Raw genomic sequence first — 47,460 nt, forward strand, 5'->3', positions numbered from 1 at the left:
CTGTCCGGGCTTGTATGATTACTCCGTCAGAAAGAACCGGCCAGTTCTCTCTGATGGCGGTCCGGATGCCGTGTCCGGGCTACCGATCCGCAGGCGGTTGTGAACCCGTAGCCCGGCTAAGCGCAGCGCAAGCCGGGGAGAAACCGCACCGAGGTTTCAGACACAGCACCTTCCCCGGAGGCGGCGCGTTGCGCCTGTCCGGGCTACCGATCCGCAGACGGTTGTGAACCCGTAGCCCGGTCAGCGCAGCGCCACCGGGGAACAGCCGCGCTATGAAGCCAGCGGTTTGCCATCCCCGCGGGCGAAGCGGTTTTCGACGACCGGCAGACCCAGCTTCTCGCGCAGCGTGCCGGTCGGATAGCGATCCCGCATCGCGCCGCTGCGCTGCAGAATCGGCACTACCTGCTCAACGAAGCGGTCGAAGTCCCCCGGCAGCAGCGGGAACATCAGGTTAAAACCATCGGCGGCGCCGGCGCGCCAGGTTTCCGTCAGCGCGCTGGCGATCTCCTCGGCGCTGCCGATGAGCAGCCAGCTATCGGAGCTTTGCAACAGCAGCTTGCCCAACGCCAGGATCGTCAACTGCGGATCGTAATCACGAATCAGCCTGAGGGCGGTGCGGATCCCATCAAAGGTCTCTTCCTCCGGCAGCGGCGGCAGCGGTTGGTCGACGGGATATGCGGATAAATCCATGCGCAGATAGGAAGAGAGCAGGTCGATGGCCATCTGGTCGCTCATTAGCTGCTCGTTAAGCCGCTGGCGCTCTTCCTTTTCCGCGTTTGAATTCACCACCACCGGTAAAACGCCGGCGATGATTTTGAAATGCGCCGGATCCCGGCCGTGGCTGCGCAAACGCTGGTTCATCTCTTCGCGGTAGGCCAGCCCCTCAGCGATAGATTTGATAAACACAAAATGCATATCTGACCAGGCGGCGGCGAGGTTTTTACCCGCCTCCGACGAGCCGGCCTGCACCAGGACCGGGTGCCCCTGCGGCGGGCGAGGGACGTTCAGCGGCCCGCGCACGCGGAAGAACTCGCCCGCGAAATCAAGATGATGCACCTTGCTGGAATCGGCAAACAGCCCGCTGGCTTTGTCATAGCGCACCGCGCCGTCTTCCCACGAGTCCCACAGCTGAGTGACCACATCAATAAACTCACCGGCGCGCTGGTAGCGGCTGCCGTGCTGCGGCAGGTGGTCAAGGCCGAAGTTGGCCGCCTCCTCCTCCAGCCATGAGGTGACGATATTCCAGCTGGCCCGCCCGTTGCTGAGAAAATCGAGGGAGGCAAAATAGCGGGCGAGATTATAGGGCTCGTTATAAGAGGTGGACGCCGTGCCCATCAGGCCGATATGTTCCGTCACCGCCGCCAGCGCCGAGAGGAGAGTGATGGGCTCCAGCCGGGCGTTAGCGTAGTGGGTTAAGCCGCTGGGCACCGTGTCCCAGATAGCGATATGGTCGGCGATAAAAATGGCGTCGAGCGTCGCGGCCTCCGCTTTACGGGCCAGATCGGCATAGTACTTGAGGCTGAAAATTTCCTTCTCCGGCGCCTGCGGGTGACGCCAGGAAAAGCGGTAGTCACCCTGGGGATTGAAGAAGAAAAGGTTCAGGATCATAGGATTATTTGGCATTTTCTCGGCTCAGTTGGAGGTGATGCCTTCCCTGGCATGGCGGCAATCAGTTGCCGTTGAGGTGCGTTTTGACCCACTGTTCGGCCACCGCCGCCGGATCTTTATGCTGCAGATCGACCTGCTGGTTAAGTTCGATCAGCGCGGCGTTGTTCAGCTTGCCGGAGACCTCATTGAGCACTTCGCTGATTTTCGGCGTCAGGCTGGCTTTGCGCACCAGCGGCACCACGTTCTGGCTCGGCTGCTCATGCTTATCATCCTCCAGGACCACCCAATCCTCTTTCGCGAGGTTGCCCTGAGTAGAGACGACCGTGGCGACGTCGATTTTGCCGGAGTTCAGCGCCAGACGGGTCAGCGGCCCGCCCATATCCAGAGATTTCACCGCCTTAAATTCAAGCCCGTAGACGCGCTTAAGGCCCGGCAGGCCCAGGGCGCGCACCGGGAATTCCGGCGGGCCGCCGATAGTCAGCTGATGTGCCACGGGCTGCAGGTCGGAAAGCTTGCTGAGGTGATATTTTTTTGCCGTTTCCGCGCGCACGGCCCAGGCGGTAATGGACGAGGCCGGGGAGGGGGTAAGCAGCGTAAAGTCCGCCGGCAGCGCTTTGGCTAACTCAGCGCTAACGTCGCTCTGGCTGGTAGCCAGCGTTTTGCCGTCATAATAGTTCAGCAGGGCACCGAGATATTCCGGAACAATATCAATTTCGCCGCTCTGCAGCGCCGGAATAATAATCTCGCGATTGCCGAGATTAAGACGGGTTTTCACCGCAATATCGTTTTTCTTTAGCGCGCTGGCGTAAATATTGGCAAGGATTGAACTTTCGGTGAAATTCGCTCCGCCAATGGTGACGTCCTGCGCCAGGGCGTTAAAACTTAAGCTTAATAATCCCGCGGTGAATACCGAAAGACGCAAGCGGCGACGATGCGCGGAAATGCTAAATAGCTGCTTCATAATACCTCTTTACCTGCAGGTGGTTTTTTGTTGTTGGGAAATTAATTTATTTGCGTGACCGGCGCCGGAACGATGCGCCGGGAGAGTAATGAAAAAAGCAGCTCGCAGCCGATGGCCAGCAGCGATACCACTAGCGAACCGGCAATGACCTGGGGAATATCGCGCTGGCCAAGTCCGTCGATCAGAAAGCGCCCGAGGCCGCCAAGGCCGGCGTAGGCGGCGACGACGGCGGTCGCGATCAGCTGTACCAGCGCGGTCCGCAGGCCGGCGAGTATCAGCGGCGCGGCGAGCGGTATCCGCAGCTGCCACAGGCTCTGGAGTGGCGTCATGCCCAGCGCTTTTGCCGCATCGCACAGCTGACGGTCGGCATGATAAATGCCAACCCAGGCGTTGGTGAGGATCGGCGGAATCGACATCGCCACCAGCGCGGTAAAGACCGGAATATCATTAAAGCCAAACACAATAATGCATAAAAGAATTAAACCTAAAGAGGGAATGGCGCGACCAATATTAAACAGATTAATAATCACAAACGCGCCCTTGCGCCAGTAGCCGAGAATAATCCCCAGCGGCAGCGCAATCGCCGAGGCAACGACGATGCTGATCAGCACATAATAAAGATGCTCGCGCAGGCGAAGTAATATTCCCGCATCGCCTGTCCAGTGCTGCGGTTGTAATAACCAGTGAAATGTTGCTTGCAGGATATCCATTAGCGGGCCCACGGCGTTAGCCAATAGCCGACGCGGGCAATCAGCGAATCCAACAGCAGAGATAGCGCAACGCTGAGCACCAGGCTGACCGCGATAGGCGTGACAAAGTTCTGGTTAAACCCGGCTAACAGAAGCTGCCCGAGACCGCCCTGGCCAATTAAGGCGGTGACCGTCACCAGCCCGACCAGCGTCACCGAAGCGATGCGTAACCCGGCGAACAGCGAGGGCAGCAGCAGATGCAGCTCTATATCGACAAAACGAAACCAGCGGGTATAGCCCAGCGCGCGCGCCGACTCCAGCACCGTCGCCGGGAGTTTCTCTATTCCGGCGATAACGTTGCGCAGCAGGATCAGCAGCGAGTAGAGCGTCAGGCCGATGATTGAGGTCATCAGCGACAGTCCGGTAAACGGCAGTAATAGAATAAACAGCGCCAGAGACGGGATGGTGAACAGTATCCCGCACAGGTAGATCAGCGGCTGGGCGGCCGCGGGCCAGCGCAGCGTCAGGCTAATCAATACGCCGGTGAAGAGGGTGCCGAAAAACAGCGAAACGATCACCAGCTGTATATGCTGCCAGAGCAGTTCACCGATCATGATTTTGTTGTCGAGGATCCACGGCCAGTCAATCATAGCGGCGAAGATCCACGCGGCCTTCCAGCACGTTCTGCAGCAGAGCGTGGGAGATACTGCCCTGATATTCACCGTCGGTATCGACATGAACCACTACGCCGCCGGGCGCATCCAGCAGTGCGCTGTAGGCAAAGCGCAGCGTGTTGATGGCCGCCAGCGGCGCGTCGACCGGCAGCGTGCGGCGCTTAACCGGATCGAACCAGTTCAGCGGACGCCGTTTTTTGTCCAGCACCAGGCGCAGCGGACTGGCGACCGGCGGATGCGGGCTGGCGATGGGGGAGAGGCTCTCATCAATAAGCGGCACGTCATGGCGCGGGAGCTGTCCGACCTGAATTCTCCCCAGCCGCTGCAGATTCGGTTCGGGGCCGATAAAACGGCGCACAAAGTCGCTGGCCGGATGCGACAAAATATGGTCAGGCGTGGCGAACTGCGCCAGCTCGCCGCCCTCCTGGAAGATAGCGATTCTATCGCCAAGGCGAATCGCTTCATTGATATCATGGGTCACCAGGACGATCGTTTTGCGCAGGCGCTGTTGCAGCAACAGCAGCTCGTCCTGCAGGCGCTCGCGAACCACCGGGTCGATGGCGGCGAAAGGTTCGTCCATCAGGAGAATAGGCGGATCGGCGGCCAGCGCTCTGGCGATCGCTACGCGCCCCTGCTGGCCGCCGGAAAGCTGGTGCGGATAGCGGGGCAGGACGTTGCGGTCGAGAGACATCAAATCCACTAATTCGTCGATGCGCGCCTGGATATGCTTTTTGCTCCAGCCGAGAAGGCGCGGAACCGTGGCTATATTTTGCGCGACCGTACGATGCGGAAAGAGGGCGGCGCTTTGCATGACAAAGCCAATTTGGCGGCGCACCTGAATAATATCGGCAGCGGCAAGCTTAACGCCCTGAACGTATACGTCACCGGCGTCAGGAATATCCAGCTGATTAATCATCCGCAGAATGGTTGTTTTTCCGCACCCGCTGGGGCCAACGAAAGTGCACAGTTCGCCGCTATTAATCACCAGGTTAAGGCCGCGAATAGCCGCATGCGCGCTGCCGGGGTAGGTCTTGCGAATATTATCGAGTTTAATCATAAAGCCGTTGCGCCCTGAATGTTCTTTCATGAAAAGCATGAATAGAGCACAAGCTACAGAGGCGGTGATTAACGAGCAAATATGATATTTGCATTTGCAATGCCGCGATTCGAATTAAAGCGGCGACGTCAATCAGCGTGCGGGAGAGATTCGGTAAAAGGGCTGGCGAGCGGGCGAGTTAAAACCCGCTGGGGCTTATCGCATCGATCCGCTCTCCGCTAACCGGATGCACGAAATGCAGTTCGCTGGCGTGCAGCATCAGACGCGGCGCCTGTTCTGTTCCCGGAAGCAACAGACCGCCGTACAGATCGCAGCCCAGAATAGGGTGGCCAAGCCACTGGCAGTGGATACGCAGCTGATGGGTGCGGCCGGTTTCCGGCGTCAGCTGGACCCGCGTCACCGGCACGCTACCTTGATAGCGCAGGCGCTCAACCACCCGATAGCCGGAGCGGGCAGGCTTGCCGCGGCGCGGGCAAATCGTCATCAGCGGAAACAGCGCCGGATCTTTGGCTATCGGAGCGTCAACGGTTCCTTCATCATCCGCCAGATGCCCGCACAGCAGCGCGCTGTAGACTTTGCTCACCGCACGCTGGCTGAACTGCTGGCAGAGCGCGGCGTTGATGGCCTTGTTGCGCGCAATCACCATCAGTCCGGAGGTGCCGAAATCAAGACGATGCGCCAGAGTGCAGCCGGGAAACCGCTGTACCAGCCGATAATGCACCGAGTCGAGATTACGCGGATTTTTCCCCGACAGACTCAGCAGGCCCGAGGGTTTATCGATCAGCAGCAGATGGTCATCCTCGTAGAGGATGTCGATTTCAGCGTGGCACGGCGGGGCGATAAAGGTATCGATAATCGTAGACATCAGGCTGCACGGAGAGGGAGTGGATGCGGATGATAGCGAATTTCCCGCCGCCATGCGAGTTATGCGGTCACGGTATTCATAGACTTAATATGCTGCCAGAAGCGCTCGGCTGACTGGTTGAGCCGCGCGCCGGAGCGGTAAATATAGGCGCCGATCGGCAGCGACAGGCTCTCATCCATAATCGTCAGGCGGCCCTCCTCAAGCTCGCGCTTGATAGAGTACTGCGGCAGCCAGCCCACGCCGTCGCCGTTGAGGATCATGCGTTTTAATAGCTCGCTCATCGAGGAGACAAAGGTCAGCGAGAAGGTGATCTCCGGCTTGCGGTCGATCACCTGATTCACCTGGCGCCCCATATAGCTGTCGTTGGCGTATTTCATCAGCGGCAGCACCCCGCGGTGTAAATGAAAAAGCGGCCTGCCGTGTTTATCGCAGGGAGAAACGAGGTGCAGCGCCGAGTCAAAAATTTTGTGATTGATAAACGGATAGTTCATCAGCTCTTCATTATAAAATGACAGGATAAAATCACTTTTGCCTTCTTTCAGGTTGAACACCGCATCGTTGACGTTAATCGATTCAACATGAAAAGTTTTATTCTTTCGGTCGGTATAACCGGCGATGATTTCCGGAAGTAATAAAACGGAAAGCGACGGCGCCGCGTCGATTCTTATTTTCTGGGTGGTGTTGTTCAGCCCTTTAATTCGGCTAATCTGGAAGTCCATGTCGTCGAGCATATTTCGCGCATAGCCGACAAAAATCTTCCCGCGGTTGGTCAGCTGCAGCGGGTTTGCCGAACGGTCGAAGATGCTGAAGCCCAGCGACGCCTCGAGCGCCTGGATGCGGCGGCTGAAGGAGGACTGGGAAATATTGCGGCTTTTTGCCGCCAGGGTAAAGCTTCTGGATTCCTCAAGGGCAATCACATCGTAAAGCCATTTTACTTCAAGATTCGCCAGCACCGATCCGTTCCTCTGCCCTGCAATAATAGCTATGCAATTTTAGCATGACGTATAGAAACTATGCAATTAACATAATTATCTACAGGTGTTAACATTTTTTGCAGAGTTAGCTTATGACTTATTCGTGCAAACGATATTTCTAAAGTTCAGGCGACACCCTACACGAGCACGATTTTACATCGCCGGCTCTGGTCTGTTCATCCTGTTTATTTAATTTCACGATGGTTTTTTTATTAAAATAAATCCATCCGCTTAGCTGACAGGTTGAAATACCCTAATAGCATCTTATCCAGCCAATAGTTTGTCAGGAGTGCCATGTCACGTATTGAATCAGTAAAAGACGCTCTTCTTTCGCTCGGTATTCAGGAGAGCAGCGAGCTGTTTTATAACCCCGATTACGACTTGCTGATTGCGCATGAAACCAGCCCGGAATTAACCGGCGCGGCGCGCGGCGTCATGACCGAGTCCGGGGCCGTTGCCGTGGATACCGGGATCTTTACCGGGCGCTCGCCGCGCGACAAATATATTGTCAGGGACGATCTGACGCGTGACACCGTCTGGTGGGCCGACTCCGGCCTTGGCCGCAACGACAATAAGCCGCTATCCACCGAGATATGGGCAGATCTGAAGGCGCTGGTCGCCGGACAGCTGAGCGGCAAGAAATTATATGTCGTTGATGCGTGGTGCGGCGCCAGCCCGGCAACGCGCCTGGGCGTCCGCTTCGTCACCGAAGTGGCCTGGCAGGCGCACTTTGTCAAAAACATGTTTATTGGGCCGAGCGCAGAGGAGCTGGCTGAATTTACGCCGGACTTCGTCGTCCTCAACGGTGCGGGCTGCACCAACGATAAATGGCAGGAGCAGGGGCTCAACTCCGAGAACTTTGTCGCGTTTAACCTGAGCGAAAAAATTCAGCTTATCGGCGGCACCTGGTACGGCGGCGAGATGAAAAAAGGCCTCTTCTCGGTGATGAACTATCTGCTCCCGCAGCAGGGCATCGCCTCGATGCACTGCTCGGCGAACCGCGGTGAAGCGGGGGACGTGGCCCTGTTCTTCGGTCTTTCCGGCACCGGTAAGACCACGCTTTCCACCGATCCGCTGCGTCAGCTGATCGGCGATGACGAGCACGGCTGGGATGATGACGGCGTGTTCAACTTCGAAGGCGGCTGCTATGCCAAGACGATTAATCTTGACCCGCAGGCCGAGCCGGAAATCTATCGCGCGATTCGTCGTAACGCGCTGCTGGAAAACGTGGTGGTCAGAGCCGATGGCAGCGTGGATTACGCCGATGGCAGCAAGACCGAAAATACCCGCGTCTCTTATCCGCTATCGCATATTGAAAACATCGTGAAACCGGTGTCGCGTGCGGGCCATCCGTCGAAGGTGATTTTCCTTGCCGCCGATGCCTTTGGCGTCCTGCCGCCGGTATCCCGTCTGACGACCGAGCAGATGCAGTATCACTTCCTGTCTGGCTTTACCTCGAAGCTGGCCGGTACCGAACGCGGCATTACTCAGCCCACGCCAACGTTCTCTGCCTGCTACGGCGCGGCGTTCCTGCTGCTGCACCCGACGCAGTACGCCAGCGTTCTGGCGGCCAAAATGGCGGAGGCCGGCGCCGAGGCCTGGCTGGTTAACACCGGCTGGAACGGCGAAGGCAAGCGCCTTTCGCTGCGCGACACGCGCAATATCATCAGCGCGATTTTAAACGGGACCACCGGCGAGCTTCGCGAAGAAACGGTACCGGTATTCGGTCTCGCTATCCCGCAAAGCGTGCCTGGCGTGGACAGCGCGCTGCTTGACCCGCGTAGCGGCTGGCCTTCTGCCGACAAATGGCAGGAGAAGGCCGAGAGTCTGGCGCAACTGTTTATGGATAACTTTAAGCAATATACCGATACCGATGCCGGCGCGCGGCTGGCGTTAGCCGGCCCAACGCTGACAAAATCAGCCGTCACCGCCTAAACTCTTTTTTCAGTGACCAACCCGGGCAGCCGCCCGGGTTTTTTACGTCAGCCCTCGCCGGGGGAGTGGCGCAGGAACTTGACTCTGCCTGGTTAGCGATTATAAATAAAGGGATGCAGGGCTAAGTATTGGGGCTAAATAATTTCATGACATCATTGTTATGAGAATTATCCTGGCAACCCTGCGGCGATGACTTCCCCGATACGCTGATATTAATAAATAAAGGAATGACTATGAAACTCTGGAGTAAAACGCTGATCGCTTCTGCCGTTTGCTTAATTCTCGCCGGCTGTGATGATTCATCAAAAGTTGATGCAAATCTGGATAAAGCAAAAGATAACGCGCAGCAAATTAAAGAGGCGGCGTCCGATAAAGCCGAAGCAATTAAGGATGAAGCGGATAAACACATTGATGCGATAAAAAAACAGGCGGCGGATGAGGCGAACAATCTCAGCAGCCAGGCCTCCAGCATCAAGGCGGAAGCGGATAAAAAAGCGGAAGCTATTGCTCAGCAAGCCCAGGCCCAGGCTGATGCCGTGAAGCAGGATGCCCGGCAGAAAAGCGACCAAATCGTGCAGGAAGCGGGAAAAATTAAAGACAGCGCGATTGTTGATGCCAATAACCTGGCCAACGATGCGGCGAATAAAACCAAAGAGATTAAAGAGAGTATCGCTCCCGCTAAAACCGCAGAAGAGGCGGCCGACTCCAGCCAGCCGTCATCGCACTAATTATTTATCCTCTTCCAGCCTTATCGCCACACTATCTTCAGCTCGTTGGTTCGCTGAAGATAGTGTGGATTCAGCCTGTTACCCGTGGTTCACCCAGACTAATTTTTCTACCGGGAAGCCGAGATCCCGCGCGATGCGCAGATACTCCTGCTTAATGGATTCCGGGATGGTCGGCGTGCGCGACAGGATCCACAGATAGCCGCGATCGGGACCGCTGACCAGCGCATACTGATACTGGCTATCCAGGGCGATCACGTTGTAGCCGCCGTAAAACGGGCCAAAGAAGGAGACTTTCAGCGCGGCGGTGGTTGGCGCTGCGGTAAAATACGCTTTACCTTCGCTCTCGCTCCATTTCTGTTTCCGCGGATCGTAACCGCGGTTAACCACGCTGATGCCGCCATCGCTGCGCTGACCATACGTTGCGGTAACCCGCTCAAGGCCGCGTTCAAAACGATTTTCGAGCCGGGCAACCTCATACCATTTCCCCAGATAACGGCTTGCGTCAAAGTTATTTATCGGCTGGACCCCCTTGGGCGGAGTGGGGGATTTACAGGCGACAAGCGTCAGGGCGATAGCCACACCCGTCAGAACTGGCCATATCTTCATGTGAATTCCTTTTGTGAACGCGGAGGAAAATAAGTATAGCGCAAGCGCGCGGGCCTTTATTCACGCCCCAGGGATGCACCTTATATTCAGATAATTCTATCACTTCGAATGGGCTGTTGCCCTGCTCGCTATTTTCCTCGTCCTGCTTCCGTTAAGGCGATTATCACAAAAAGTTGAATATATTTTAGCAGCCCGGGTGCTAACGTTTGAACGTTATTATTCACAACGGGAAAACATCGTGAAAAAATTATCCAGTCTGATTCTGTTATCTGCTATGTCCGTCGCTCCAGCCGCATTTAGCGCCCCCGTCGGGACGCTCAGCGTACATATTCTCAATCAGCAGACGGGTCTGCCTTCATCGGGCGTGACGGTTACTCTTGAAAAACAGCAGGCGAATAAATGGACAGCGCTGGCCACCGGCGTCACCGACAACGATGGTCGTATTAAATCGCTCTATCCAGCTGAAGGGGATATGCAGCCGGGGATTTATAAAGTGACCTTCAAAACCGGCGATGACTTCAGCAAACAGAAACTGGCCTCGTTTTTCCCGGAGATCCCGGTTCTCTTCACCGTCACGCGCACCAATGAAAAGCTGCATATTCCACTGCTGCTCAGCCAGTATGGTTACTCCACCTATAAAGGCAGCTAATCGCTACGTCCATTCTGAATAAGCAAAAAGCCTGCGCGCAAGCAGGCTTTTATCGGGCGACTATCGGGAGATAGCCGTGCTGAGTGATTCTGCTGGAGGATCCTTAAAAATCCTCTTCTCTGGATTATTATCTGGAAGCGTGCTATCAACCGCATCCCCTGTCGGGGATTATGGCGCAGAAGATCTTGCACATTAAAAACCAGAAACAGGTCTGGGCTCGTTGACCGGACCTGCTTGCGTGGCGGCTGGATATTAAAACTGCCAGGTCATGCCAACGCCAAAAGTGTCGTCGGTCGAAATACTGAAAGGCGTATTTTTATCCAGCTGATTTATTTTGTAATCGACATAGGTAAAGAAATTCTTGTTCAGGAACCAGGACAGGTTAATATCGAGATATTTCATTAAATAGATATCACCGCTATTCTCGATATCTTTTCCTCGCGACTGGAACCAACCAATGCCGGGAATAATGCCGTTATCAAAAACATAGCGGGTATAAACTTCGAAGTTTTCACTTTTATTCGCATAGCCATAATTTTTGATAGGTGTAATATTATATCCTTGAGAATATTTTACCGCCGCATAAAGACTGCCAGAATCGTATTTAAAACCGGTAGCCCACATTTCCGCGTGCTTACCACCACCGTAGGCCAAAGCCTCCTGTTCCGCCGTGCGTCGTGAGTTGCCGTAAGCGGCCAGCAGAGAGCCGCCCCAGTCGAAATCGTAGCTAACCGATGCGCCTGCGCCATCACCGTTAGAACCATAGACTGAACGGCTGCTATTGTTACTCCCGGATCCGTTCTTTCCCTGATATTGCAGAGCGAATTTAAGGTTATCGTTCAGGCCGAAGAAGTTGGTGTTACGCCAGGTTAACAGCCCGTTGGCTCTGCCCGTAAGAAAGCCATCGGTATAGCTATCGGTCATGATGTCAAAGATTGGCGCATAGTCGGTTATGCTGGCGACGTCATAGAGCACGCCGGAATTTCTTCCATAGTCGATGGAACCCAGGTCAGCGTATTTTAACCCGGCATAAGCATAGCGGGTTTTGGTACCGTCTGAACCGTCAGATTCCGCGCGATTTCCCTGAATATTATATTCCCATTGACCAAAGCCGGTGAGCTCGTCATTAATTTTAGTCATGCCCTTAATACCTAATCTGAAATAGGTATTATCGCCATCAATGGTTGTGTCATCGCTAAAATAGTGGCGAGCACGAATGCTACCATATAGATCTAATTTATTGCCATCCTTATTATATATTTCTGCCGCAGGGGCTGCTGCGGACGTAAGAATAACCACCGCAAGCAGTGTGTTTTTATACATTTTCATTTTTAGCGCCTCATCATTTTAGAATAAAGGCGGTATGGAACCGCCTTTGCATTAGTTATCTGTTTAGTGAGCGTGGCCTTGCGTCTTGAGGAATTAGCGAGCGGTACTCTTCGTGGTCTCTTTGCTCAAGGTGTTCTTCCTTCGCTTGTGAAATGATCGCTGGGGTGGTGAGAACGCGAATTGCCGAGGCGGCCATCACACGACCAGCCAGCAGCAGCCCCTTGTGGGCGTAGGAGGTTTTTCCCTGGGTAACCATCTGCCATGAGTGCGGTGGTGTGCCCCAGGCGCAGGTGGTGATATAGACCTGGCCGACAGGCAGCAGCCAGCTCACGTCACCAACGTCCGTTGAGCCATTGAGGAAATCAGGTTCCTGGCGAAACGGCGTGATGTCTTCGGATAGCGTGCGGCCCCTTTTGGCGACTTTGCGCTTTTCTTCCTCAGAAAAGGTCTCTTGTATCGCCTGGGCGAAGGCTTTTTCTTCAGGGCTAAAGGTGACCGGGCCAGTTTTGAGCAACTCTTCGTTCATTACGCTGGCGAGGGTGACGTTAGGGATAAGATCGGCCGAGGCCGCATCAAATTCAATGGTGACTTCCGTTCCGGTCATCAGCGCCGCGCCGCGAGCGACATCGTCAACGCGCTGAGTGATTTCTCGAACTTCCTGCATTTTGGGTGAGCGTACTTTGTACAGAACATGGGCCTCAGACTGCACCACGTTTGGCGCGTTGCCACCCGCGTTGGTGATGGCGTAGTGGAGCCGCGCTTCAGGAATAATATGTTCACGCAGGAAATTGGCCCCAACGTTCATCAGCTCAACGCCGTCAAGCGCGCTGCGCCCCATGTGCGGACTGAATGCTGCGTGGGTGCTTTTGCCTTTAAACAGATATTTCACCTGGTTAGTCGCAAGCATTCTGGCGTTGTAGGCCAGATTCTCGTCCCACGGGTGCCAGGTGAACGCGACGTCAACACCGTCAAACAGCCCGGCACGCGCCATATAGGCCTTGCCGCCGCCGCCTTCTTCAGCCGGGCAGCCAAAGTATTTCACCGTTCCCGCCAGGCCGAGTTCTTGCATACAGGCTTTGGTCGCTAGCGCAGCTGCCAGCGCACCTGCGCCAAGAAGGTTATGCCCGCAGCCGTGGCCGTTTCCCGCAGCGACGACGGGAGAAAAAATATCGCAATTGGCCTGCTGGCTTAATGAGGGCAGGGCGTCATATTCGCCGAGAAAAGCAATGACCGGTTCGCCGCTGCCGTAGGTGGCGACAAACGCCGTATCGATGCCACCAGCCTTTCGTGTGACCTGAAAGCCATTGTCTTCAAGCGCTTGCGCCATCAGTTCAGCAGACTGCGCTTCTTCATAGCGCACTTCGGCAAATTCCCAGATCTTGTCGCTAACGGCGGTAATACGTTCACGTTGTTGTTCAATCGTACGTTCAATAATCGATAAGTAGTTCATCGTTTCTCTCTTTTATTGGGATACATTAGATGTCGTTTCGGCCTGAGCCGCGCCAGTAGAATGAGTAATGGACAGTGCGATCAGGCAGGTGATGACCGCGCAGGCAATGATCGACAGGAAAGCGGTGGCGTAGTTTTGTTGGGTCAGCTTCAGTAAGTATCCGATCATAAGCGGCGATAAGAAGGAACCTATCTGCGCAATTGAGTTAATAAACCCCGTTGCGGTACCTACTGAGGCCTTTGGAAATTGTTTGATGATGGTAACGAACACGCTGATGCTGATGGCGTTAAGGAATATGTTAGATAGCGAAAGCCAGGCAAAGGCAATCGGCACGGAAGAGGCGTTAAACATCAGCCAGATGAACAGCGCTGAGACAGAAGAGCCAATCGCAATCAGGTATTTTTCGCGACCCTGAAAATACCTGTCGAGCAGCCACCCACAAAACAAAAATGAGGCAAAGCCCAGGGCCGGCGGCAGCATTGACCATGCGCCCATGGATACCATGCTCATCCCTTTGACTTTCACCCAATAGGATGGCAGCCAGGACTGCAAACCCCAGAATACAATATTGGTAAAGAAGTAGCAGGCGGCGATTTGCCATGTTAATGGGCGGCGAATAATATTCAACAAACGCTGCTTTTCGGGGATGCTACCGTGCGCTGCGGATGGCTGTGGCATCGTAACGCCAGCGGTGTCCGGGGCGCTGGAGCGCAGGACGCACCACAGGCAGAAAGCCAGAATCAGGCCAGCGATACCCAAAACAAAGAACATGATTCGCCAGTTGTACCAGGTAATCAGCGTAGATACGACCACCGAGCCAACGGCGAACCCGACCGATGCGCCAGATTGCAGAAATGATTTAGCGCGCGCCATTTTGCTTCTTTCAAACCTTTGGGCGATGACAACGGAGCTTCCTGCAGGGAAAACCGCTTCCCCCATTCCGACAAAAAAACGCGTAACTGCCAGCGTGAAAACGCTGCTTGCCATTCCGCCCATAGCGGTGGCAACGGACCACAGGGCAACCGCACCGGTTAAGATGGTTTTACTGCCCATCCGGTCAACAAGGTAGCCGCCAATAAGCTGGGTGAGCGAATAGGCAAGGAAAAAACCGCTGATGACCATACCGGTTTGTTCACTTCCCAGTCCAAAATCAGCAGAAATTGGAATGATCGCAATATTAATAGCGGCTTTATCGATAAACCCTACGACCCAACACAGAAACAATATCAGGATTATCAAATTGTTTTTATTCTTGAATGTAGCACTGAGCATAAAGTTCCCTCATAAGACATGAGATGATGTGATTTTGTCCTTGCTACCCTTACAGAAGTGATGATAAATATCTATGTGTAACTATACACTCAAGAGATGATTTTTATGTACAATCCTACATTTGATAATAATTCTGACTCATTGCGTAAATCCTTGAGTGTTGTGTCTGTACGGTATTTTCCACAGTCGAATGTGCATATTGAACATTCCGATTTACGTTACGACTCGCTAATGGCGGGAGACATGTCCGGTTTTGAAGATAAAAATGAATCGTACATATTAATTCGTGAAAGGGATGGTGATTGCATGGTGATTAATATTATTTGCCTGCATATTGAATCATTGCGTATTGCCATCCGGACGGAACGCGCGCTACTAAGTGAAGAAAATGTCAGAGTATTTCTCAGTGAAGTGAAAATACTACTTTTAACTGAAGTAATTAATTATCAAAATACGATGTTCACGAAGATTAGCGACAATACCTGGCATCTCGCCTCCGGGCTTTCGCATGAGGTTGTTACGCAGCATGTTATTGACGGCGCGCTGAAGACTATTGCATATAGCGATGCGGCAATCTTTCGTATTTATGATGATAAAAGCGACCGGCTGGTTCCGGTTGCAATGACAGGATTTAAAAATAATTATTATGATTATATTGTAGGTCTGCATGAATCAATATCCGGTAAAGTGTTTAAATCAATGCAGACGGCGGTCTTAAACTCACGGGAAGAAATTAACCACAGCTTTACGGCAAGCTCTTCCTTGCGTGATGAAATACTTAAAGATAACCCGCTGGCAACTTCGCTTATTTGCGTCCCGGTATACGATCAGTCGGCATGCTATGGCACATTGACTATGCTTTCATTTAGCCGACAGTTTGTATTTAACTCTTTAGCAAAATCGCTACTCGAAACCTATTCATCGCAGGTGGCGCTGGCCTGGCGCAATGCTCGTCTCTATGATGAACGCACGGAAAGTCTGCGGGTCGTTGAAGACCTACGCAATCAGCTGCAGGCGCAAAACACGTTGCTGAACGCGAGCGTAGATTTTTATAATTTGATGGTCTCATTGTCTATTAAATACAATAGACTAGGTGATTTTATCGCGGCGATCGCTTCACATCTCTCTTTGGATCTTAACTATCTGGATGTACTGGGAAACCAGAGTTTAAGTGAATCGCTTAGTGCATTGACGTGGAGTCACTTGCGCGCCTCTGCTGGCGAAAAAAATGTGTCGACAATCATTGTGGGCGGTAGAGACTATTGTCTGCTTCCTCTTGAAAATGAGGGGCGCTTGCTCGCCTTTTTTATCATGCGAAACCCGGACTTAAATGAACATGTATCATCGATTATCTCCAGACTAAAAGAGTTTGTGATAATGGAGATCGTCAAGCAGGCGGGTTCTGTTGCGCTGGAGAATAAAAAGAATCTGGATCTTATCGCTGAGATTATGGTGATTGGATTGACGGCAGAAAGTGAAATATCATTTGCCCGCAGGGGCATCGTTCTCCATAAATCAGTACTGTGCATTAAGCTAACAGCACCACAAGTGACCAGCGATGAAATACACTATTTGTCGACAATCAACGTTCTCACCAGAGACTTCGCATTGAAAAACGTTTTTCATTATTTTGACGCTGACGTGATAACGTTAATCATATTTGATATGAATGAGCAAAAGCTTTTCGCTCTTGAGGAAAAAGTAATCGCGCGCTATCAGCAGGACAAGCTTTATAAAGTGGGGGTGAGTTCAGTTCTGCGACGCCAGGAGGTTATCACCAGCATTAAACAAGCTAATACTGCGCTTGATGTTCTTAAAACCAGAAATAAAAGTGGCGTAATGAGTTTTCGTCATTCAGGTATTGATCGCTTGTTTATAAAACATACCCCTGAGGAACTAAAAGACTTTATCCTGGATCTGTTTTCACCTGTGCTGGAAGAGAATAACAAACCTGGTATATTGTTGGTGACGATTATCTGTTTTTTAAAAAACAGGCAGTCCGCAGTGAATACTGCAGAGGAGATGGGCATTCACGTCAATACGCTGTATCAACGGATTAAGAAGTTCGAAACGCTAACCGGTTTAAGCCTCAATAATGCAGACGAATTTATTATGATTGCCCTGACGTGCCATATGAGTCGGTTTTATCTTAGTTAAATGGTAGCCGGTAACTGATTGTAATGCATCCTGTCGTTGAGCGAGCACGCAATGAAAAGCAATCGGCTGACCGGCGTTAAGCTATTTTTTCTGTGAGACGTTGATACCCGCATTCGGCGCAAGCCGCGTCATATCATACACTCCGAGCGCAGTGATAATCGCGATGACGACAAATCCCAGGCGAAACCCCATTCCAGGAACAGTGGCGTAACCAAGATCCTCACTGAGGATGCTGCCCATGCGAATACTTAGCGCTCCCATTGTCACTCCCAGTCCGCTGGCGAGCTGAAGTGAAGTACTGAACAGCGTATTGGCTGAGCTCATCTCCTGTGACGGAACTTCAGCGAAGGCCAGTGAACTGATACCGGTGAACTGCATGGAACGGCTTAATCCGCCGAGGAACAACAGCACCAGCGTTATCAGATGCGGCGAGTCAGGCGTTAGCAGTGCGCAGAGTAACAGCGTCAATACGCAGGCGACACCGTTACCGATAAGCAGCTTACGGAAGCCAAAATAGCGAATTAGCGGCGTTGTAGCGGGTTTCATCGCCAGGTTGCCTGCAAAAACGGCCAGTACCATCGAGCCGGCTTCAAACGCGTTCATTCCGAAACCAACCTGAAACATCAGAGGCAGCATAAAGGGGGCTGAGCTAATCGTCGCACGAAGGATAAATCCTCCGCGCATGCTGATGCGAAATGAGGGGACTGAGAGCGATGACAGGCCAATCAGCGGCGTTTTACTGGTCAAAAGATGATGAATACTCCAGACCAGGGTAGCGAAGCCAACAGTAATGGTTACTGCCGCCCCGATCAGGCTAACGTTTTGTTGGCTGAGCATTTCCAGCCCTGCAACCAGGCACAGCATCGTTACGCCAGTGGCGACAAATCCTGTAAAATCAAACGGTCTGCGTTCGTTAGCCGATTGGTTTGGCATCATCTGCAATGATAGTACAATGGCGATCAGCCCCAGGGGGACGTTGAGAAAGAAGATCCAGTGCCAGCTGGCGTAGGTGGTAATAAATCCACCAAGCGGCGGCCCAATGATGGGGGCCACCAGCGCGGGCCAGGTTAGCGTGGCAATGGCCTTAATAAGCCGATCTTTCGGGGTGGTGCGCAGAACGACCAGACGTCCTACAGGAACCATCATCGCGCCGCCAATCCCCTGAAGGATACGCATCAGAACGAACTCAGTCACATTATGGGTCAGACCGCATAGCAGGGATGAAAGCGTAAAAATGCACAGTGCCAGAGTAAAGACGTTTCGTGCGCCAAAACGCTCCGCAACCCAGCCGTTGGCCGGGATCAGCACAGCCAGAGTTAATAGATAGGCGCTGATACCAATATTAAGGTCTATCGCTGTGACGCCAAACGCCTTTGCCATATCCGGCAGAGCAGTAGCAATCACCGTTCCATCAAGAAACTCCATAAAAAATGCGCTGGCAACCAGCAGCGCTAGCCCCGAAATCCTCCCTGAGCCAGAGCGTTCCTGCCGGGGCGTTTCGTCCCGCGATGAATCTGTTAAAGCCATATACCGTCCTCAGCGATTCGCTACGACGTGGTAAAGGTGTGACAAGATGGGAAGTTGTTATACCAAATAAGTAAATTTGCTGAGAACTCATTTTTAATCCCTGTTATATAAATCTTGATATTGGGCAATGAATGTACGCGTTTTATAGATACCAATCCGTTACCATCACCAGGGTAAATTATATGAATATTGATATCGGTTCAGCGCGGAAGATGATTTTGGGTGGGATGGCCCTGATAAGCGTATTTGGTTTGGTCAACGTCAGTAAAAAAGCCTGCTCGCGAGCAGGCTTTTTACAGGGATTACATGGATATACTAAGCGTTTTGACCGATGATGAATCATTGGGGTTGGCTACGACACTCAATTTCTGTTCGTATCAAATATATCCTCCACCCTCAGTTTTGTTGCAGGATCCGCAGGAAATCCTGCTTGCTGGAGATTAATGATAGCGCCTTGGCGATAACTTCATCACTAAAAATAGAAGCAACTTCTCTCAGTACATCAATATGCTCACTTTCTTTGGCAATCACGCCAATGGCAATGAACATGACATTACTTCTGTCCCAGATAACGCCATCGGGGAACTGATAAATTTCAACCCCGGTTTTAGCAATGATATTGGTTGCTGATTTAGGCAGGTGCGGCAGCGTAATGCCATTGCCTAAAAAGGTGGAGACCTGACGCTCTCTTTCAGCAAGAAACGTCACGCAATCTTCGCTGACGTACCCTCTGGACTTAAAGTCCGCGCCAATCATGGCCAGGACTTCTGCTTTATTTTTCGCCCGGCACGACAGATGGAGATTATCCTGCGTAATAGTATCGATCATAATCCGTTTTCCTTGGTGGCCGTATTGAATCCCGCTGCAGATTTATTTGCTGAAAGCTCCTCTTCCAGCTGCTCCAGCGATTTATTGGACGTTTCAGGCAGCGCCGCGATGACAAAAACAATCGCCAGGTAGTTAATCGCGGCAAAAATCAGGAATACCGGACCTAACCCGAGCTTGGCCTGCAATAATGGGAACAGATAGCTGACGATGGCGTTCATCACCCACATGAAAAATACCGATATGCCCATCGACAGTCCGCGGAACTTGAGCGGGAACAGCTCAGCCAGCACCACCCAGGTGATAAAGCCCATCGTTCCCTGCATAACGCCAACGAACATCGCGCCGAGCAGCCAGATGGCCGTGGCTTTGACGTCGCCGACCAGCGTGTAGTCTACGCCGGCAATGATAAGGTGCAGGGTAGCCATGATCGCGAACCCATAAATAATGATGGTTTTACGTTTAAAACGATCGACGAGGTACAGCACGCCAAATAGCATGCCACCGACGGAGAACACGCCATTGAGTACGTTGCAGATGAGGGAGGTTCTTTCTGAGAATCCGGCGCTGCTGAGGATCTCAGTACCGTAGTACATAATGACGTTGATCCCGGTGGTCTGCTGCAGCGCCGCCCAAATGACGCCCACCAGCAGGAGTTTGAAAATCCATGGCGTCTGGAGAATGGTGACAAAGGCGTTCTGCGAATGAAGCTTTTTGTCCGCTTCGGCCTTAATTAAGGTGGTGATATCGTTGAATTCTTTGGTTGCGCGTTCCAGAGGGCGGATTTGCTTTAATATTTCCAGCGCTTCTTCATGACGGTTTTTACTGATCAGCCAGCGCGGGCTTTCCGGCGATCGCAGCATACCGATAAACAGGCAGATGGCGGGAATGGTCTGCACCATCAGCATATAGCGCCAGACGTCGGGGAGATGGCCCCAGAGGATGCCAATAATGGCGTTGATGGCAAATGCGGCGAGCTGCCCGATAACAATGGCGACTTCGTTTAAGCCGGTTAGTTTACCGCGCATTTCGGTTGGCGCCACTTCGGAAATAAAGGTGGGGGCGGTCACCGAGGCGCCACCCACGGCATAGCCGAGGATGAAACGTGAAATAAGCAGTACGGTGATATCCGGCGCCAGAGCGGACATTAATGCGCCGATGAAAAAGATGAAGGATAAAAAGAGCAGGTACTTTCTTCTGCCAAAGAAGTCCGCGAATTTCCCCCCGAATACGCTACCTAACGCGGCGCCGATCAGCAATACGCTCATGACCAGACCTTCTGTAGTCGGGGTCAGGGCCATATATTGTTTCAGAGAGGAAAATGCGCCATTAATAACGCCGGTGTCATAACCGAATAGCAGGCCGCCAAATGTCGCAACCAGGGTTATCTGGTGTAATCGTTTTCTCTGCTGTAGGTTCAGATTCATAATAAGAGACATTTTTATACCTTTTGTTTTGATTAACGGCACGAGATAAAAACGTGTCATCCCATCCCCGTCACGGCATGCCTTTGCGCCTGGCGAAGCACGGCCGGGATGAAATGTTTTTTTGTTCTTAGTGCAACTATTTAGCGCGATTGCTATGCGCTAAATAAAACCGATCAAAGAGGTTTCTTTTTGATTAATGATGAATCATCGGTAGATGCGGGGCTGGGGCCTCCGGGGTGGTTGACGTTCAGAAAGTCCCCGGCAGCGTGAGGGTGGAAAAGGGGCGGGCCAATATAAACGGTTCGGATAAGTCCTGATCTCACTTCCTTCATTGCATCCTCCGGGGGGTTAGGATTTCTGCAGCGCCATCAAGGCGGGCAGAGTGCGTTTAGTGAGAGGTGATTATTACCGCTATAAGTGAAATAAAAATACAAACAGATCACATTTTGAAAGTTTTATTTCGATTTGGTTTTGTGGGCTATGTGTAACAGCCTTGTGTATAGAATGGCTATTTTTATAATTAATTGATATATATGGCAATTTTTAGGATTGTTTACGAGGGGCTGGCCCGGTGGCAGGAAAATGAATTGTTAAAATTATGATATATATCACATTTGTAAACAAGTTCGTTTATGAAATTTAAATTTCATTATTGCGTCTGTTTTATTTTTTATTCGAAATTGGGGGGCGTCAAAAAGCTTCATCACCTCGATACGCGTTTTGCCGCAGGGTGACGGTTGCGCTCAATGCCCGGCGGCGGCAGGAGCTGCGGATGCACCGCTGGCGTCACCCTGGAAACACAATTGAGAACCGCCAATTATCATAGTGATACGCATGCTCTCGTTTTGATAATCAGCGGCGACCTCATTCGCTTTTTATTCTTTAACCGGCCGCTATTTTTAGATGCGCCTCACATAACTCAGCCTGAAATAACCCTTTATTTATAGGTGGCATAGCCATTGCTTTAATCCGTTATCTTTCTTTTTGAGTGGAGACTGAAAAATATGGATACATTGCTAGTTGGCAGTGAGGTGCCCCGCGTAGACGGGCTCGCCAAGGTGACGGGTAAAGCGGTCTACGGCGATGACATTATTATGAACAATATGCTGTATGGCGTCTGTCGCTACGTGGATATTCCTGCCGGGCGCATCGATGCGCTCGACCTGTCGGAGGCGGAAAAAGTACCCGGCGTCGTGCGTATTGCCACCTGGAACGATATCCCCGGTCAGCGCAAGCTGGGAGCGATTGTTCCCGATCATCCGCCGATTATCGACAAGGAGATCGCCTACCGCGGCGACGTGGTTGCCGTGGTGGCGGCGGAAACCTACGAGGCAGCCTGCATCGCCGTCGATAAAATCAAAATCACCTACACCCCGTGGGAGCCGATTACCTCCCCGGAAGAGGCGATGAAGCCCGGTGCGCGCCTTATTCACAGCGAACTCGATAGCAATATCATCAACCGCCACCACACGGCGAAGGGCGATATTGATGCCGGTTTTGCCGCCTCCAGCCATATTTTTGAACGTGAGTATGAGGTGGGGTTCCAGGAGCACGGCTATATTGAGCCGGAATCGATTACCGCCTACCTGGACAATAATGAACAGATCATGACCATCGAAGGGTCGATTCAGAACGCTCACCGCACCCGGGCGGTGATTGCCAAATATCTCGACCTGCCCCAGGCGAAGGTCAACATTAAGCGCTCCGTCCTCGGCGGCTCCTTCGGCGGTAAAGATGACATTATCGATAACGTCTCCTGCCGCGCGGCGCTGCTGGTGCACCTGACCGGGCGGCCGGTTAAGATCTCCTATAACCGCGAACAGTCGATGCGCGAGAGCTACAAGCGCCATCCTTATAAGATGAAATACCGCATTGGCGTGGACGACGACGCGCGCATTCAGGCGATTAAAATCGACATTATCGCCGATGGCGGCAGCTACTGCGGCCAGACGGTGTTTGTCACCTGGCGCAGTTCCGTGCAGGCGGCGGGCCCCTACAACATTCCTAACGTACGCGTCGATCTGGTGGGCGTTTACACCAACAACAACTATACCTCGGCCTACCGCGGCTACGGCGCGCCGCAGGTCATTTTCGCCAACGAATCGCTGATGGATGACGTGGCGGGCGAACTGGGCCTGTCGCCCGTTGAGTTCCGCCTGCGCAATATTCTCAGGCAGGGCGATACCAGCATGGCCGGGCAGGTCTTCAGCGAGCATACCGTCTCCGCGCGGGAGGTGCTGGAGAAGACGCTGCTCAAGGCCGAATACGAGGCCAAACGCGAGCACTACAAAAAGCTTAACGCGGAAGGCGGCCCGATCCGCTACGGGATTGGCTTCGCGCTGAGCCATCGCGGCTGCTCTCTGGGGGCCGAGGGGCTGGATGCGTCCTCGGCGCTGATTCAGGTGAATGCCGACGCCAGCGTGAACATCTCCACCTCGGTATCCGAGAACGGGCAGGGGCTGCAGACCACCATGTCGCTGCTGGCGGCGGAAGCCTTTGGTATTGGGCTCGACCGGGTGATGTTTAGCGAACCGGCCACCGCGATGATCGCCGACGGCGGCTCAACGGTCGCTTCGCGCGGTACCCTGATGGGCGGGCAGGCGATTCTGAGCGCGGCGAACAAAATTAAACAACGCATGGCGGACGCCGTCAGGGAAACGCTGAAAGCGCAGAGCATCGACGATATCGCCTGGCAAAATGGCAAAGTGTTTAACCGCCACAGCCCGGAGCTGAGCCTCAGCTTCCAGCAGGTGTGCGATATGACCCGGGCTACCGGGGCAAACCTCTCCGCCTACGGCTGGCACGTGGCGCCGAATATTCACTGGGATGAAGAGAAGGGCTGCGGCAGCCCCTATTTCACCTGGGTGTACGGCTGCCAGCTGGCCGACGTGGCGGTGGATATGCGCACCGGCAAAATCACCGTCAATAACGTCGTCGCCACCCACGATGTCGGTAAAGTCATTAACCCGGTTGGTTTTAGCGGCCAGGTCTACGGCGGCGTACTGCAGGGGATGATCGGCTACGGCATGCTCGAGGATTTCAACACCGAGCACGGCGTGGTGAAATCGGAAAACTTCGATACCTATCTGCTGCCGACCATCAAGGATATGCCGCACATCGATATCATTGCGGTGGAAAACTACGATAAAGCGGGCCCGATGGGGGCGAAAGTTATCGGCGAACCGGTACTTGAACTGGGCGCTGCGGCTCTCAATAACGCGGTGAGCTTCGCCATCGACCGCCCCAACCGGACCCTGCCGCTGACCCTGGAGCAGGTTCGCCTGGGTTATAACCTCAAGAAGCCGGAGCGCCAGAGCGAGCAGATGCTGGAGTCTGGCGATAAGAAACAGGTTCACCGCCTCAACACCCTGTCGCTGAGCGTCCCGCAAACCCTGAAACAGGCCCTGACGCTGATGGCCGAGAAGGGGGCAATGCCTATTGCCGGCGGCACCGATGTGCTGGTGCAGGCCCGGATGCTGTCCGGCGAGGTGCCGCTCGTCAACATTGCCGGACTGGCGGAGCTGAAAGAGATTTTTGACGTTGAGGGCGGGATCTCCATTGGCTCCGGCGTCTGCTTTACCGATCTGGTTAAGCATCCGTTGATTCAGCAGCGCTATCCGCTACTGGTCACTGCCTGTAAAACCGTCGGCTCCCTGCAGCTGCGCAACCGGGCAACGATCGGCGGCAATATCGTCAACGCCGCCCCGTGCGCGGACTCCATGCCGCCGCTCATTATCTACGACGCGGAAGTAGAGCTGCGCAGCGCGCGCGGAACGCGCCGGATGCCGGTCAGCGAATTTGTCGTGGGCGGCTATCGCACCCTTCTTGAGCCCGATGAGCTGGTTGTCCGCTTTATCCTGCCGGCGCCGACGCAGCAGCCGCTGATCAATCGCTATCTGCAGCTTGGCCGGCGCAATGCGTTGAACATTACGCGCCAGAGCTTAACCGGGCAGTTTATGGTCGATAAGGGCGTGGTTCGCCTGTGTCGTCTGGTGGATGGTGCGCTGATGGCCAAACCGCAGCGGTTGACTGAGGTTGAGCAGGCGCTCACCGGGAAGGCGTTAGACGCCGCCGCCATTGACTATGCGGCCGGGGTACTGCACGACAAGGTAGAAAAAGCCATCGGCGGACGCTGGTCTGCGCCTTATAAAGTCCCCGTATTTATCGATATGTTCCGGCAGATGCTGCAGGAAGTTATGACAGAGCAGAAAAAATAAGGAGCCATGAACATGAACCATATTGAGCTAAAAGTGAATGGCATCCGCATTGCCCGCGATGTAAAAGACAATGTCCGCCTGATCGATTTTCTGCGCGAGGAGCTGAAGCTCACCGGCACCAAAGAGGGCTGCTCGGTGGGCGAGTGCGGAGCCTGCACCGTGATTATGGACGGCAAATCGGTCTGCTCCTGCCTGCTGCTGGCCGCCCAGTGCAGCGGGACGGAGGTCACTACCGTCGAAGCGCTGCATCACGATCCGGTCGGTAAAAAATTGCAGAACGCCTTTATTCGTCACGGCGGCGTTCAGTGCGGCTTCTGCACGCCCGGCGTGTTGATGAGCGCCAAGGCGCTGCTGGATGCCAACCCGGCCCCCAGCGACGATGAGCTGAAAGAGGCGCTGGAGGGGAATATCTGCCGCTGTACGGGTTATCAGCCGATCATTACCTCGATTAAAGCGGTGCTGAAATCCTGATCGCCGCAAGCGCCGCCGTCGCCAGCCGACGGCGGCGTTGTATTCGGCTTCAGGGGGAGGATGACGATGAGCAAAAAAATGGATAAACAGTGCGTTATGCTGGCCGCCGGGCTCTCCAGCCGGATGGGCAAATGGAAAATGATGATGCCGTGGGGCGAGGGAACGATTCTCGATAGCGCCCTTGCCAGCGCCCTGGCGTTCTGCGATCGGGTGGTGCTGGTGACGGGGTTTCGCGGCGACGAACTGGCCGCGTGCTATCGGGATCATCCGGGCGTTGAGGTGGTCTTTAACCCGCAATATCAGGACGGTATGTTCTCTTCTATTCAGTGCGGGGTAGGCCATATTCGCGCTTCGCGCTTCTTTCTGGCGCTGGGCGATATGCCGGAGGTCACGCCGGGCGTCTACCGCCGGCTGTGGGCCAACGCCGACGCCGGGAGCTGCATTATACCGGCCTACGATCGCGGTAAAGGCCATCCGGTTCTTCTGCCCCAGCGGGCGATTTCTCTGATTCGTCGCGCGCCGCAAGGGGCCACCCTGCGGGACGTTATCGGTCAGATGGCGGCGCGCGTTATCCCCGTGGCGAATCAGGGGATTCACTGGGATGTTGACACTCCGCAGCAGTATCTTGAGGTCGCGCGCCGCTGCCGCAAAGATCTGGCCGCCGTCGGTTAGCGCTAGCGCAGGGAAGAAGAAAAGACAATATCGCCCCGGGGCGCACAGCGCCGGGGCGATATTTTTTACCCCGCGGCGCTTTCGCGCAGACGGGCTTTCAACTGGCTGTATTCCTCACTGACGTACCGTTCGGCGGCGCGCTGATCGGCAATACGCTCAACGTTAACGGCGCAGTACTTGTACTCCGGGGTTTTGGTTATCGGGCTGAGATTCTCGGTGACCAGCTCGTTGCAGGCGCCAATCCACCACTGATAGGTCATGTAGACCGCCCCTTTATTCGGCCTGTCGCTGATTTTCGCCCGGGAAATCACCTTGCCTTTGCGCGAGTTAACCCACACCAGCTCTTCGTCCTCAATGCCGAGCCGCTTGGCGTCGGCGGTGTTGATCTGGATGTAGCCCGGTTCGTCCGCCAGTTTGGCCAGCGCAGCGCAGTTGCCGGTCATCGAACGGCAGGAGTAGTGGCCCACTTCGCGCACCGTGGAGAGCACCAGCGGATAGGCATCGCTCAGCTTATCGACCGGCGCCTGCCATTCGCAGGTGAAGAACTGCGCCAGCCCGTTCGGCGTGGAGAACCGTTCCGCAAACAGATACGAAGTGCCCTGGTCCGCCTCCGACTCGTCGCGGCACGGCCACTGCACGTAGCCCAGTTCACCCATCTTCTCGTAGGTCGCGCCGAAGAAGTTGGGGCACAGATGGCGGAGTTCATCCCAGATCTGCTGCGTGTTGTCGTACTTCATTGGATACCCCATCCGGGTGGCGATTTCGCAGATGATTTGCCAGTCGGTCTTCAGATCCCACTTCGGCTCCACCGCCTTGAAAAAGCGCTGGAAGCCGCGATCCGCTGCGGTATAGACGCCCTCATGCTCGCCCCACGAGGTCGAGGGCAGAATCACATCGGCCGCCGCGGCGGTTTTGGTCATAAAGATATCCTGGACGATAACCAGCTCCATCTCTTCGAAGGCCTGACGTACGGCGGAAAGCTCGGCGTCGGTCTGGAGCGGATCTTCCCCCATAATGTACGCCGCCCGCACTTCGCCGTGCGCCACGCGGTGCGGCAGCTCGCTGATGCGGTAGCCAGGGTTCTCCGGCAGGCTCTCAACGCCCCAGGCGTTGGCGAACTTCTCCCGGTTTTCCGGGAATTTCACGTACTGATAGCCGGGATAGGTGTCCGGCAGCGCGCCCATATCGCAGGCGCCCTGGACGTTGTTCTGGCCGCGCACCGGATTGACGCCGACGTGCGGTTTCCCCAGATTACCGGTGAGGATCGCCAGGCTGGTCAGGGAACGCACCGTTTCGACGCCCTGCCAGAACTGGGTTACGCCCATTCCCCACAGAATCATGGCGTTTCCGGCGCTGGCGTACAGCCGCGCGCATTCGCGAATCTGCCTGGCGCTGATGCGGGTGATGGCTTCCACCGACTCCGGCGTATAGCCTTCGACGATGTTGCGATACGCTTCGAAGCCTTCGGAACGCCCGGCGACGAAGGATTTATCGTAGAGATCTTCTTCGATAATCACCTGCCCGATGGCGTTGAGCAGCGCAATGTTGGAGCCGTTTTTCAGCGCCAGATGCAGGTCGGCGATGCGCGCGGTTTCGATTTTACGCGGATCGCAGACGATGATTTTGGCCCCGTTGCGTTTGGCATTGAGGATGTGATTCGCCACGATCGGGTGCGAATCCGCCGGGTTATAGCCGAAAATAAACACCAGATCGGTATTATCGATCTCGGTGATGGCATTACTCATCGCGCCGTTGCCGACCGACTGGTGCAGACCTGCAACCGAAGGGCCGTGTCAGACGCGTGCGCAGCAGTCGACGTTATTGGTACCAATAACGGCGCGCGCAAATTTTTGCATGATGTAGTTGGTTTCATTGCCGGTGGCGCGCGAAGATCCGGTGGTCTGAATCGCATCCGGCCCGTACTTCGCTTTTATGTCGCTGAGGCGGTTTGCCACGTAATCGAGCGCTTCCTCCCAGGAGACGGACTCCAGCTTACCGCCGCGCCGGCGACGGATCATCGGCGTTTTCAGGCGCGGCGTGAGGATCTGCGGGTCGTCAATAAAATCCCAGCCGTAGTAGCCCTTCAGGCACAGGGTGCCCTGATTATTTTTCCCCATCGCAGCGTCGGCGCGGGTAATTTTTCCCTCTTCTACCGTGAGCTGCATTTTGCAGCCGGAGGCGCAGTAGGGGCAGACGGTCGTGACTCTTTTCATAGCAGTGGTCCTTAAACTTAGAACAGCAGGGCATAGCTAAAGCGGCCGTTCAGGCCCTGCGCGATACCCTGCTGCACGACGGGAATCGCCAGCAGCAGCAGGGTGATCAAGGCAAACAGGAGTCTGGTGAGCATCATTACCCCTCCTGCGCTTCTTCAGGCTGTCTCTCCTTCTGAACTTTGCGCAGCAGGAGCCACATTCTGACGGTTCTGACGGCCATGTTGCGCGCCGCCGAGCTTGGCGGGGCCGGATCGGGGACCGGCGTTTCGTGGTTAACGCGGAAGGGCACGCTGCCGTTGAGGGTGAGGTTGGCGACGATAGCCGTCAGGGTGCCAATCGTAATCCCGCTGTGCAGAAACAGCTGAACCATCGGCGGAAACTGGGTAAACAGATTGGGCACCAGCACCGGCATCATGCCGAGGCCGAGCGTTAATGCCACCACCATACCGTTATTATTGTTACGGTAGTTGACCTGTCCCAGGGTACGAATACCGGACACCGCCACCATACCGAACATGACAATGCCCGCGCCGCCGAGGATCGGTTTCGGTATCAGCACCACCAGCGCCGCCATCCTCGAGAACACGCCCATCAGAATCAGAATGATGCCGGAGACCGACACCACAAAACGGCTGCGCACCCCGGTTAAACCGATCAGGCCGACGTTCTGCGCGAAGGCGGCGTAGGGAAACAGATTGAAGAAGCCGCAGATAGTGGTCGCGATACCGCAGGTGTTGAGGCCGTTGCGCAGCATCTTCGCGTCCACCTTTTTCCCGACGATATCCCCGGTGGCCATCATCGAGGACATGGTTTCCACCATCACCACCACCATCACCATCGACAGCAGGGCGACGGGGATAATATGAAATTCAGGTTTGGCGAAGGGCATCAGGGTCGGCAGATGGAGCCAGGGGGTGGCGTGGACGAGGCTAAAGTCGAGAGGCTTAAAGCAGCTCCAGAGTACGGTGCCGATGATAAGACCGATCAGCACCGACGTGTTTTTCACGACGCCGGAGGCAAAGGTGTAAATATTGAGAATAATCACCAGCGTGATTGCCGCCATCAGCAGCGAGAAGGGGGCGCCAAAGCCGCTCATTTCGCTGCTCCCGCCGCCAATCCACCCGCCTGCCACCGGCATAATAGACATGCCGATAAGCGTGACGATGCTGCCCATCACCACCTTGGGAAAGAAGCGGATGAGCTTGCTAATCCACGGCGCGCAGCAGAGGATAAAAATACCGGACACGATCACCGCCCCGGAAATACCGCCGATCCCGTACTCCTTACCGATCAACACCATCGGGATCAGCGCGGCGAAGGTACAGCCCTGGATAAGCGGTAGCCGACAGCCGAGCCACTTACCGACCCCCAGCGACTGCACGATGGTGGCCGCGCCGCAGATAAACAGGTCGGCGCTGATCAGTAAAATAATGTGCTCCGGCGGGAGCCCTACCGCATTACCCACAACGAGCGGAACCGCCACGGCGCCCGCGTACATCACCAGCACGTGCTGTAGCCCATAAAGAATCATTTGCGTAACGGGTAATATTTCATCGACCGGTGCGGTCGAGCTCCCGTTTTGTGAGGCGGAATTGGCGATATCTTTCATGAAGTTGTTATCTCCTGTACGACTTCACTCTGTATAAACATGAACAGAGCCGAAGTTACGATTCGAAGGCCGCTGCCTCCCTGAGCCGATGCGTTCATCAGCGTGTTGCGCGCACGAGAAGTAATATGCGTAAGCTGTGCCAAAAATAAGCGCCTGGAGAATTGAAGGAGAATTGTGTGAAATAACTCACGAGAAAAAGGCGGGAATATCGACGCGCTGCGAAACTTCTCAAATAAATCTCGTGGTGAATAAACGCGCGCTATCACATTGAGACAGGGAGCGTCTCATTTTGGTATCACGCGCGATACGTTGAATTATCAACATGATTAAACCCTGAGCGCGGAGAATAATTTTTGTTCAGCGAGAGCGGATATATATCGCGCCGCTAAGTGGGAGTGGGCCTGTTTTTTTGAGACGGCTCGCAAAAATAAGCACCATATGAATACCCTGAACAAAAGCGCCTGATTATTGCATTGCTTCCCGGTGAGTCCTGGAATAATAAAGGGAAGCAAATGAATAAATTTATTGTTGCCGATTCTGCAAACTGTATTGGCTGCCACGCCTGTGAAGTGGCCTGCGTCACCTCTCATCGCCAGGACAGCTGGCCCCGGCAGCGCAGCGACTTTCTGCCGCGCATTCGGGTGTTCTTCCACCGCCACGCCAGCAGCGCGACGACCTGCCGCCACTGCAACGACGCGCCCTGCGTCGGCTCCTGTCCGACCCAGGCGCTGCGCGTGGCGAACGACAGCGTTCAGTTTACAGAGGCGCTGTGCATCGGCTGTAAAAACTGCGTCATCGCCTGTCCCTTTGGGGCCATTGAGATGGTGGCCAACGATGACGACGCGCCGCAGCTGGCGCAGAAATGCGATCTTTGCAGCCAGCATCCTTCCGGTCAGCAGGCGTGCGTGGCCAGCTGTCCAACCCAGGCGCTGCAACTGATGGATGAGGCCGCCGTTAACCGGCTGCGTAGCGCGCGGCAGATTCGCTCCACGCTGGAAACCCCGCTGGGCGCCGTTCGCGGCGCCAGACGCAGCGCGATACTCAATAAACCTCCGCGGGTGGGCGCGAAAAAAGTGCCCGCCGATGATCGCATGCAGCACTTCGGCGAAATCTATCAGCCGCTGAGCGAGTGCGATGCGGAGTATGAGAGCGAACGCTGTCTCTACTGCGCGCAGAAAGCGTGGTGTAACTGGACCTGTCCTTTACATAATCATATTCCCGATTTCATCCGCCTGGTGAGCGAGGGCAAGATTATCGAGGCGGCGGAGCTGTGCCATCAGAGCAGCTCCCTGCCGGAGATTTGCGGCCGCGTCTGTCCGCAGGACAGGCTGTGCGAAGGGGCCTGCACCTTAAAGAACGAAGGCGGCTCGGTCGCCATTGGCAACCTTGAGCGCTATATCACCGATACCGCCCTGGCGATGGGCTGGCGACCGACAATCGGCAAAGTGGCCCCGCGCCCGGAACGGGTGGCGGTGATTGGCGCCGGGCCCGCCGGACTGGGCTGCGCCGATATTCTCGTGCGCGCGGGCGTGCACGTTGACGTGTTCGATCGCCATCCGGAAATCGGCGGCCTGCTGACCTTCGGTATTCCGCCGTTCAAGCTGGATAAAAACGTGCTTGAGAAGCGACGCGACATTTTTAGCGCCATGGGCGTCAATTTTCATCTCAACCAGGAGGTGGGGCGCGACGTGGCTTTTGCCGATCTGGTGAAAAACTATGACGCCGTCTTCCTTGGCGTGGGCACCTACGGTCTGATGGCCGCCGGCCTGGAGGGAGAGAACGCCCCCGGCGTGATTCAGGCCCTGCCGTTCCTGATTGCCAGCACCCGCGAGGTGATGGGGCTCGAAGAGAGCCCTGAGTATCCGCTGACCGATATTAAGGGGAAACGGGTGGTAGTGCTTGGCGGGGGAGATACGGCGATGGACTGCCTGCGCACCGCCGTTCGCCGCGGCGCAGCGAGCGTGACCTGCGCCTACCGTCGCGATGAGCTGAGCATGCCCGGGTCGAAAAAAGAGGTGGTGAACGCGCGGGAGGAGGGGGTGAAATTTGAGTTTAACGTGCAGCCGCAGCGCATTCAGCTCAACCGCAAGGGGCAGGTCTGCGCGGTGGAGATGATCCGCACGAAGATGGGCGAGCCGGGACCGGACGGCCGCCGCCGGCCGCAGCCGATCCCGGATTCCGGGTTTGAACTTAAAGCCGATGTGCTCATTATGGCGTTTGGCTTTCAGGCTCACGAGATGCCTTGGCTGCGCGGCCACGGGATAAAGCTGGACCGCTGGGGGCAGATAGTGACCGGCGGCAAAGGGCGCGGAACGACGCAAACCAGCCATGACAAAATCTTTGCCGGCGGCGATGCCGTGACCGGCGCGGACCTGGTGGTCACCGCCATGGTTGCCGGGCGGCAGGCGGCCAGCGAGATGTTGATGCAATTCACGGCCCGGGAGGAGATATGACTCGTTTTATCGTTGCCAGTTCGCAGGCCTGCATCGGCTGCAGGACCTGTGAGGTAGCCTGTGCGCTGGAACACGTGGCGCCGGGGGCGGAGTTTCATCCCCGCCTGAAGGTGATGCGCCTCGACGAGCTTAGCGTGCCGGTGATGTGTCATCAGTGCGAGAATGCGCCCTGCGTGGGCGCCTGCCCGACCGGGGCGCTGAGCATGGGGGCGGAGAAAGTGGAGGCCGACGGCGGGCGCTGCATTGGCTGCCAGAGCTGCGTGGTCGCCTGCCCGTTTGGGGCGATTACCATTGAGGTAGAGGCCGGTGTGACGCCGGTTATCGTTAAGTGCGATCTTTGCGGCACCCGGGAGCGCGGCCCCGCCTGCGTTGATGTCTGCCCGACGGCGGCACTGAGTATCATGACCGAAGAGCAGCTCAGCGCGCTGCAAAAGCAGCGCAATATCGCCACCGCCGCGCTGCTGTCGCTCTAAACCTTGCGCCCGGCGGCGAGGAAGCTGCCGGGCAATTTCATACGCCCGCGTTCTGTCAGCAAAAAAAACCGGCCTGCCAGGCCGGTTTAGCGTTTTTACGCGGGCTACGCGGGGAGCGCATCCATTCGCGCCCACATTTTTTTCGCCACTTTCTGCGCTTCGCGGAATATCGGCCCGCAGTCGAAGCTGAACTGGCGATCCTCGTAGATCATCACGCCGTTCACCATGACGCTGCGCACGCTGTTTGCCCCCAGGCCGAAGGCGATATGTCCGGCGATGTTTTCCGCGATAAGCGGCGTCGGCGCCATATAGTCGCAAATGGTGAGGTCCGCTTTATAGCCCGCCTCAAGGCGGCCAAAGCGGGCGTTGAAGTTGCGATTCAACAGTTCATTGCCGTTGCTCAGCGCCTTCGCGAAGCTGTCCGGCCACAGCGGCCCGCCGGCGTCGCGGTGTTTAAAGAAGGCAAACTTCATCTCCTCGAACATGTCGGAACCGATGCCGTCGGTGCCGAGCGCCAGATTGCGCATCTGCGGCAGGCGGGGGTTGTAGCCGACGTGGTTGTTCATGTTGGAGCGGGCGTTGTGCACCAGGAAGCCGTCCTGCGCGTTGAGCAGCTCGACGTCGGCATCGGAGATGTACAGGCCGTGGGCAATCAGCGTCTTACTGTTGATAAGGTCGAACTCCGCCAGCCGCACCAGCAGGTCCTTACCGTAAAGGTGATGGCTGTGAGAGACATCGTAGCGGTCTTCCGCCGCGTGGATATGCAGGCCGCGGCCGGTGGCTTTTAGCGCTTCGCGCAGCATCGCCAGACCCTCATCCGGAACGGTGAACGGCGCATGGGCGCCGATATGGGCCTCGACCAGATAAGGCTGGTCGCCCTTTTCGCGCGCGGCGTCGATCTCTCTGGCGAAGCGAATGTTCTCCTCAACGCTGTCGCGCAGCTCGCGGCTGCCAAAGTTACGGTCGGTGGTTTCGAAGCAGGTCATCCCGCGCAGCCCGATTTTGAGGAAGGCGTTGCGCAGCTGGCTCAGGGAGCCCGCGATATAGTGGGGCGACGCATGATGATCGACAACCGCCGTGCAGCCGCTGCGCACGGCCTCCATGGCGCAGATCAGCCCGCTGTAGTAGAGCGACTCTTCATCCAGCGCCCGGTCAAGGCGCCACCACAGGTTTTTCAGCGTGGAGATAAAGTCCGGGCTGGGGGCGATATTGGCCTGAATCCCCCGGGACAGGCCGGAATAAAAGTGATTGTGGGAGCAGACCATGCCGGGCATCACCAGCTGCCCGCGCATCTCTTTCACCTGCGCCTGCGGATAGCGCTGGCACAGGCCGGGGCCGACAGCGAGAATTTTATCGCTCTCAATGGCGATATCGACGTTCTCCCACACTTTCGCCGGATAGATCTGCGCGGCGGTGGCATTTTTCAGGATCAGGATACTCATACTTCAACGCCTCCGAGAAGATAGCTTTGGTGCTGATGAATATGGCTTATGATGCGGCACATGGCGTCCAGCTGGGCCGGTACCTCGTTAAACTGGCCGCGGTCGTTAATTTCCAGCTGCCACGTCTGGTCGTCCTGACGCACTTTGACGCTGGCGCCTGCGACGAAGAAGCCCGGATTGGTGCTGTTGACAAAATCCTGCTCCAGGCTGAACACGGTGATTTTGTCTTTATACGGTTTTCCCTGCCACGGGCAGAACTGAGCGCAGTTGCCGCATTCGTTGCAATAAGCGTCCAGATGCAGGGTCTGGAAGCGATTCTGGAAGCCCGGCACGGCCACGGAAATATTGGCGCGGTTCGGACAGACGTCGACGCACTTGCTGCACACGTAGTTGCACTCCAGGCAGCGGCTGGCTTCCTGCTCGACAAAAGCCTCGCGCTGGTTTTTATCCACCAGCGTGACGGCGATGGCGCCTTTACGCTGGTACACCTTCGCCGGATCGACGTTGTTCCAGACTTTGTTTCCGTAGCTGCTGGCGATATTTTCCCGGGCCAGGATCGCGTCCGTGGCCCGTCGCGCGTTGCCGATAGCGGAGACGATAGAAGAGGGGCCGCGCTGAACGTCGCCGATCAGGAAGACGTTCGGTTTGCTGGTCTCGCCATCGGCGTTGACCACCGACCAGCCCTGCGGGTCGAGCGGGATCCCCATTGCCGACAGCGCTTCGCCGTCCTGCTGCTCGCCGATGGCGGTAATCAGAGAGTCGACTTGCAGGGTGCGAATCTCATCGGTTTCCACCGGGCGGCGGCGGCCTTTCTCATCCGGCTCGCCGAGCTTCATGACGTGTACGACGAGCGTCCCGTCGGCGTTAAACTGTTCCGGGTTGCATAGCCACTCGAAGTCGACGCCGTCGAGCAGCGCCTCATCGTACTCTTCGCGCCAGGCGGGCATCTCTTGCTGCGAGCGGCGATAGACGATGGTCGCGCTCTGCACGCCGGGCACGCGCAGCGCCGCGCGGGCGCAGTCCATGGCGGTGTTGCCGGCGCCGACCACGGCCACGCGTTTGCCCAGGTTCAGCTCGGCGCCGCGGTTAAACTCGCGCAGGAACTGCAGCGACTTATGCACGTTCTGGTTATCGCCGCCCAGCTTCACGCCGCTGTTTTTATCGGTACCGGTGCCGACCAGCACGTAACGAAAACCCTTCGCCTGCAGTTTTTCCACGCTCAGATGCGGGTCGCAGCCGTACTCAATTTTGACGCCGTGGGCGACGACAAAATCGATATCGTGCTGGATAAGCTCGCCGGGAATGCGGAACTGCGGAATGATATTCTTCACCACGCCCCCGGCGCTGGCTTCGCGTTCAAAAACCGTGACCGGATGCCCGGCGCGGGCGAGGAAGTATCCGGCGGCGAGACCGGCAGGGCCCGCGCCGATCACCGCTACCGGGTGCCGGGAGCCGGATCCCGCGGGCTTATGCCAGCGGCTGCGGTACTCGTCCCAGCCTTTCTCCAGCGCCACTTTTTTCAGCTCACGGATGTTGAGCGCGCTGTCGTAATCCAGACGCGTACAGTTGTACTGGCACTGGTGGTCGCAGATATGACCGGTGATGGCCGGCAACGCGTTGCGCTGATAGATCAGCTCCAGCGCGTCGGCGTAGCGATGCTCGCCCAGCAGGCGGATATACTCCGGAATATCCTGCTTGATGGCGCAGGCCGTCACGCAGGGGGCGACGTAGCAGTCCAGCAGCGGCAGCGGCTCGCCGGTATCAATGCGCTCTTCCGGCTTCCACTGTTTCTGGGTGTAGTCCATGCTCACCGCTTTTTCCGCCAGCGCGTTGAGGCGCTCGACGTCGATCTGCGTCATGTTCCAGCCGTCGGCTTTCTCCAGCTCGCGCATGCACTCGCTCAGGCGCAGATATCCTCCCGGCTTCAGCAGGTCGGTGGCCATGGTGATAGGGCGAATGCCGGTGTCGAAAATCTCGCGAATGTTGAGCTGGCTGGCGCCGCCGGAGTAGGAGATCGGCAGCTTGCCGTCAAACGCCCGCGAGAGCAGGGCGGCTACGTTGATCGATAGCGGGAATAGCGCGCGGCCTGACATATACATTTCATCTCCCGGCAGCGCTCCCTTGTTGTTGACGGTGCCGAGGGTGTTGGTCAGCTTGACGCCAAAGCCGAGGCTGCGCGCTTTCGCCAGCGCCATCAGGCGCGTCAGCATCTCCAGCGCCCGGTCGATCTTAAGGTCATGGTCAAATGACGCTTCGCTAAGGCCGATATAGCCGAAGCCGCAGGCGTCGAGGATCTGGCGAACGCGCGGATAGCCGAGCAGGGTCGGGTTGAGCTTCACAAAGGTATTGAGATTTTTCTCCGTCAGCATATAGCGGCAGATGGCTTCGATCTCGTCCGGCGGGCAGCCGTGCATGGTTGAGAGGGTGACGCCCTGAACCAGCCTGGCCGGCACGCGTTGAGCCAGATTGTCCAGCCCGTCTTTGCGCGCGCAGGTTGGCAGGCTGTCGATAAAGGTTCTATTTTGCAGCCAGCGGTTCAGGGTGTCGCGGTACTGGGCGAATTTAGGATGGGCGGAAGCGTCCATCATGTTGTCGATAAATTCCTGCATTGGCGGCTGCTTAATACCGTCAAGGTTGTAGCCGACGCTCATATTGAAAATAAACGACTTGCTCTCTTTATGGGTGCCCAGCGGAAAGACCTGCTCCAGCAGATGCAGCGTGAACCAGGCTTTCAGGTACTCATCCCAGGCTTTTTTGAGGGTAAATTCGGTGGACCACTCGGTGTTGAAGCACTCATCTTCGGCATCGATGCAGGGCTTTTCCAGCTCCAGGCGGTCAAGGATCTGTACGGTTTTCAGCTCGATAAACCGCCCGCCGGTTAGCCAGGCGGTAATAATGTTCTGCGCCAGCTGGGTATGCGGCCCGGCTGCCGGGCCGAGCGGCGTCGCGCAGCTTTCGCCGAATACGCCGATCGACCGCTGCGCCTGCGGCGTATAAAACTGTTGCTCGGGGATGCCAAAAATAGTCCGCTGACTCTGATACTCGTCGAAAATGCGCGTTAAAAGCTCCTCAAACGGCACGGGACGCATTATATCTCCCATAACCCTCTCCTTAGATATCATTGTAAGATCGACATTGCCGGTGGTAATCATCCCGACGGATAACGAAAGAGGAGCAACAATCACACCAGTTATTCAAACCGCGGCGGCGAAATAATTAATTTGTGAACCAGGTCGAAACTCGACGATGCCGGGCGAATAATTCCATAGCGGGTAAATGAGAACTCAAATCAATACGCTTTATCATTCGGCGAGATTTCTCAAAATCAGATCCGGAATATCAGAATGATAATTTATGTCGGCTATTCGGCGGTGATTTTAGCAGGCGGCTTATTTTTGCTGCGGTAACAGAGGAAATAATCGATGAGGTACCCCCGTTGCAGCGTCAATAGGGCTAACGAAATGACCTGACTCACAATTTACGATGAAAAATGGCAGCTAAGTATAAATATTGCATAGTTGCTACGGGTCGCTGCGACGCTATTTCAACGCCGGGTAGACTCTCAAACTGAGAACCCGGGGAAATATCGCAGATAATCAAATAGAGCCGTAAACATCGCCTTTGAGGTTGGTATGAATATTTTTGCAGAAGCTGCACGACTTGAGGAGCAGAACCGTCCCTTTGCCCTGGCGCAGATTGTCGAAAGCCGGGGCTCTACCCCCCGACACTCCGCTCAGATGCTTATCCGGGAGGACGGTTCGATTGTGGGCACCATTGGCGGCGGGATGGTGGAGCGTAAAGTCATCGATGCGGCGCTGGAAGCGCTGCGCGAACGGGCGTCGCGAATGTTTCACGGTCGCATGGCGCGCACCGGCAGCGACGCCGTGGGCTCCGACTGCGGCGGCGCGATGTCGGTTTACATCAGCGTGCACGGCCTGCGCCCGCGCCTGCTGCTGGTCGGCGCCGGGCACGTCAACCGCGCGGTTGCCCACGCCGCGGCGCGGGTGGATTTTGACATCTGCGTCGGCGATATCTATTCCGCCAGCCTTTGCCCCGACGCTTTTCCGCTTTCGGCGCGGCTGGTGCACGCTGCCAGCTTCACGGACGTAGTGGAGGCGATGGCGGTCCGGCCGCAGGATTTCGTGCTGATTGCCACCAACAACCAGGATCGGGAGGCGCTGGACAGGCTGATAACCCAGCCGGTGGCGTGGCTGGGGCTGCTGGCCAGCCGGCGGAAAGTGCAGGCCTTTGTCCGCCAGATGCGGGAAAACGGCGTAACGGAGGCGGATATCAGCCGTCTGCGGGCGCCGATTGGCTATGACATCGGCGCCGAGACGCCAAACGAGATTGCCATCAGCGTGCTGGCGGAGATCCTGCAGGTGAAAAACGGCGCGCCGGGGGGGCTGATGAACCAGGTGAGGCAAGCGTGCCAGCCGGATTGTCTGGCTGAGGCGGTTGAGGTCTGAGCTTCTGCGAGGGGAAATGTTGCCGGGAGGTTCCCGGCAACCCGTGGCGTACAGCTTATTGGCTAATAATGGTGCCCGTTTTTCCTTCAATCCCCTCTTTGGCTTTGCTCAGCATCGTGATCAGCGCTTTACGCCCCGGCCCTGAGCGGGCGAAGGCGGCGGCGGCTTCCACTTTTGGCAGCATTGAGCCTTTGGCAAAGTGCCCCTCTTCGATAAAGCGTTCGGCATCGCGCAGGGAGAGGTTATCCAGCCACTGCTCGTCAGGTTTACCGAAGTTGATCGCCACCTTTTCTACGGCGGTGAGAATGATCAGCAGGTCGGCGTCGATCATCTCCGCCAGCTTCGCGCTGGCCCAGTCCTTATCGATAACCGCGCTGGCGCCGCGCAGATGGTTACCCTCGCGAATCACCGGAATGCCGCCGCCGCCGACGGTGATCACCACGTGGCAATCATCCATCAGCGCTTTTACCGTTTGTTTCTCGATAATATCTACCGGCATGGGCGAGGCGACGACGCGACGGTAGCCGCGCCCGGCGTCCTCTTTCATGATGTAGCCGTTTTGGCTCAGCTTTTCGGCCTCTTCTTTGCTGAAGAACGAGCCGATGGGCTTGGTCGGATTAAGAAATGCCTTATCGTTAGCATCCACTTCCACCTGGGTTATCAGGGTCGCCACCGGGATATCCAGCTGGCGCGTTAGCAGTTCTTCACGAATCGCGTTCTGCAGGTCGTAGCCGATGTAGCCCTGGCTCAGGGCCACGCAGACCGACATCGGCAGCATGGGCGTATGGGCCTCGGTTTTTGCCGCGGCCTCGAAAGCCTGGTTGATCATGCCCACCTGCGGACCGTTGCCGTGAGTGACCACCACCTGGTGGCCAAGGGCGATAAGATCGACGATCGTCCGGGCGGTGTGTCGTACGGCCTGCATCTGTCCGGCGAGATCGTCGCCCAGCGCATTCCCGCCGAGAGCGAGAACAATTTTTTTACTCATAGCTTCCTCTCATTACGTTTCTGTTCCGCTGACGGCCTGGTGAGCGGTGGAAAAGGGTTGTCGGCGTAAAAAGCGGCCCTGTCCGGCGATGCCGGTAAAGGTGCCGTTATCAAAGATCACTCTGCCGTGGGAGAGCGTCTGGCGAATCGCGCCCTGACAGATAAAGCCTTCATAGGGTGAATAGTCGGCGTTGTCGTGCAGCATGGCATGACGGATGGTGGTGGTACGCTGCGGATCGATGATAACCACGTCGCCATCGGCGCCGGGCGCCAGCAGCCCCTTCTGCGGCCACAGGCCAAACAGCTTCGCCGGGTTGGCGCTGGTGAGCGCCACAAAGCGCTCAGGGGTGATGCGCCCGGTCATCACGCCGTGCGAGAACAGCAGCAGCAGCCGGTTTTCCACCCCCGGCAGGCCGTTCGGGCAGCGGCTAAAGTCGCCGCCGGAGATCTGCCTGCGCTGCTGCGCAGAGAACGCGCAGTGGTCGGTGGCGACCGTGTCAATATCTCCATCATGGATACCGCGCCATAGCGCATCGTTGTTGCTGGCGTTGCGCAGGGGAGGGCTGAGCAGATAGTTAAGCGCGTCTTCGCGCTCGTAGCAGCGCTCGTCCAGCAGCAGATACTGCGGACAGGTCTCCACCCACACCGGCTGGTGGCGTCTTCTGGCCAGGCGCAGGTACTCCAGGCCCAGGGCGTTGGAAAGATGCACGATATACAGCGGCGCGTTTCCCGCCAGCTGCGCGAGGTTGATCGTTCGGGCGATGGCTTCCGCCTCGCACTCCAGCGGGCGGCTCAGGGCGTGATAGCGCGGTGCGGTTTTACCGGCGTTGATAAATTCCGCCCGGCGTAGGGCGATGGCGGCATCGTTTTCCGGATGCACCGTCGTCCGCGCGCCGGCGCGCTGCAGGTGGCGCATCGCCTGCAATATCTCATCATCGCTGAGTTTGTACTGGTAGGTCAGATAGAGCTTAAAGCTGCTGATGCCGCTATCCACCATCATCGGGATCTCGTCGAGAATGCCGTGGTTAACGTGTTGGATAACGCCGTGAAAACTGTAGTCGATAACGGCTTTATAGGCGGCGTAGCCGCGATAGACCTCGAACTGGTGGCGCAGGTGGCAGCCGACGGGCCCGAAGCCCATATGATCAACAATGGTGGTGGTACCGCCGCAGGCCGCGGCCCGGGTGCCGGTAAAGAAATCATCGCAGCTGCGGGCGAGACCCACATCAATATTGAAATGCGTATGAACGTCGACGCCGCCGGGCATCACGTAGCAGCCCTCGGCGTCAATCACTTCGCAGGGTTGTTCTGCCTCAATAGAACTGGCAAGGCGCTTGACGAGGCCATCTTCAATGAGCAGGTCCTGCTTTAGCTGTCCGTCGGCGTTGACGACGAGGCCATTTTTAATCAGTACGCGCATAGAAACCTCAACATACCGCCGCAGAGCGCGGCGGCAGACAGGACGAACAATTACTCCGTGGCCAGCCAGCTCAGCGGGATAGCGGCATACATCGCGGCGCAGGTTACCAGATGCGATTTCCAGGTTTTCTCATTCGGCGCATGCGCCTCCGGCTCTTTCCCAGGCCCAAAGCCGATAACCGGAATGCCGTGGCGGCCCATAATAGAGACGCCGTTGGTGGAGAAGGTCCACTTATCCACCACCGGCGCTTTGCCGAACAGACCTTCATAGGCGTTGCTCAGGGCGCGAACGGTGAAGTGGTTCTCTTCCACTTTCCAGGTCGGGAAGTAGCATTCGGTCGGGTAGACCAGGCCGGTCCAGGAGGGGCGCTCGTAGTTGTACATCGAGACCACCGCGGCGGCTTTTTTCACCGCCGGCAGCGCGCGGATCTCTTCCAGCGCGCCTTCCCAGGTTTCGCCCCAGGTCAGACGGCGGTCAATGGAGACGGCGCAGCTATCCGCTACCGCGCAGCGGCTCGGCGAGGTGAAGAAAATCTCGGAAACGGTCAGGGTGCCTTTGCCGAGGAATTCGTCATCGCCCAGCTTGTGTGAAAGCTGTTCCAGCTCGGTGAGAACGGGCGCCATTTTGAAGATGGCGTTATCGCCGCGCTCCGGGGCGGAGCCGTGGCAGCTGACGCCCTGAACCTCCACGCGGATCTCCATACGCCCGCGCTGGCCGCGGTAAATCTGGCAGTCGGTAGGTTCGGTGCTGACCACGAATTCCGGACGTATGCCGGATTGTTCAATAATGTACTGCCAGCACAGGCCGTCGCAATCCTCTTCCTGAACGGTACCGGTCACCAGCAGGGTATACTCATCTTCCAGGCCCAGATCTTTAATGATTTTACCGGCGTAAACCATGGAGGCCATTCCGCCCTCCTGGTCAGACGCGCCGCGTCCGCCGATCAGCTCATCGGTCTCCATACCTTCGTACGGATCGAAGTTCCAGTTCTTGATGTTGCCAATGCCGACGGTATCAATGTGCGCGTCCATGGCGACCAGACGCGGGCCGTGGCCGATGTAGCCCAGCACGTTACCCATCGGATCGATTTCCACTTTGTCGAATCCGACTTTCTCCATCTCCTCTTTGATACGGTGCACCACGCGCTTCTCATCGCTGCTTTCGCTGGGGATGGCGATCATATCGCGCAGGAAGCGGGTCATCTCTTTTTCGTATTGTTTTGATTTTTCCAGGATCGCGTTGAACGGAATTTGCTTAGCCATAAGGATGTTCTCCAGTTCTGAATACGGGGGTCCCGCCGGGCGGGAGGAATGTTGATCAATCGGCTACTGCACGGCCGGATGTTTGCCTTCCCAGACGACTTCGCGATAGTGCTTAACGTCGGTGTCGCCTTCGGTGCTAATCACCAGCACCACGGAATCGCTATCCAGCTTGAGCTTGTGCATCAGCGCTTCGCGCTGCGGATGGAAATGAATCGCCGCCAGCAGGCCGAGACCGACGGCGCCGGATTCGCCGGAAATAACGCGCGGATCCTGGCCCGCCGGGTTTCCCAGCACCCGCATGCCGAGGGCGGCGACGGCGTCCTGACAGGAGACGAACTGCGTGGCGCAGTTGCGCAGCACTTCCCAGCCCAGCGGGTTGGGCTCACCGCAGGCGAGACCGGCCATAATGGTGGCCATATCGCCGCTAACGTTGACGATCTGGCCCTTCAGCGCAGAGCGGTAGAGACAGTCGGCCAGCTCCGGCTCGACGATAATGGAATGGAGATGCTTCGCGCCGTAGACATCGGCCAGGTAGCCCAGCACGCCGCCCGCCATCGCCCCCACGCCGCCCTGCAGAAGCACGTGCGTCGGACGGGCGATACCCATTGAGGAGAGCTGTTCTACCGTTTCATCGGCGAGGGTGGCGTAGCCCTGCATAATCCAGGTCGGAATTTTTGTGTAGCCTTCCCAGGCGGTGTCCTGCACCACCTCCCAGCCGTTTTTCTGCGCGGTCTGCATGGTAAAGCGGATGGTGTCGTCGTAGTTCATGTCGGTGACGATACACTCGGCGCCGAGGCGCAGTATGGCGTCAACCCGCTCCTGCGCTGAGCCTTTCGGCATATAGATGACGGCGTTCTGGCCTAACTGGCGGGCTGCCCACGCCACGCCGCGGCCGTGGTTGCCGTCGGTCGTGGTGGCGAACGTCATCTTCTCTTTGATGCTGGATTTGAGCGTTTCGAAGGAGAGATCGTTGATATCTAAATGATATTTTTCACACAGCAGCCGGGCGATAGCATAAGAGCCGCCGAGCATTTTGAAGGCGTTGAGGCCAAAGCGCCGGGATTCATCTTTAACGAGGATTTTTTGTACCCCAAACAGCGCGGAAAGTTCGTTCAGCGCCACCAGCGGCGTAGGCTGATAGCCGGCGATCTTTTGATGAAAGCGGCGAGCCTGCTGCGCCTGCTGGCGTGAAAACAGCGGTGAAATCTCTCCGTTAAAAAAACGGTTTTCGGCAATATCCATTTTCAGTGAGAAAGCAGACATACTCGATCCTTATCCTTTTTGAAATGCGAAAGTCGTGGGGCTGGCCCGCAGGCCAGCCTGGGGATTATTTGATGCGTTTCTGCGCTTCCTTGAGCAGCTGCTCCAGCACCTTGCCCGGGTTCGCGTATTTGCGGCAGACGATCATCGCGGCGATGATGTACGGCTTCCAGCTGGCCTCTTTGTAGGTCGGGATCCGGTACTTCTCGAAGACTCCCTCGGTGACTTCGCCCGCGTCGCAGGAGACGCCGGTGATATCCGCCGGCAGGCAGTGCATATACAGCGCGTCACCGTCGCGGGTGTGCTTCATCATCTCTTCCGTACAGTGCCAGTCTTTATGGCCGGCGTTCTGCTCAAGGCAGGCTTTCTCCAGCGCCTTCAGACCTTCATGGTCATTTGCGCGCAGCAGCTCGGTGCGTTTTTCCATTACCTTGTACGGCGCCCAGGATTTCGGATAGACGATATCGGCGTCTTTAAAGGCTTCCTCCATGCTGTTCACCTGGCGGAAGCTGCCGCCGGAGGCCTGGGCATTGTTTTTTGCCACTTCGATAACGTCAGGGATCAGGTCGTACCCTTCCGGGTGGGCGAGGGTGACGTCCATACCGAAGCGGGTCATCAGGCCGATAATGCCCTGCGGCACCGAGAGGGGCTTGCCATAGCTCGGCGAGTAGGCCCAGGTCATGGCGATCTTCTTACCTTTCAGATTCTCCAGCGAACCGAAGTGCTCGCGCAGCCAGGCGAGATCGGCCATGGATTGCGTCGGGTGGTCGATATCGCACTGCAGATTGATCAGCGCCGGTCGCTGCGGCAGGACGCCCTGCTTGTGGCCATCATCCAGCGCTTCGCCTACCTCACGCATGTAGGCGTTGCCCGCGCCAAGGAACATGTCATCGCGGATGCCGATGGCGTCGGCGCAGAAGGAGATCATATTGGCGGTTTCACGGACCGTTTCGCCGTGGGCAATTTGCGATTTCCCCTCATCCAGATCCTGTTGCGCCAGACCTAACAGGTTGAGCGCGGAGGCATAGGAGAAGCGGGTGCGGGTTGAGTTATCGCGGAACACGGAAATACCCAATCCGCTGTTAAACACTTTGGTGGCGATATTTTCAGCGCGTAGCGTTTTTAGCGCGGCGGCGACGTCCAGCACCTGTTTCAGCTCATCCGGCGATTGTTCCCAGGTCAGCAGAAAGTCTTTCTCACTGAGATGAGAGTTAAGTTTATTGATATCCTTAATCAGTTCGTTAACAGTTTTCATGTTTCAATCCTGGTCGTGAATGACGGCTTATTGATTGCTGTGCGGTCGGATATGCAGAGTTGCCGAATTAGCGACTGCCAGCGCTGTATTACCACTAACAATAAGCGTGCCAAATCCTCCGGGAGAGGCGGCGGAGAGGATTGAATAGTTAAGATTATGCCAGGTCTGTCACGAATTCAGGCGAGTTATCCCGGGAAGAGAAAGGTGAAATTTTTCCCCCCGCTGTCCATTTCAGCGGGACAGGCGCGGGTTGCCACCGTAAATAATGCGATTATCATCTTCACATTGCGCCAATATGATAAAAACCGCTGCAAATTTATCATAATGATAAGAAACTGTGATAGCTCTTGCATATTTAAGATAAGGTGGGGGAATTGGCCCTATCTATATCAACGCGGGTGGCTAAAAGGAGTGGTATCATTCCCCGCAGATAAATAAAGCCGCTTCGCTTGACGCCGAGCAGGTGAGCAATAATAGAAGGCCGATAGACATGATACCGTCCAAAGCACCCTCCATTTTAATGCAGATTCAGCCTACAATTCAAAAGTTTGCAAGGATGTTATCCAGCGTGCTGCAGCTGGAGGTCGAGATTGTTGATAACGAATTATACCGGGTCGCCGGAACTGGCGCTTATAGTAAACAGATTGGCTATAAATTAAATTCAAATTCACGGCTTCTGCGTTACATTATTGAAACACAGACCGAGAAGGTTGTTACCCACTCCCGCTTCGACCCCCTGTGTAAAGACTGTAACAATAAGGAGAAATGCGAAGAGAAAGCCTTTCTTGGCACGCCGGTGATGTATCACGACCGCTGCGTCGGCGTTATTAGCCTGGTTGCGCTGACGCGCGAGCAGCAGGAACGTATAAATGCGAATATCCAGGAGTTTTCTGATTATGTTCGTCATGTCTCAACCATATTCGTTTCCCGCTTTTTGCAGGAGCGGGCGGTCGGCGACAATATCCATAAAATATTTTTAACCATGATCGAAAATATGGATCAGGGCGTACTGGTCGTGGGCAACGATCAAAGAGTCAAATTTGCCAACCAGGCCGCTTTGAAAATAATGAGCGTCACTCAGGGACAGGTGATTGGTAAGTCAATCCAGTTTCAGCCGTTGACCTTCGAAGATAATTTCAAGCACGGCCATATGCAGCACATTATCTCCTTTGACGATCGCAAGGAGCTCATTATCGGCCAGCTGCACGCGGTGCAGGATCAGTGGTTATTTTTAATGGCGTTCCATCAGTCGCACTCTTCGGCCGATTTCAGCTGCGGGCAGGAAGGGCCGCAGATTGAGGCGATGGTGGGAGAGTGTCGACCTATGCGGCAGCTTAAAAAGCTGATCAGCCGCGTGGCCCCGAGCCCCTCCAGCGTAATGATTGCCGGTGAAAGCGGGACCGGGAAAGAGGTGGTTGCCCGCGCTATCCACAAGCTCAGCGATCGCCACGCGAAGCCCTTTATCGCGATTAACTGCGCCGCGATACCCGAGCAGCTGTTAGAAAGCGAACTGTTTGGCTACGTGAAGGGGGCGTTTACCGGCGCATCGGCAAACGGTAAGACCGGCCTGATTCAGGCGGCCAATAGCGGGACGCTGTTTCTTGACGAAATTGGCGATATGCCGCTCACTCTGCAGGCCAAGCTGCTGCGGGCCATTGAGTCACGTGAGATTCAGCCGGTGGGCGCCAGCCATCCGGTTCAGGTCGATATTCGTATCATATCCGCGACCAATCAAAACCTGGAACAGTACATCGCGGAAGGGAAGTTCCGCGAAGATCTCTACTATCGTCTGAACGTGATTCCGCTGCGCCTGCCGCCGCTGCGCGAACGTCAGGAGGACATTGAGCTGCTGATTCACTATTTCCTGCATCTGCATACCGGTCGTCTCAATCTGGTTTATCCCGGCGTCGCGCAGGACGTGATCGATTTCCTTAAGCGCTATCGCTGGCCGGGCAATATTCGTGAACTCAGCAACCTGATGGAGTACCTGGTTAACGTGGTGCCGTCGGGAGAAATCATCGATATGTCGCTGCTGCCGCCGAATCTGTTAAGCAGCGGTGAAGCGGCGAGCCAGGCGACGTCGTCGGCTTCAGCGCCAGCGACCCTCACTCAGGAGGAGAACGTGACGGCGCTGGAGGAGATGGAGCGGCAGATGATCCGCGATGCGCTCTCTCGCTACAGTAATAAAAAGCAGGCGGCGGATGAGCTGGGCATCGGCATCGCCACGCTGTATCGCAAAATAAAGAAATATTCGCTGGCGGCGGGTCAGAACTGACGGGAACGGCGGGCAATAAAAAATCCACGCGAGCGCGTGGATTTTGTGGAGGGCATGACGGCGAAGAAATGCTTAGACGTTGAATCGTGATTGTGAATTTATTATTTTTATATTTAAAATTTTTATTTTTGATTGTTATTTTTATACTCATGCCTGTACTCACTTTAGTTGAGGCTGCTATCTGAGGCTAGTTACCACTGACCCTGGCCCAAATTCAGTGCAGTGCTAAATCAGAGATCCTCGTCTTTCCGG

General features: G+C 55.9%; 34 protein-coding genes and 1 pseudogene. 12 read left to right on the forward strand and 23 right to left on the reverse strand.

What is annotated here, in order from left to right; genetic code table 11:
• Positions 1–270: 270 nt before the first annotated feature.
• From ABLU67_RS13330 to ABLU67_RS13360, 7 genes are all read right to left on the reverse strand, one after another.
• Entirely contained in the window at positions 271–1,623 is a 1,353-nt protein-coding gene (locus tag ABLU67_RS13330; RefSeq protein ID WP_025108422.1) for an LLM class flavin-dependent oxidoreductase, read from the reverse strand.
• A gap of 46 nt (positions 1,624–1,669) precedes the next feature.
• Positions 1,670–2,569 carry an ABC transporter substrate-binding protein gene (locus ABLU67_RS13335; RefSeq protein WP_025108423.1) on the reverse strand — a complete coding sequence of 300 codons (900 nt, stop codon included), beginning with the start codon at positions 2,567–2,569 and terminating at the stop codon, positions 1,670–1,672.
• 41 nt (positions 2,570–2,610) lie between these two features.
• Positions 2,611–3,279: an ABC transporter permease gene (locus ABLU67_RS13340; RefSeq protein ID WP_014229784.1), complete on the reverse strand. Its 669-nt coding sequence runs from the start codon at positions 3,277–3,279 to the stop codon at positions 2,611–2,613.
• A complete protein-coding gene (locus ABLU67_RS13345) occupies positions 3,279–3,908 on the reverse strand; it encodes an ABC transporter permease subunit (RefSeq protein WP_048262552.1) in 630 nt (209 codons plus the stop codon). The genes ABLU67_RS13340 and ABLU67_RS13345 overlap by 1 nt, the downstream gene beginning before the upstream one ends.
• Complete coding sequence (locus ABLU67_RS13350) at positions 3,901–4,989, reverse strand: ABC transporter ATP-binding protein (protein WP_048262569.1); 1,089 nt, start codon at positions 4,987–4,989, stop codon at positions 3,901–3,903. The genes ABLU67_RS13345 and ABLU67_RS13350 overlap by 8 nt, the downstream gene beginning before the upstream one ends.
• A gap of 178 nt (positions 4,990–5,167) precedes the next feature.
• The gene (locus ABLU67_RS13355; protein WP_014229781.1) at positions 5,168–5,854 is read right to left on the reverse strand and encodes an RluA family pseudouridine synthase; all 687 of its coding nucleotides are present in this window, start codon (positions 5,852–5,854) and stop codon (positions 5,168–5,170) included.
• Between the two features lie 59 nt (positions 5,855–5,913).
• A complete protein-coding gene (locus ABLU67_RS13360) occupies positions 5,914–6,807 on the reverse strand; it encodes a LysR substrate-binding domain-containing protein (protein ID WP_004851947.1) in 894 nt (297 codons plus the stop codon).
• A 315-nt stretch (positions 6,808–7,122) separates the two neighbouring features.
• Between ABLU67_RS13360 and pckA the strand changes: the two genes are divergently transcribed.
• Together pckA and ABLU67_RS13370 are read left to right on the forward strand one after the other, a co-directional pair.
• Positions 7,123–8,763, forward strand: a complete 1,641-nt coding sequence (pckA, locus tag ABLU67_RS13365) for a phosphoenolpyruvate carboxykinase (ATP) (protein WP_254539967.1) — start codon at positions 7,123–7,125, stop codon at positions 8,761–8,763.
• 233 nt (positions 8,764–8,996) lie between these two features.
• On the forward strand, positions 8,997–9,491 hold the full coding sequence (locus ABLU67_RS13370) for a hypothetical protein (protein ID WP_014229779.1): 495 nt from the start codon (positions 8,997–8,999) through the stop codon (positions 9,489–9,491).
• Positions 9,492–9,569: 78 nt separating this feature from the next.
• Here the strand turns inward: ABLU67_RS13370 and ABLU67_RS13375 are convergent, their stop codons facing one another.
• On the reverse strand, positions 9,570–10,097 hold the full coding sequence (locus tag ABLU67_RS13375; protein WP_014229778.1) for a lipocalin family protein: 528 nt from the start codon (positions 10,095–10,097) through the stop codon (positions 9,570–9,572).
• A 238-nt stretch (positions 10,098–10,335) separates the two neighbouring features.
• Here ABLU67_RS13375 and uraH point away from each other — a divergent pair, with 238 nt between their 5' ends.
• Positions 10,336–10,746 carry a hydroxyisourate hydrolase gene (uraH, locus tag ABLU67_RS13380; RefSeq protein WP_014229777.1) on the forward strand — a complete coding sequence of 137 codons (411 nt, stop codon included), beginning with the start codon at positions 10,336–10,338 and terminating at the stop codon, positions 10,744–10,746.
• A 252-nt stretch (positions 10,747–10,998) separates the two neighbouring features.
• On the opposite strand, the gene ABLU67_RS13385 is transcribed toward uraH, so the two are convergent.
• Genes ABLU67_RS13385 through ABLU67_RS13395 form a run of 3 tightly spaced genes read right to left on the reverse strand, consistent with a single transcriptional unit; the run spans position 10,999 to position 14,797 of the window.
• Positions 10,999–12,075, reverse strand: a complete 1,077-nt coding sequence (locus ABLU67_RS13385) for a porin (RefSeq protein WP_048262544.1) — start codon at positions 12,073–12,075, stop codon at positions 10,999–11,001.
• Positions 12,076–12,130: 55 nt separating this feature from the next.
• Positions 12,131–13,525, reverse strand: coding sequence for a M20 family metallopeptidase (locus ABLU67_RS13390; RefSeq protein WP_064358149.1), 1,395 nt, complete (start codon positions 13,523–13,525; stop codon positions 12,131–12,133).
• Between the two features lie 12 nt (positions 13,526–13,537).
• Positions 13,538–14,797 carry an MFS transporter gene (locus ABLU67_RS13395; RefSeq protein ID WP_148842176.1) on the reverse strand — a complete coding sequence of 420 codons (1,260 nt, stop codon included), beginning with the start codon at positions 14,795–14,797 and terminating at the stop codon, positions 13,538–13,540.
• Between the two features lie 243 nt (positions 14,798–15,040).
• Here ABLU67_RS13395 and ABLU67_RS13400 point away from each other — a divergent pair, with 243 nt between their 5' ends.
• A complete protein-coding gene (locus ABLU67_RS13400) occupies positions 15,041–16,954 on the forward strand; it encodes a helix-turn-helix domain-containing protein (RefSeq protein WP_064375334.1) in 1,914 nt (637 codons plus the stop codon).
• 81 nt (positions 16,955–17,035) lie between these two features.
• Here the strand turns inward: ABLU67_RS13400 and ABLU67_RS13405 are convergent, their stop codons facing one another.
• Positions 17,036–18,481 carry an MFS transporter gene (locus tag ABLU67_RS13405; RefSeq protein ID WP_025108433.1) on the reverse strand — a complete coding sequence of 482 codons (1,446 nt, stop codon included), beginning with the start codon at positions 18,479–18,481 and terminating at the stop codon, positions 17,036–17,038.
• 182 nt (positions 18,482–18,663) lie between these two features.
• On the opposite strand from ABLU67_RS13405, the gene ABLU67_RS13410 reads away from it, so the two are divergent.
• Positions 18,664–18,816, forward strand: coding sequence for a hypothetical protein (locus tag ABLU67_RS13410; RefSeq protein ID WP_157835624.1), 153 nt, complete (start codon positions 18,664–18,666; stop codon positions 18,814–18,816).
• A gap of 61 nt (positions 18,817–18,877) precedes the next feature.
• On the opposite strand, the gene ABLU67_RS13415 is transcribed toward ABLU67_RS13410, so the two are convergent.
• Both ABLU67_RS13415 and ABLU67_RS13420 read right to left on the reverse strand, forming a co-directional pair.
• The gene (locus ABLU67_RS13415) at positions 18,878–19,309 is read right to left on the reverse strand and encodes a PTS sugar transporter subunit IIA (RefSeq protein WP_348852331.1); all 432 of its coding nucleotides are present in this window, start codon (positions 19,307–19,309) and stop codon (positions 18,878–18,880) included.
• The gene (locus ABLU67_RS13420; protein WP_348852332.1) at positions 19,306–20,745 is read right to left on the reverse strand and encodes a sugar porter family MFS transporter; all 1,440 of its coding nucleotides are present in this window, start codon (positions 20,743–20,745) and stop codon (positions 19,306–19,308) included. Before ABLU67_RS13420 ends, ABLU67_RS13415 begins: the two co-directional genes overlap by 4 nt.
• 992 nt (positions 20,746–21,737) lie before the next feature.
• Here ABLU67_RS13420 and ABLU67_RS13425 point away from each other — a divergent pair.
• From ABLU67_RS13425 to ABLU67_RS13435, 3 genes are all read left to right on the forward strand, one after another.
• Positions 21,738–24,950: a molybdopterin cofactor-binding domain-containing protein gene (locus ABLU67_RS13425; RefSeq protein ID WP_348852333.1), complete on the forward strand. Its 3,213-nt coding sequence runs from the start codon at positions 21,738–21,740 to the stop codon at positions 24,948–24,950.
• A gap of 12 nt (positions 24,951–24,962) precedes the next feature.
• Entirely contained in the window at positions 24,963–25,421 is a 459-nt protein-coding gene (locus ABLU67_RS13430) for a (2Fe-2S)-binding protein (protein ID WP_348852334.1), read from the forward strand.
• A 66-nt stretch (positions 25,422–25,487) separates the two neighbouring features.
• Positions 25,488–26,093, forward strand: a complete 606-nt coding sequence (locus ABLU67_RS13435; RefSeq protein ID WP_014838779.1) for a CTP--molybdopterin cytidylyltransferase — start codon at positions 25,488–25,490, stop codon at positions 26,091–26,093.
• 65 nt (positions 26,094–26,158) lie between these two features.
• Here the strand turns inward: ABLU67_RS13435 and fdhF are convergent, their stop codons facing one another.
• Both fdhF and ABLU67_RS13445 read right to left on the reverse strand, forming a co-directional pair.
• Positions 26,159–28,306, reverse strand: a complete 2,148-nt coding sequence (gene fdhF / locus ABLU67_RS13440) for a formate dehydrogenase subunit alpha (protein ID WP_348852335.1) — start codon at positions 28,304–28,306, stop codon at positions 26,159–26,161.
• 136 nt (positions 28,307–28,442) lie between these two features.
• Complete coding sequence (locus tag ABLU67_RS13445) at positions 28,443–29,915, reverse strand: nucleobase:cation symporter-2 family protein (RefSeq protein ID WP_032718844.1); 1,473 nt, start codon at positions 29,913–29,915, stop codon at positions 28,443–28,445.
• Positions 29,916–30,427: 512 nt separating this feature from the next.
• On the opposite strand from ABLU67_RS13445, the gene ygfT reads away from it, so the two are divergent.
• Both ygfT and ABLU67_RS13455 read left to right on the forward strand, forming a co-directional pair.
• Positions 30,428–32,368, forward strand: coding sequence for a formate-dependent uric acid utilization protein YgfT (ygfT, locus tag ABLU67_RS13450; RefSeq protein ID WP_049083421.1), 1,941 nt, complete (start codon positions 30,428–30,430; stop codon positions 32,366–32,368).
• Entirely contained in the window at positions 32,365–32,841 is a 477-nt protein-coding gene (locus ABLU67_RS13455) for a 4Fe-4S dicluster domain-containing protein (protein WP_014229768.1), read from the forward strand. The genes ygfT and ABLU67_RS13455 overlap by 4 nt, the downstream gene beginning before the upstream one ends.
• A gap of 104 nt (positions 32,842–32,945) precedes the next feature.
• Here ABLU67_RS13455 and ssnA read toward each other — a convergent pair whose 3' ends face one another.
• Positions 32,946–34,277 (reverse strand): putative aminohydrolase SsnA, encoded by a 1,332-nt coding sequence (gene ssnA, locus ABLU67_RS13460; protein ID WP_162934476.1) that lies wholly within the window; start codon positions 34,275–34,277, stop codon positions 32,946–32,948.
• A 2-nt stretch (positions 34,278–34,279) separates the two neighbouring features.
• Positions 34,280–37,384 (reverse strand): putative selenate reductase subunit YgfK, encoded by a 3,105-nt coding sequence (gene ygfK / locus ABLU67_RS13465; protein WP_348852336.1) that lies wholly within the window; start codon positions 37,382–37,384, stop codon positions 34,280–34,282.
• Positions 37,385–37,915: 531 nt separating this feature from the next.
• Between ygfK and ABLU67_RS13470 the strand changes: the two are divergent.
• Positions 37,916–38,692: pseudogene (locus ABLU67_RS13470) on the forward strand (XdhC family protein); the annotation flags it as partial.
• 112 nt (positions 38,693–38,804) lie between these two features.
• On the opposite strand, the gene arcC reads toward ABLU67_RS13470, so the two are convergent.
• The 5 genes from arcC to ygeW all read right to left on the reverse strand — a co-directional run bounded on the left by arcC (position 38,805) and on the right by ygeW (position 44,933).
• The gene (gene arcC / locus ABLU67_RS13475; RefSeq protein ID WP_014229764.1) at positions 38,805–39,737 is read right to left on the reverse strand and encodes a carbamate kinase; all 933 of its coding nucleotides are present in this window, start codon (positions 39,735–39,737) and stop codon (positions 38,805–38,807) included.
• Between the two features lie 12 nt (positions 39,738–39,749).
• Positions 39,750–41,156 carry a dihydropyrimidinase gene (gene hydA, locus ABLU67_RS13480; RefSeq protein ID WP_196548982.1) on the reverse strand — a complete coding sequence of 469 codons (1,407 nt, stop codon included), beginning with the start codon at positions 41,154–41,156 and terminating at the stop codon, positions 39,750–39,752.
• 50 nt (positions 41,157–41,206) lie between these two features.
• Entirely contained in the window at positions 41,207–42,418 is a 1,212-nt protein-coding gene (locus ABLU67_RS13485; protein ID WP_004851906.1) for a YgeY family selenium metabolism-linked hydrolase, read from the reverse strand.
• A gap of 63 nt (positions 42,419–42,481) precedes the next feature.
• A complete protein-coding gene (gene dpaL / locus ABLU67_RS13490) occupies positions 42,482–43,681 on the reverse strand; it encodes a diaminopropionate ammonia-lyase (protein ID WP_285924198.1) in 1,200 nt (399 codons plus the stop codon).
• A gap of 64 nt (positions 43,682–43,745) precedes the next feature.
• On the reverse strand, positions 43,746–44,933 hold the full coding sequence (gene ygeW / locus ABLU67_RS13495) for a knotted carbamoyltransferase YgeW (RefSeq protein WP_004851903.1): 1,188 nt from the start codon (positions 44,931–44,933) through the stop codon (positions 43,746–43,748).
• Positions 44,934–45,423: 490 nt separating this feature from the next.
• Between ygeW and ABLU67_RS13500 the strand changes: the two genes are divergently transcribed.
• The gene (locus tag ABLU67_RS13500) at positions 45,424–47,208 is read left to right on the forward strand and encodes a sigma-54-dependent Fis family transcriptional regulator (protein ID WP_046877763.1); all 1,785 of its coding nucleotides are present in this window, start codon (positions 45,424–45,426) and stop codon (positions 47,206–47,208) included.
• Positions 47,209–47,460 lie beyond the last annotated feature (252 nt).

The organism is Klebsiella sp. GN_Kp190 (genome assembly GCF_040061795.1).
Classification (GTDB): Bacteria; Pseudomonadota; Gammaproteobacteria; order Enterobacterales; family Enterobacteriaceae; genus Klebsiella; species Klebsiella michiganensis.

Bases quoted from the DNA above. Each gene is read 5' to 3' on its own strand.
- ABLU67_RS13330 (WP_025108422.1), bottom strand. From the start codon at position 1,623: ATGCCAAATAATCCTATGATCCTGAACCTTTTCTTCTTCAATCCCCAG.
- ABLU67_RS13335 (WP_025108423.1), bottom strand. From the start codon at position 2,569: ATGAAGCAGCTATTTAGCATTTCCGCGCATCGTCGCCGCTTGCGTCTT.
- ABLU67_RS13340 (WP_014229784.1), bottom strand. From the start codon at position 3,279: ATGGATATCCTGCAAGCAACATTTCACTGGTTATTACAACCGCAGCAC.
- ABLU67_RS13345 (WP_048262552.1), bottom strand. From the start codon at position 3,908: ATGATTGACTGGCCGTGGATCCTCGACAACAAAATCATGATCGGTGAA.
- ABLU67_RS13350 (WP_048262569.1), bottom strand. From the start codon at position 4,989: ATGATTAAACTCGATAATATTCGCAAGACCTACCCCGGCAGCGCGCAT.
- ABLU67_RS13355 (WP_014229781.1), bottom strand. From the start codon at position 5,854: ATGTCTACGATTATCGATACCTTTATCGCCCCGCCGTGCCACGCTGAA.
- pckA (WP_254539967.1), top strand. From the start codon at position 7,123: ATGTCACGTATTGAATCAGTAAAAGACGCTCTTCTTTCGCTCGGTATT.
- ABLU67_RS13370 (WP_014229779.1), top strand. From the start codon at position 8,997: ATGAAACTCTGGAGTAAAACGCTGATCGCTTCTGCCGTTTGCTTAATT.
- ABLU67_RS13375 (WP_014229778.1), bottom strand. From the start codon at position 10,097: ATGAAGATATGGCCAGTTCTGACGGGTGTGGCTATCGCCCTGACGCTT.
- ABLU67_RS13385 (WP_048262544.1), bottom strand. From the start codon at position 12,075: ATGAAAATGTATAAAAACACACTGCTTGCGGTGGTTATTCTTACGTCC.
- ABLU67_RS13390 (WP_064358149.1), bottom strand. From the start codon at position 13,525: ATGAACTACTTATCGATTATTGAACGTACGATTGAACAACAACGTGAA.
- ABLU67_RS13395 (WP_148842176.1), bottom strand. From the start codon at position 14,797: ATGCTCAGTGCTACATTCAAGAATAAAAACAATTTGATAATCCTGATA.
- ABLU67_RS13400 (WP_064375334.1), top strand. From the start codon at position 15,041: ATGTCCGGTTTTGAAGATAAAAATGAATCGTACATATTAATTCGTGAA.
- ABLU67_RS13405 (WP_025108433.1), bottom strand. From the start codon at position 18,481: ATGGCTTTAACAGATTCATCGCGGGACGAAACGCCCCGGCAGGAACGC.
- ABLU67_RS13410 (WP_157835624.1), top strand. From the start codon at position 18,664: ATGAATATTGATATCGGTTCAGCGCGGAAGATGATTTTGGGTGGGATG.
- ABLU67_RS13415 (WP_348852331.1), bottom strand. From the start codon at position 19,309: ATGATCGATACTATTACGCAGGATAATCTCCATCTGTCGTGCCGGGCG.
- ABLU67_RS13420 (WP_348852332.1), bottom strand. From the start codon at position 20,745: ATGTCTCTTATTATGAATCTGAACCTACAGCAGAGAAAACGATTACAC.
- ABLU67_RS13425 (WP_348852333.1), top strand. From the start codon at position 21,738: ATGGATACATTGCTAGTTGGCAGTGAGGTGCCCCGCGTAGACGGGCTC.
- ABLU67_RS13430 (WP_348852334.1), top strand. From the start codon at position 24,963: ATGAACCATATTGAGCTAAAAGTGAATGGCATCCGCATTGCCCGCGAT.
- ABLU67_RS13435 (WP_014838779.1), top strand. From the start codon at position 25,488: ATGAGCAAAAAAATGGATAAACAGTGCGTTATGCTGGCCGCCGGGCTC.
- ABLU67_RS13445 (WP_032718844.1), bottom strand. From the start codon at position 29,915: ATGAAAGATATCGCCAATTCCGCCTCACAAAACGGGAGCTCGACCGCA.
- ygfT (WP_049083421.1), top strand. From the start codon at position 30,428: ATGAATAAATTTATTGTTGCCGATTCTGCAAACTGTATTGGCTGCCAC.
- ABLU67_RS13455 (WP_014229768.1), top strand. From the start codon at position 32,365: ATGACTCGTTTTATCGTTGCCAGTTCGCAGGCCTGCATCGGCTGCAGG.
- ygfK (WP_348852336.1), bottom strand. From the start codon at position 37,384: ATGGGAGATATAATGCGTCCCGTGCCGTTTGAGGAGCTTTTAACGCGC.
- arcC (WP_014229764.1), bottom strand. From the start codon at position 39,737: ATGAGTAAAAAAATTGTTCTCGCTCTCGGCGGGAATGCGCTGGGCGAC.
- hydA (WP_196548982.1), bottom strand. From the start codon at position 41,156: ATGCGCGTACTGATTAAAAATGGCCTCGTCGTCAACGCCGACGGACAG.
- ABLU67_RS13485 (WP_004851906.1), bottom strand. From the start codon at position 42,418: ATGGCTAAGCAAATTCCGTTCAACGCGATCCTGGAAAAATCAAAACAA.
- dpaL (WP_285924198.1), bottom strand. From the start codon at position 43,681: ATGTCTGCTTTCTCACTGAAAATGGATATTGCCGAAAACCGTTTTTTT.
- ygeW (WP_004851903.1), bottom strand. From the start codon at position 44,933: ATGAAAACTGTTAACGAACTGATTAAGGATATCAATAAACTTAACTCT.
- ABLU67_RS13500 (WP_046877763.1), top strand. From the start codon at position 45,424: ATGATACCGTCCAAAGCACCCTCCATTTTAATGCAGATTCAGCCTACA.